At 72.1% G+C, this 52,190-nt stretch carries 70 protein-coding genes (1 of these 70 cut by a window edge); 14 read left to right on the top strand and 56 right to left on the bottom strand.

Going from position 1 to position 52,190, the window contains the following annotated elements; genetic code table 11:
- Positions 1–57: 57 nt before the first annotated feature.
- The 3 genes from AC2H4J_RS13300 to AC2H4J_RS13290 are packed head-to-tail and all read left to right on the top strand — an operon-like array spanning position 58 to position 1,438.
- Positions 58–786 (top strand): PIG-L deacetylase family protein, encoded by a 729-nt coding sequence (locus AC2H4J_RS13300; RefSeq protein WP_487465395.1) that lies wholly within the window; start codon positions 58–60, stop codon positions 784–786.
- 13 nt (positions 787–799) lie between these two features.
- A complete protein-coding gene (locus AC2H4J_RS13295) occupies positions 800–1,105 on the top strand; it encodes a TfoX/Sxy family protein (protein WP_487465344.1) in 306 nt (101 codons plus the stop codon).
- 30 nt (positions 1,106–1,135) lie between these two features.
- Positions 1,136–1,438: a hypothetical protein gene (locus tag AC2H4J_RS13290; RefSeq protein ID WP_487465343.1), complete on the top strand. Its 303-nt coding sequence runs from the start codon at positions 1,136–1,138 to the stop codon at positions 1,436–1,438.
- Here AC2H4J_RS13290 and AC2H4J_RS13285 read toward each other — a convergent pair.
- Both AC2H4J_RS13285 and AC2H4J_RS13280 read right to left on the bottom strand, forming a co-directional pair.
- Positions 1,404–2,060 (bottom strand): response regulator, encoded by a 657-nt coding sequence (locus tag AC2H4J_RS13285; RefSeq protein ID WP_487465342.1) that lies wholly within the window; start codon positions 2,058–2,060, stop codon positions 1,404–1,406. The two genes, AC2H4J_RS13290 and AC2H4J_RS13285, sit on opposite strands and share 35 nt — an antisense overlap.
- On the bottom strand, positions 2,057–3,256 hold the full coding sequence (locus AC2H4J_RS13280; RefSeq protein ID WP_487465341.1) for an ATP-binding protein: 1,200 nt from the start codon (positions 3,254–3,256) through the stop codon (positions 2,057–2,059). Before AC2H4J_RS13280 ends, AC2H4J_RS13285 begins: the two co-directional genes overlap by 4 nt.
- 124 nt (positions 3,257–3,380) lie before the next feature.
- On the opposite strand from AC2H4J_RS13280, the gene AC2H4J_RS13275 reads away from it, so the two are divergent.
- Both AC2H4J_RS13275 and AC2H4J_RS13270 read left to right on the top strand, forming a co-directional pair.
- Entirely contained in the window at positions 3,381–4,340 is a 960-nt protein-coding gene (locus tag AC2H4J_RS13275; RefSeq protein WP_487465340.1) for a PspC domain-containing protein, read from the top strand.
- Complete coding sequence (locus AC2H4J_RS13270; protein WP_487465339.1) at positions 4,333–4,629, top strand: hypothetical protein; 297 nt, start codon at positions 4,333–4,335, stop codon at positions 4,627–4,629. The genes AC2H4J_RS13275 and AC2H4J_RS13270 overlap by 8 nt, the downstream gene beginning before the upstream one ends.
- 64 nt (positions 4,630–4,693) lie before the next feature.
- Here the strand turns inward: AC2H4J_RS13270 and guaA are convergent, their stop codons facing one another.
- The 3 genes from guaA to guaB are packed head-to-tail and all read right to left on the bottom strand — an operon-like array spanning position 4,694 to position 8,921.
- A complete protein-coding gene (guaA, locus tag AC2H4J_RS13265; RefSeq protein ID WP_487465338.1) occupies positions 4,694–6,256 on the bottom strand; it encodes a glutamine-hydrolyzing GMP synthase in 1,563 nt (520 codons plus the stop codon).
- The gene (locus tag AC2H4J_RS13260) at positions 6,256–7,392 is read right to left on the bottom strand and encodes a GuaB3 family IMP dehydrogenase-related protein (protein ID WP_487465337.1); all 1,137 of its coding nucleotides are present in this window, start codon (positions 7,390–7,392) and stop codon (positions 6,256–6,258) included. Before AC2H4J_RS13260 ends, guaA begins: the two co-directional genes overlap by 1 nt.
- A gap of 2 nt (positions 7,393–7,394) precedes the next feature.
- The gene (gene guaB, locus AC2H4J_RS13255) at positions 7,395–8,921 is read right to left on the bottom strand and encodes an IMP dehydrogenase (protein ID WP_487465336.1); all 1,527 of its coding nucleotides are present in this window, start codon (positions 8,919–8,921) and stop codon (positions 7,395–7,397) included.
- A 125-nt stretch (positions 8,922–9,046) separates the two neighbouring features.
- On the opposite strand from guaB, the gene AC2H4J_RS13250 reads away from it, so the two are divergent.
- Entirely contained in the window at positions 9,047–9,451 is a 405-nt protein-coding gene (locus AC2H4J_RS13250) for a DUF5319 family protein (protein WP_487465335.1), read from the top strand.
- Here AC2H4J_RS13250 and AC2H4J_RS13245 read toward each other — a convergent pair whose 3' ends face one another.
- Positions 9,452–10,030 (bottom strand): class I SAM-dependent methyltransferase, encoded by a 579-nt coding sequence (locus AC2H4J_RS13245; RefSeq protein ID WP_487465334.1) that lies wholly within the window; start codon positions 10,028–10,030, stop codon positions 9,452–9,454.
- A 163-nt stretch (positions 10,031–10,193) separates the two neighbouring features.
- Positions 10,194–10,907, bottom strand: a complete 714-nt coding sequence (locus AC2H4J_RS13240; RefSeq protein WP_487465333.1) for a response regulator transcription factor — start codon at positions 10,905–10,907, stop codon at positions 10,194–10,196.
- 354 nt (positions 10,908–11,261) lie between these two features.
- On the opposite strand from AC2H4J_RS13240, the gene AC2H4J_RS13235 reads away from it, so the two are divergent.
- Positions 11,262–11,561: a WhiB family transcriptional regulator gene (locus AC2H4J_RS13235; RefSeq protein ID WP_487465332.1), complete on the top strand. Its 300-nt coding sequence runs from the start codon at positions 11,262–11,264 to the stop codon at positions 11,559–11,561.
- Positions 11,562–11,726: 165 nt separating this feature from the next.
- Here the strand turns inward: AC2H4J_RS13235 and groL are convergent, their stop codons facing one another.
- Both groL and groES read right to left on the bottom strand, forming a co-directional pair.
- Complete coding sequence (gene groL, locus AC2H4J_RS13230) at positions 11,727–13,376, bottom strand: chaperonin GroEL (RefSeq protein ID WP_487465331.1); 1,650 nt, start codon at positions 13,374–13,376, stop codon at positions 11,727–11,729.
- Between the two features lie 104 nt (positions 13,377–13,480).
- Entirely contained in the window at positions 13,481–13,789 is a 309-nt protein-coding gene (gene groES, locus AC2H4J_RS13225; protein WP_014377938.1) for a co-chaperone GroES, read from the bottom strand.
- A 206-nt stretch (positions 13,790–13,995) separates the two neighbouring features.
- Between groES and AC2H4J_RS13220 the strand changes: the two genes are divergently transcribed.
- Positions 13,996–15,207 carry a class I SAM-dependent methyltransferase gene (locus AC2H4J_RS13220; RefSeq protein ID WP_487465330.1) on the top strand — a complete coding sequence of 404 codons (1,212 nt, stop codon included), beginning with the start codon at positions 13,996–13,998 and terminating at the stop codon, positions 15,205–15,207.
- A gap of 72 nt (positions 15,208–15,279) precedes the next feature.
- Here the strand turns inward: AC2H4J_RS13220 and tsaD are convergent, their stop codons facing one another.
- The 16 genes from tsaD to AC2H4J_RS13140 all read right to left on the bottom strand — a co-directional run bounded on the left by tsaD (position 15,280) and on the right by AC2H4J_RS13140 (position 30,139).
- Positions 15,280–16,317, bottom strand: coding sequence for a tRNA (adenosine(37)-N6)-threonylcarbamoyltransferase complex transferase subunit TsaD (gene tsaD, locus AC2H4J_RS13215; protein WP_487465329.1), 1,038 nt, complete (start codon positions 16,315–16,317; stop codon positions 15,280–15,282).
- Positions 16,310–16,819, bottom strand: coding sequence for a ribosomal protein S18-alanine N-acetyltransferase (gene rimI / locus AC2H4J_RS13210; RefSeq protein WP_487465328.1), 510 nt, complete (start codon positions 16,817–16,819; stop codon positions 16,310–16,312). Before rimI ends, tsaD begins: the two co-directional genes overlap by 8 nt.
- A gap of 73 nt (positions 16,820–16,892) precedes the next feature.
- Positions 16,893–17,534, bottom strand: a complete 642-nt coding sequence (gene tsaB, locus AC2H4J_RS13205; protein ID WP_487465327.1) for a tRNA (adenosine(37)-N6)-threonylcarbamoyltransferase complex dimerization subunit type 1 TsaB — start codon at positions 17,532–17,534, stop codon at positions 16,893–16,895.
- An 11-nt stretch (positions 17,535–17,545) separates the two neighbouring features.
- Complete coding sequence (locus AC2H4J_RS13200; protein WP_487465326.1) at positions 17,546–18,079, bottom strand: GNAT family N-acetyltransferase; 534 nt, start codon at positions 18,077–18,079, stop codon at positions 17,546–17,548.
- On the bottom strand, positions 18,076–18,522 hold the full coding sequence (gene tsaE, locus AC2H4J_RS13195) for a tRNA (adenosine(37)-N6)-threonylcarbamoyltransferase complex ATPase subunit type 1 TsaE (protein WP_487465325.1): 447 nt from the start codon (positions 18,520–18,522) through the stop codon (positions 18,076–18,078). The genes AC2H4J_RS13200 and tsaE overlap by 4 nt, the downstream gene beginning before the upstream one ends.
- Positions 18,519–19,160 carry a uracil-DNA glycosylase gene (locus AC2H4J_RS13190; protein ID WP_487465324.1) on the bottom strand — a complete coding sequence of 214 codons (642 nt, stop codon included), beginning with the start codon at positions 19,158–19,160 and terminating at the stop codon, positions 18,519–18,521. The genes tsaE and AC2H4J_RS13190 overlap by 4 nt, the downstream gene beginning before the upstream one ends.
- A gap of 20 nt (positions 19,161–19,180) precedes the next feature.
- The gene (locus AC2H4J_RS13185; RefSeq protein ID WP_487465323.1) at positions 19,181–20,347 is read right to left on the bottom strand and encodes an alpha/beta fold hydrolase; all 1,167 of its coding nucleotides are present in this window, start codon (positions 20,345–20,347) and stop codon (positions 19,181–19,183) included.
- The gene (gene alr / locus AC2H4J_RS13180; RefSeq protein ID WP_487465322.1) at positions 20,347–21,483 is read right to left on the bottom strand and encodes an alanine racemase; all 1,137 of its coding nucleotides are present in this window, start codon (positions 21,481–21,483) and stop codon (positions 20,347–20,349) included. Before alr ends, AC2H4J_RS13185 begins: the two co-directional genes overlap by 1 nt.
- Positions 21,480–22,937: an NAD(P)H-hydrate dehydratase gene (locus tag AC2H4J_RS13175; protein WP_487465321.1), complete on the bottom strand. Its 1,458-nt coding sequence runs from the start codon at positions 22,935–22,937 to the stop codon at positions 21,480–21,482. Before AC2H4J_RS13175 ends, alr begins: the two co-directional genes overlap by 4 nt.
- Before the next feature lie 76 nt (positions 22,938–23,013).
- Positions 23,014–23,403: a holo-ACP synthase gene (locus AC2H4J_RS13170; protein ID WP_487465320.1), complete on the bottom strand. Its 390-nt coding sequence runs from the start codon at positions 23,401–23,403 to the stop codon at positions 23,014–23,016.
- A 19-nt stretch (positions 23,404–23,422) separates the two neighbouring features.
- Positions 23,423–25,300, bottom strand: coding sequence for a glutamine--fructose-6-phosphate transaminase (isomerizing) (gene glmS / locus AC2H4J_RS13165; protein ID WP_487465319.1), 1,878 nt, complete (start codon positions 25,298–25,300; stop codon positions 23,423–23,425).
- Positions 25,301–25,477: 177 nt separating this feature from the next.
- Positions 25,478–26,821: a phosphoglucosamine mutase gene (gene glmM, locus AC2H4J_RS13160; protein ID WP_487465318.1), complete on the bottom strand. Its 1,344-nt coding sequence runs from the start codon at positions 26,819–26,821 to the stop codon at positions 25,478–25,480.
- A gap of 11 nt (positions 26,822–26,832) precedes the next feature.
- The gene (gene rpsI, locus AC2H4J_RS13155) at positions 26,833–27,252 is read right to left on the bottom strand and encodes a 30S ribosomal protein S9 (RefSeq protein WP_487465317.1); all 420 of its coding nucleotides are present in this window, start codon (positions 27,250–27,252) and stop codon (positions 26,833–26,835) included.
- A complete protein-coding gene (gene rplM, locus AC2H4J_RS13150) occupies positions 27,249–27,692 on the bottom strand; it encodes a 50S ribosomal protein L13 (RefSeq protein ID WP_487465316.1) in 444 nt (147 codons plus the stop codon). The genes rpsI and rplM overlap by 4 nt, the downstream gene beginning before the upstream one ends.
- A gap of 196 nt (positions 27,693–27,888) precedes the next feature.
- Positions 27,889–29,514, bottom strand: coding sequence for a S8 family serine peptidase (locus AC2H4J_RS13145; protein ID WP_487465315.1), 1,626 nt, complete (start codon positions 29,512–29,514; stop codon positions 27,889–27,891).
- Between the two features lie 139 nt (positions 29,515–29,653).
- Positions 29,654–30,139, bottom strand: coding sequence for a beta-class carbonic anhydrase (locus tag AC2H4J_RS13140; RefSeq protein WP_487465314.1), 486 nt, complete (start codon positions 30,137–30,139; stop codon positions 29,654–29,656).
- 84 nt (positions 30,140–30,223) lie between these two features.
- On the opposite strand from AC2H4J_RS13140, the gene moeA reads away from it, so the two are divergent.
- From moeA to AC2H4J_RS13125, 3 genes are read left to right on the top strand one after another with little or no spacing between them, the layout of a single operon-like run.
- Positions 30,224–31,426 (top strand): molybdopterin molybdotransferase MoeA, encoded by a 1,203-nt coding sequence (gene moeA, locus AC2H4J_RS13135; RefSeq protein WP_487465313.1) that lies wholly within the window; start codon positions 30,224–30,226, stop codon positions 31,424–31,426.
- The gene (gene moaC / locus AC2H4J_RS13130; RefSeq protein ID WP_487465312.1) at positions 31,423–31,896 is read left to right on the top strand and encodes a cyclic pyranopterin monophosphate synthase MoaC; all 474 of its coding nucleotides are present in this window, start codon (positions 31,423–31,425) and stop codon (positions 31,894–31,896) included. Before moeA ends, moaC begins: the two co-directional genes overlap by 4 nt.
- 34 nt (positions 31,897–31,930) lie before the next feature.
- Complete coding sequence (locus AC2H4J_RS13125) at positions 31,931–32,434, top strand: MogA/MoaB family molybdenum cofactor biosynthesis protein (protein ID WP_487465311.1); 504 nt, start codon at positions 31,931–31,933, stop codon at positions 32,432–32,434.
- Here AC2H4J_RS13125 and fdhD read toward each other — a convergent pair.
- Positions 32,428–33,261 carry a formate dehydrogenase accessory sulfurtransferase FdhD gene (gene fdhD, locus AC2H4J_RS13120; RefSeq protein WP_487465310.1) on the bottom strand — a complete coding sequence of 278 codons (834 nt, stop codon included), beginning with the start codon at positions 33,259–33,261 and terminating at the stop codon, positions 32,428–32,430. The genes AC2H4J_RS13125 and fdhD overlap by 7 nt on opposite strands.
- Before the next feature lie 41 nt (positions 33,262–33,302).
- Between fdhD and mobA the strand changes: the two genes are divergently transcribed.
- From mobA to AC2H4J_RS13105, 3 genes are read left to right on the top strand one after another with little or no spacing between them, the layout of a single operon-like run.
- Positions 33,303–33,941, top strand: a complete 639-nt coding sequence (gene mobA, locus AC2H4J_RS13115; protein WP_487465309.1) for a molybdenum cofactor guanylyltransferase — start codon at positions 33,303–33,305, stop codon at positions 33,939–33,941.
- Positions 33,942–33,989: 48 nt separating this feature from the next.
- A complete protein-coding gene (locus AC2H4J_RS13110) occupies positions 33,990–34,628 on the top strand; it encodes an AMIN-like domain-containing (lipo)protein (protein WP_487465308.1) in 639 nt (212 codons plus the stop codon).
- Positions 34,629–34,638: 10 nt separating this feature from the next.
- Positions 34,639–35,319, top strand: a complete 681-nt coding sequence (locus AC2H4J_RS13105; RefSeq protein ID WP_487465307.1) for an NAD(P)H-binding protein — start codon at positions 34,639–34,641, stop codon at positions 35,317–35,319.
- Here AC2H4J_RS13105 and truA read toward each other — a convergent pair.
- The 30 genes from truA to rplD form a co-directional block, all read right to left on the bottom strand.
- Complete coding sequence (truA, locus tag AC2H4J_RS13100) at positions 35,297–36,211, bottom strand: tRNA pseudouridine(38-40) synthase TruA (protein WP_487465306.1); 915 nt, start codon at positions 36,209–36,211, stop codon at positions 35,297–35,299. The two genes, AC2H4J_RS13105 and truA, sit on opposite strands and share 23 nt — an antisense overlap.
- A complete protein-coding gene (gene rplQ, locus AC2H4J_RS13095; RefSeq protein ID WP_487465305.1) occupies positions 36,150–36,866 on the bottom strand; it encodes a 50S ribosomal protein L17 in 717 nt (238 codons plus the stop codon). The genes truA and rplQ overlap by 62 nt, the downstream gene beginning before the upstream one ends.
- Positions 36,867–37,016: 150 nt before the next feature.
- A complete protein-coding gene (locus tag AC2H4J_RS13090) occupies positions 37,017–38,081 on the bottom strand; it encodes a DNA-directed RNA polymerase subunit alpha (RefSeq protein ID WP_487465304.1) in 1,065 nt (354 codons plus the stop codon).
- A 104-nt stretch (positions 38,082–38,185) separates the two neighbouring features.
- Positions 38,186–38,812, bottom strand: coding sequence for a 30S ribosomal protein S4 (rpsD, locus tag AC2H4J_RS13085; RefSeq protein WP_487465303.1), 627 nt, complete (start codon positions 38,810–38,812; stop codon positions 38,186–38,188).
- 35 nt (positions 38,813–38,847) lie between these two features.
- Positions 38,848–39,255 carry a 30S ribosomal protein S11 gene (gene rpsK / locus AC2H4J_RS13080; RefSeq protein ID WP_135131852.1) on the bottom strand — a complete coding sequence of 136 codons (408 nt, stop codon included), beginning with the start codon at positions 39,253–39,255 and terminating at the stop codon, positions 38,848–38,850.
- A 106-nt stretch (positions 39,256–39,361) separates the two neighbouring features.
- Positions 39,362–39,742, bottom strand: coding sequence for a 30S ribosomal protein S13 (gene rpsM / locus AC2H4J_RS13075; protein ID WP_135158008.1), 381 nt, complete (start codon positions 39,740–39,742; stop codon positions 39,362–39,364).
- Between the two features lie 14 nt (positions 39,743–39,756).
- Positions 39,757–39,870: a 50S ribosomal protein L36 gene (rpmJ, locus tag AC2H4J_RS13070; protein ID WP_012950458.1), complete on the bottom strand. Its 114-nt coding sequence runs from the start codon at positions 39,868–39,870 to the stop codon at positions 39,757–39,759.
- An 84-nt stretch (positions 39,871–39,954) separates the two neighbouring features.
- Positions 39,955–40,176, bottom strand: a complete 222-nt coding sequence (gene infA / locus AC2H4J_RS13065) for a translation initiation factor IF-1 (protein ID WP_012950459.1) — start codon at positions 40,174–40,176, stop codon at positions 39,955–39,957.
- A gap of 243 nt (positions 40,177–40,419) precedes the next feature.
- Entirely contained in the window at positions 40,420–41,277 is an 858-nt protein-coding gene (map, locus tag AC2H4J_RS13060) for a type I methionyl aminopeptidase (RefSeq protein WP_487465302.1), read from the bottom strand.
- A 14-nt stretch (positions 41,278–41,291) separates the two neighbouring features.
- The gene (locus AC2H4J_RS13055; RefSeq protein WP_487465301.1) at positions 41,292–41,897 is read right to left on the bottom strand and encodes an adenylate kinase; all 606 of its coding nucleotides are present in this window, start codon (positions 41,895–41,897) and stop codon (positions 41,292–41,294) included.
- Positions 41,897–43,207 (bottom strand): preprotein translocase subunit SecY, encoded by a 1,311-nt coding sequence (gene secY, locus AC2H4J_RS13050; protein WP_487465300.1) that lies wholly within the window; start codon positions 43,205–43,207, stop codon positions 41,897–41,899. The genes AC2H4J_RS13055 and secY overlap by 1 nt, the downstream gene beginning before the upstream one ends.
- A 108-nt stretch (positions 43,208–43,315) precedes the next feature.
- Positions 43,316–43,759, bottom strand: a complete 444-nt coding sequence (rplO, locus tag AC2H4J_RS13045) for a 50S ribosomal protein L15 (RefSeq protein ID WP_487465299.1) — start codon at positions 43,757–43,759, stop codon at positions 43,316–43,318.
- Positions 43,760–43,772: 13 nt separating this feature from the next.
- A complete protein-coding gene (rpmD, locus tag AC2H4J_RS13040; RefSeq protein WP_487465298.1) occupies positions 43,773–43,952 on the bottom strand; it encodes a 50S ribosomal protein L30 in 180 nt (59 codons plus the stop codon).
- Between the two features lies 1 nt (position 43,953).
- On the bottom strand, positions 43,954–44,568 hold the full coding sequence (gene rpsE / locus AC2H4J_RS13035) for a 30S ribosomal protein S5 (protein WP_089336476.1): 615 nt from the start codon (positions 44,566–44,568) through the stop codon (positions 43,954–43,956).
- A 31-nt stretch (positions 44,569–44,599) separates the two neighbouring features.
- Positions 44,600–45,013 carry a 50S ribosomal protein L18 gene (gene rplR / locus AC2H4J_RS13030; protein ID WP_487465297.1) on the bottom strand — a complete coding sequence of 138 codons (414 nt, stop codon included), beginning with the start codon at positions 45,011–45,013 and terminating at the stop codon, positions 44,600–44,602.
- Positions 45,013–45,552 (bottom strand): 50S ribosomal protein L6, encoded by a 540-nt coding sequence (rplF, locus tag AC2H4J_RS13025; RefSeq protein WP_487465296.1) that lies wholly within the window; start codon positions 45,550–45,552, stop codon positions 45,013–45,015. The genes rplR and rplF overlap by 1 nt, the downstream gene beginning before the upstream one ends.
- Before the next feature lie 13 nt (positions 45,553–45,565).
- Entirely contained in the window at positions 45,566–45,970 is a 405-nt protein-coding gene (gene rpsH / locus AC2H4J_RS13020) for a 30S ribosomal protein S8 (protein ID WP_487465295.1), read from the bottom strand.
- Between the two features lie 113 nt (positions 45,971–46,083).
- A complete protein-coding gene (locus AC2H4J_RS13015; RefSeq protein ID WP_026857026.1) occupies positions 46,084–46,269 on the bottom strand; it encodes a type Z 30S ribosomal protein S14 in 186 nt (61 codons plus the stop codon).
- Between the two features lie 17 nt (positions 46,270–46,286).
- On the bottom strand, positions 46,287–46,871 hold the full coding sequence (gene rplE, locus AC2H4J_RS13010) for a 50S ribosomal protein L5 (RefSeq protein WP_487465294.1): 585 nt from the start codon (positions 46,869–46,871) through the stop codon (positions 46,287–46,289).
- A gap of 5 nt (positions 46,872–46,876) precedes the next feature.
- Complete coding sequence (rplX, locus tag AC2H4J_RS13005; protein ID WP_487465293.1) at positions 46,877–47,218, bottom strand: 50S ribosomal protein L24; 342 nt, start codon at positions 47,216–47,218, stop codon at positions 46,877–46,879.
- A 2-nt stretch (positions 47,219–47,220) separates the two neighbouring features.
- Positions 47,221–47,589, bottom strand: a complete 369-nt coding sequence (gene rplN, locus AC2H4J_RS13000) for a 50S ribosomal protein L14 (protein WP_487465292.1) — start codon at positions 47,587–47,589, stop codon at positions 47,221–47,223.
- A 199-nt stretch (positions 47,590–47,788) separates the two neighbouring features.
- The gene (rpsQ, locus tag AC2H4J_RS12995) at positions 47,789–48,091 is read right to left on the bottom strand and encodes a 30S ribosomal protein S17 (RefSeq protein WP_487465291.1); all 303 of its coding nucleotides are present in this window, start codon (positions 48,089–48,091) and stop codon (positions 47,789–47,791) included.
- Positions 48,088–48,321 carry a 50S ribosomal protein L29 gene (rpmC, locus tag AC2H4J_RS12990; protein ID WP_487465290.1) on the bottom strand — a complete coding sequence of 78 codons (234 nt, stop codon included), beginning with the start codon at positions 48,319–48,321 and terminating at the stop codon, positions 48,088–48,090. Before rpmC ends, rpsQ begins: the two co-directional genes overlap by 4 nt.
- Positions 48,321–48,737, bottom strand: coding sequence for a 50S ribosomal protein L16 (rplP, locus tag AC2H4J_RS12985; RefSeq protein ID WP_097182408.1), 417 nt, complete (start codon positions 48,735–48,737; stop codon positions 48,321–48,323). The genes rpmC and rplP overlap by 1 nt, the downstream gene beginning before the upstream one ends.
- 3 nt (positions 48,738–48,740) lie before the next feature.
- The gene (gene rpsC, locus AC2H4J_RS12980; protein ID WP_487465289.1) at positions 48,741–49,625 is read right to left on the bottom strand and encodes a 30S ribosomal protein S3; all 885 of its coding nucleotides are present in this window, start codon (positions 49,623–49,625) and stop codon (positions 48,741–48,743) included.
- Entirely contained in the window at positions 49,625–50,092 is a 468-nt protein-coding gene (rplV, locus tag AC2H4J_RS12975) for a 50S ribosomal protein L22 (RefSeq protein ID WP_487465288.1), read from the bottom strand. The genes rpsC and rplV overlap by 1 nt, the downstream gene beginning before the upstream one ends.
- Before the next feature lie 20 nt (positions 50,093–50,112).
- On the bottom strand, positions 50,113–50,394 hold the full coding sequence (gene rpsS / locus AC2H4J_RS12970) for a 30S ribosomal protein S19 (RefSeq protein WP_029340037.1): 282 nt from the start codon (positions 50,392–50,394) through the stop codon (positions 50,113–50,115).
- Between the two features lie 21 nt (positions 50,395–50,415).
- A complete protein-coding gene (rplB, locus tag AC2H4J_RS12965; RefSeq protein WP_344686719.1) occupies positions 50,416–51,249 on the bottom strand; it encodes a 50S ribosomal protein L2 in 834 nt (277 codons plus the stop codon).
- A 50-nt stretch (positions 51,250–51,299) separates the two neighbouring features.
- Positions 51,300–51,602 carry a 50S ribosomal protein L23 gene (gene rplW, locus AC2H4J_RS12960; RefSeq protein ID WP_487465287.1) on the bottom strand — a complete coding sequence of 101 codons (303 nt, stop codon included), beginning with the start codon at positions 51,600–51,602 and terminating at the stop codon, positions 51,300–51,302.
- Positions 51,599–52,190 carry the 3' portion of a 50S ribosomal protein L4 gene (rplD, locus tag AC2H4J_RS12955; RefSeq protein WP_487465286.1) on the bottom strand. 335 nt of this gene lie beyond the right edge of the window, so 592 of the gene's 927 nt are visible here — the last part of the coding sequence; its start codon lies off the right edge, out of view; it ends in the stop codon at positions 51,599–51,601. The genes rplW and rplD overlap by 4 nt, the downstream gene beginning before the upstream one ends.

Below are 52,190 nucleotides of genomic sequence, written 5' to 3'. Positions count from 1 at the left end.
CGAGCCTGCGAGCGGTGGGGGGCAGGAGGGTCCTTTGTCTACGCTTCGTCGGTGACCATGCCCCCACCGCAGCAGCCCGCGGACCACGTCGAGCGCACCCTCTGCGTCGTCGCCCACCCCGATGACCTCGACTTCGGCAGCGCCGGCACGATCGCCCGCTGGACCGCCGCCGGCACCGAGGTCACCTACTGCATCGTCACCGACGGCGACGCGGGTGGTTTCGACGACACCCCGCGCGAGCAGATGGGTCCACTGCGCCAGGCCGAGCAGCGCGCGGCGGCTGCCGCCGTCGGCGTGAGCGACGTCCGCTTCCTCGGCTACCCCGACGGCCGGCTCGAGCTCAGCCTCGACCTGCGGCGCGACATCAGCCGGGTGATCCGTCAGGTCCGGCCCCAGCGGGTGCTGACCACCTCACCGGAGCGCTTCTGGGACCGGATCGGCGCCAGCCACCCCGACCACATGACCGTGGGCGAGTCCACGCTGCGGGCGGTCTACCCGGACGCCCGCAACCCGTTCGCCTTTCCCGAACTCCTCGCCGAGGAGGGCCTGGACGCGTGGACGGTGTCGGAGGTCTGGGTGAGCGCCAGCCCACGGGCGGACCACGCCGTCGACGTGACCGACGTCGTGCCCCAGAAGTTCAAGGCGCTGCGGTCCCACGTCAGCCAGGTCAGCCACAACCCCGACCTCGAGACGTTCGTGACGGGCTGGATGGCGACGACGGCGCAACGGTTCGGCCTGCCGGAGGGACGGCTCGCGGAGGCCTTCCACGTCGTCCACACCGCCTGAGAGGCTCTCCGCCATGGCCGACGACCGGTGGGACCAGCTCGTCGCCGACGCCTCGGGCGGCGACGTGACCGCCGGGAAGATGTTCGGCTCGGCCGGCCTGCGGACCGGCACCAAGTTCTTCGCGATCTGGTGGCACGAGCACCTGGTCGTGAAGCTGCCCCCGGCCCGGCTGACCGAGCTGGTCGAGGCCGGACAGGGGCAGCCGTTCGAGCCAATGGAGGGCCGCCGGATGAACGGCTGGATCGTCCTCGACGAGGCGGTCGAGTGGCCGCCGGTCGTGGATGAGGCCCGCGCCCACGTCGCGGCCCAGAACGCCTGAGGATCGATCCCTCCGACAGGAGCGTGTGCCATGGACGTCGACGCCATCGCCGGCCTGCTGCACGAGGCGGCGGAGACCCACCACCGCGTCTACCGGATCACCGACGGCGAGGACGCGGACTGGGCGTCCTGGTACGCGGACTGGCTGATCCGGCTCTCGGAGCTGCCGCAGCACCTCGGACGCGTCCCCGTGCGCAGCGAGCTGGTCTACCTGCTCGTCCTGCTGGACAAGGAGGTGACCGAGCAGCAACTCGACCAGGCGTGGGAGACCTACTACGCCCAGCGGCTGGCCGAGCACTTCACAGCAGACGGTTCGTCGCCGCCCAGCGGGTGAGCTCGTTGCGGTTGGACAGTTGCAGCTTGCGCAGCACGTTCGAGGCGTGCGACTCCACCGTCTTCACCGAGATGAACAGCCGCGACCCGATCTCGCGGTAGGTGTAGCCACGGGCCAGCAGCTGCATCACCTCGCGCTCGCGCGCACTCAGCAGGTCCAGACCCGGGTCGGTCGCCTCCTCCTCCGCGGGCGCGGTCGGTGCCCCGGCGGCGAACGCGTCGAGCACGAAACCGGCCAGCCGAGGGCTGAAGACGACGTCGCCGTCGGCCACCCGGCGGACGGCGTCCAGCAGGTCGGGTCCGGAGATGGTCTTGGTGACGTAGCCCTTCGCCCCGGCGCGGATGACGGCGATGACGTCCTCGGCGGCGTCGGAGACCGACAACGCCAGCCACCGCACCTCGGGCAGCTCGGCGCGCAGGGTCTCCAGCACGGCACGTCCTCCGCCGCCGGGCAGGTGGACGTCCAGGAGGACGACGTCCGGCAGCGTCGCCCGGATGCCCTCGACGGCGGCCGGGACGTCGGGTGCCTCGCCGACGAACGTGACGTCGTCCCCGAGCTCGGCGCGCACCCCGGCGCGGACCATCGCGTGGTCGTCGACGACGAAGACCCTCGGCCCGCTCATGCGGCGCTCCTGGGCAGTACGAGCTCCACCTCGGTCCCCTCCCCCGGCGCCGACCGGACCTCCGCGGTGCCGCCGAGCCGCGTCAGCCGGCCGCTCACCGAGTCGCGCAGCCCCCGGCGGTCGTCGGGCACCGTTCCGGGATCGAACCCCTTGCCGCGGTCGCGCACGAAGACGGCGACCCGCTCGGGGGTGACCTCGGTGTAGAGGTCGGCCGCCGTGGCCCCGGAGTGCTTCGCGGCGTTGACCAGGGCCTCGCGGGTGGCCGCGCCGAGGGCGGCGAGCTCCTCGTCGATGGGGGCGTCGCCGACGACGACCGGGTCGACGATCAGCGCGTGGTCGGCCTCGACGTCGGCCACCATCCCGGCGACCAGCCCGGCCCACGTGCCGCCCTCGCGGACGACCTTCGGGTCGTACAGCCACGCGCGCAGCTCCCGCTCCTGGCCGCGGGCGAGCCGGCTGACCGCCTGCTGGTCGTCGGCATGCCGCTGGATGAGGGCGAGGGTCTGGAGCACCGAGTCGTGCAGGTGCGCGGCCACCGCGGCGCGCTCCTCGCTGCGGATCCGGGCCGCGCGCTCGTCGCCGCGGGAGTCCAGCAGCCGGCGCCAGATCGGCGCCGTCACGAGCACGACGCCGATGAGGATCACCAGGGTCGCGGCGAACCCGTTGCGCGCGTTGGCCAGCTGACCGGTCGTGGCCAGGAGCAGGACCACGCCCCCGGCCGCCAGGACCACGCCGCCGGCGAGCGCCCACCGAACGCCCGGGACGGCGAGGGTGCGGTCGGTATCGAGCTGCCGCCAGACGACGGCCAGGCCGGCGGCGACCAGGATGAGCGGCAGCAGCAGCGCGCCGCCGGTCTGCACGATCTGGCCGATCGCCGCCGATGCGGCGATCCCGAGGACCACCAGGACGGCCAGCTGCCGGCGGCCGGTTCCGGCGCCCAGTTGCACCGTTCCCGGCACCGGCTCCTCGCCCGGCGCGGCGACCGGCATGGTCAGCCAGAGCAGGCCGTAGACGACGATCCCGATCCCGGTCGTCGCGAGGACGGCGAAGGCCACGCGCACGATCAGCGGGTCCATCCGCAGGTGCGACGCGGTGCCGGTCGCGACCCCGGCCAGCAGCCGCCCCGACCGCGGGCGCACGAGCGGCGGCCGCGCAGCCGTGACGCCGGGGGATGCGCCGGTCGCAGTGGTGGTCACGATGACGATGGTCGCACCGCGCCCACCACGGCCGACACCGGTGATCACCCCCCTTGAGGAACCAGGGTCGGATGGGGGCCTTCCCTGATGGCTTCCGGGACGGCGGATCGGCAGGCTTCTGGCCATGACATCCGCACCGCCCCCCGCGGCCCCACCACCCAGCCCCCCGCCGCTGGACCCACCGGCCTGGCAGCCTCCGCCCCCGCCGCCGCCCGGTCCGCCCGCCCGTCCGCAGCTGCGCCGCAGCCGCAGCGACAAGATCCTCGGCGGCGTCAGCGGCGGCCTGGCCGAATACACCGGCATCGACGCCCTGCTGTGGCGCGTGGGCTTCGTCGCCCTGGCACTGGCCGGCGGCGCCGGCGTGCTCGTCTACCTGCTGCTGTGGCTGCTGATGCCGGCCGGCCCGAGCTACTACGGCGCGCCGGCCGAACCGCGCGTGAAGGCGCCGCCCGGTCCGCGCTCGCCGGTTCCGGGCATGACCGTCGCGGCGCTGCTGATCGTCGTCGGCGGGCTCGCCCTGATCAACCGCTTCTCCGGCTTCGACCTGGGACCCCGCGGCTTCCTCGGCACCGCCCTGCTGGTCGTCGGCCTCGGACTGATCGCCGCCGCGTTCACCGGCGGACGACGGGCCCGCGGCGGCCTGATCGCGCTGGGCATCGTCCTGTCGCTCGCCCTGGCGGTGGCCTCGACGATGCCGTGGAACGACGTCCACGGCTTCCGTGGCGGCATCGGCGACCGCACCTTCATGCCCGCGACCGCGACCCAGGTGCAGGACGTCTACCGCAACGGCGCCGGCGACATGACCGTCGACCTGACCCGCGTCGACGTCAGCAACCTGAGCGGGCCGATCAGCACCCGCATCGAGCACGGACTCGGTGACCTGCACATCCTGGTGCCGTCGGACTCCGACGTCCGGCTCAGCATCGACAGCGGTATCGGCAACGTCGACGTGTTCGGCCAGGGATCCGCCGACAGCGGCTTCTTCCCCGGCACGGGCACCGGCTCGTGGGTCGACGACGGCCGCGCCGAGTTCGACATCGTCGTCCACAGCGGCGCAGGAGACGTGGAGGTGTCCCGTGGCTGACTACAGCGAGTTCCCGACCACCCCGACCGGCTGGCAGGAACGGCAGGCAGCGGAGTGGGAGGCGGTCACACCGCTGTCCACCGAGGACGCTCCCCCGCCGCGGCGGGGCGTCGACCTCGCCGCGCTGATCCCCGGAGTGTTCTTCGTCGTCCTGGCGATCGTGCTGATGACCGGCGTCGACCTGCCGTTCGGTCTCTGGCGCGGCGGCGGCTTCGTCTGGGTCCTCCTCGTCGGAGCCGGCATCGTGCTGCTGGTCTCCGAACTCCGCAAGGCCCGCCACCGGCGGTAGGCACCACACGCCGGGGGTGGAAGGACGAAGGGCCCGGGGAGCAACCGCTCCCCGGGCCCTTCGACTACTCCCACTCGATGGTGCCGGGCGGCTTGCTCGTGACGTCGAGCGTCACGCGGTTGACCTCGGGCACCTCGTTGGTGATCCGCGTGGAGATCTTCGCCAGCAGGTCGTAGGGCAACCGGGTCCAGTCGGCGGTCATCGCGTCCTCGCTGGAGACCGGGCGCAGCACGATCGGGTGCCCGTAGGTTCGCCCGTCGCCCTGCACACCGACCGAGCGGACGTCGGCCAGCAGCACCACCGGGCACTGCCAGATCTCACGGTCCAGCTTGGCCGCGGTGAGCTCGGCCCGGACGATCGCGTCCGCCTTGCGCAGGACGTCGAGCCGCTCCTGGGTCACCTCGCCGACGATCCGGATGCCGAGCCCGGGGCCGGGGAACGGCTGGCGCCAGACCATCGCCTCGGGGAGGCCCACCTGGACGCCGACCTCGCGGACCTCGTCCTTGAACAGTGTCCGCAACGGCTCGACGAGGGTGAACTGCAGGTCCTCGGGCAGCCCGCCGACGTTGTGGTGGCTCTTGATGTTCGCCGTCCCGGTGCCGCCACCGGACTCGACGACGTCCGGGTAGAGCGTGCCCTGCACGAGGAAGTCGACGGTGTCGCCGTGCGCCTTCGCGTCGCCGACGACGTCGAGGGCGGCCTGCTCGAACACCCGGATGAACTCGCGGCCGATGATCTTCCGCTTCTCCTCGGGGTCGGCGACCCCGGCCAGCGCGGTGAGGAACTGCTCGCGGGCGCCGACCACCCGCAGGTCGACGCCGGTGACGGCGACGAAGTCCCGCTCGATCTGCTCGGTCTCCCCCTCGCGCATCAGACCGTGGTCGACGTAGACGCAGGTGAGCCGGTCACCGATCGCCCGCTGCACCAGCGCCGCCGCGACCGCGCTGTCGACCCCGCCGGACAGCGCGCACAGCGCCCGGCCCTCGCCGATCTGCTCGCGGATCCGCTCCACCTGCTCCTCGACGACGTTGGCCATCGTCCAGGTGGGCTCGAGGCCGGCGATGTCGAAGAGGAAGTGCTCGAGGACGGTCTGGCCGTGCGCCGTGTGCCGCACCTCGGGGTGGAACTGCACGCCGGCGAGCTTGCGGTCGACGTCCTCGAACGCCGCCACCGGCGCCCCGGTCGAGGTCGCGGTCACGGTGAAGCCGGGCGGTGCCTCGGCGACGGCGTCCCCGTGGCTCATCCAGACCGACTGCTCCACCGGCAGCGTCCCGAACAGCCGGCCGCCGGTGGTGACGGTCAGCGGGGTGCCGCCGTACTCCCGGTCGCCGGTGTGCGCGACGGTGCCGCCGAGGCTCTGCGCCATCGCCTGGAACCCGTAGCAGATGCCGAACGCGGGGACACCCGCCTCGAACAGCGCGGCGTCGACCTGCGGGGCGCCCGGCGCGTAGACGCTCGACGGGCCGCCCGACAGCACGATCGCGGCGGGCTTGCGCGCGACGATCTCCGCGGCCGGGACGTCGCTGGGCACGATCTCGGAGTAGACGCCGGCCTCGCGGATCCGGCGCGCGATCAGCTGCGCGTACTGGGCGCCGAAGTCGACGACGAGAACGGTCGGGAAGTCCATCAGTCCGCCTGACCACCGATGACGAGATCCACCCGCTGGAACTCCTTGAGGTCGCGGTAGCCCGTCTTGGCCATCGTGCGGGCCAGGGCGCCGAACAGGTTGGTGCGCCCGTCGGCGGTCTCGGCCGGCCCGAGCAGCACCTGCTCCAGCGTGCCGACCGGCGCCACCGGGGCCGACGTCCCGCCCCGCGGCAGCCGCGGGTGGGCGGCCACCGAGTCCCACCACACGCCGCCACCGGGTGCCTCGGCCGCGATCCGCAGCGGCTCCCCCAGTTGGACGGCATCGGCACCACAGGCCAGGGCCCGGGCGATCGCGCCGCTGGTCTCGATCCGGCCGTTGGCGATCACGTGCACGTACCGGCCGCCGGTCTCGTCGAGGTAGTCGCGGCGGGCCGCTGCGGCGTCGGCGATGGCGCTGGCCAGCGGCACCCGGATGCCCATCACCGCGTCGCCGGTGGAGAAGCTGTCGGCGCCCACGCCGACGATGACGCCGGCCGCGCCGGTGCGCATCAGATGCAGGGCGGTCTGGTAGTTCGCCGCCCCGCCCACGATCACCGGGACGTCGAGGTCGGCGATGAACTCCTTGAGGTTGAGCGCATCGCCCTGCGTGGTCACGTGCTCGGCCGAGACGATCGTGCCCTGGATGACCAGCAGGTCGACGCCCGCGGACAGGATCGTCGGGGCGAGCTGGAGGGTGTGCTGCGGCGACACCCGGACGGCGGTGGTGACGCCGGCGTCGCGCATCTCCTTGATCCGGGCCGCGACGAGGTCGGGCTTCACCGGCTCGCAGTAGACCTGCTGCACGACGGACACCGGGGGCGCACCGGCGGCCGCGGCGTCGCGCACCTTCCGGTAGGCGGGCAGCGGGTCCTCGTAGCGCGCCCAGAGTCCCTCGGCGTTGAGGACCCCGAGACCGCCCGCCTGACCGACGGCGATCGCGGTGGCCGGGCTGACGACGGCGTCCGACGGGCTGGTGACCAGCGGGATGTCGAACCGGAACGCGTCGATCTGCCAGTGCGTCGAGACGTCGTCGACGTCGCGGGTCCGCCGGGAGGGGACGATCGAGACCTCGTCGAGGTCGTACCCGCGTCGGGCGAACCGGTTGAGCCCGATCTCCACGGTGTCGCGTGCGCTCATGGTCAGCGACCCCGGTAGTTGGGAGCTTCGACGGTCATCTGGATATCGTGCGGGTGGCTCTCGACCAGCCCGGCCGACGTGATGCGGGTCAGCTGGCCGCGCTCCTTCAGCTCGGCGATGGTCGCGGCGCCCGCGTAACCCATCGACGCCCGCAGGCCGCCGACCAGCTGGTGCGCGACGCCCGACAGCAGGCCGCGGTAGGGCACCTGGCCCTCGATGCCCTCGGGCACGAGCTTGTCGTCGGAGAGCACGTCGTCGGCGAAGTAGCGGTCGCGGCTGAACGACTGGTTGCCGCGCTTCTGCATGGCGCCGAGGGAACCCATGCCCCGGTAGGTCTTGTACTGCTTGCCGTTGACGAAGACCAGCTCGCCCGGGGCCTCCTCGACCCCGGCGAACAGCCCGCCGATCATCACGGTGTCCGCACCGGCGACCAGTGCCTTCGCGATGTCACCCGAGTACTGCAGTCCACCGTCGGCGATGACCGGTACACCGGCCGGCCCGGCGGCCTGCCACGCCTCGTAGATCGCGCTCACCTGCGGGACGCCGACGCCCGCGACGACGCGAGTGGTGCAGATGGAGCCCGGACCCACGCCGACCTTGACCGCGTCCGCGCCGGCGTCGATGAGGGCCTGGGCACCGGCTCGGGTCGCGATGTTGCCGCCGACGACCTCGACCCCGGCGTCCCCACCGAAGTCCTGCTTCACCCGGGACACCATCTCGAGCACCGCCCGCTGGTGACCGTGCGCGGTGTCGACGACGAGGACGTCGACACCGGCCTCGACGAGCAGCCCCGCGCGCTTGTAGGCGTCCTCGCCCACACCCATGGCCGCGCCGACGACCAGCCGGCCGTCGCCGTCCTTGGTGGCGTGCGGGTACTGGTCGCGCTTGACGAAGTCCTTGACCGTGATCAGGCCGCGCAGCCGCCCGCCGTCGTCGACCAGCGGCAGCTTCTCGATCTTGTGCTGCTTCAGCAGCTCCAGCGCGGTGTCGGGGTCCACACCCACCGGCGCGGTCACCAGCGGCATCGGCGTCATCACGTCGCGGACGAGCCGGTTCTGGTCGGTCTCGAAGCGCATGTCGCGGTTGGTGACGATGCCGACGAGGACGCCGTCACCGTCGACCACGGGGGCACCGGAGATGCGGTAGCGGCCGGACAACGCGTCGACCTCGGCGAGGGTGTTGTCGGGCGAGCAGGTGATCGGGTTGGTGACCATGCCGGCCTCGGACCGCTTCACCAGGTCGACCTGACCGGCCTGCTCCTCGGCCGCGAGGTTGCGGTGCAGGATGCCGACGCCGCCCACGCGTGCCATGGCGATGGCCATCCGCGCCTCGGTCACCGTGTCCATCGCGCTGGACAGCAGGGGCACCGCCAGGCGGATCCGCCGCGTCAGGCGGGTGCTGGTGTCGACCTCGGCGGGGACGATGTCGGACGCACCCGGGATCAGCAGGACGTCGTCGTAGGTGAGCCCGAGCGGGGCGAACTTCGCCGGCAGCTCGGGCACGGAGTCGGGCTGCATGGCGGTGGCCACCCTTCGGAGGATCGGGTCGGACTCCGGTCGGCGTCCCTCGCCGGACGCCGGAAGACCACCTCGATCGTAGGCGGCGGGCGTGACAGCGCCGGTGTGATCCCTGTCGTGCTACTACCGTGGAGGCCGTGACCCCGTTCGACGACGCCTCCGGACCCGACTTCGGTCCGGCCGATCCCGATGGCCCGCCCCCGCTCACGATGGAGGAACGGGCCGGCGTCCTCGACGACCTCGCCGAGCTCGAGGTGTTCCGCACCCTGCTGGAGCCGACGGGCATCAAGGGCATCGTGGTCGACTGCCCCGACTGCGACGAGGAGCACCACGTCGACTGGGCCCTGATGCAGGCCAACCTCCAGCAGCTGCTCGAGGAGGGCCAGACGGGGCGGCACGAGCCGCCGTTCGACCCGGACCCGGACGACTACGTCAGCTGGGACTACGCGAGCGGGTACGCCGACGGCGTGGCTGCGCACGCCGAGCACGACGAGCCCAGCGGCCGGCACGGCAGCGGCGGCCGCCACGCCCGGGACGACTGATCACCGGCTGACCGCGGCCACCTGCCACACCCGGCCGCTGTGCCGCCCGCTCAGCTCCAGCCCGTGCTGGGCGAGGACGGCGAGCATGGTCTCGGGCGAGTGGGCGAAGGTGCGGAAATCGCGGCCGAGGATGCCGAAGATCAGGTTCTGCGTGGCCACGACCGCCCGCGAGACGGCGTTGCGTGGCGGGTGGCTGAACACCAGCTGGGTGCGGGCGTGGTCCGCGGCCGCGCCGAGGAGCTTCGCGGCGTCGGGGTAGCAGCACACCACCCGGTGCAGGACGACGACGTCGGCCGGCTCGACCGCGCCCGGGTCCGTCGCGATGTCGACGAGCCGGCGATGCACGCGGCCGCCGAAGCCGCACTCCTCGATCAGCGCCGCCGCCTCGGCCTCGTAGGCGGGCGAGAGCTCGAGGTTGGTCGCCGAGGCCGCACCGCGCCGCAGCAGCTCGAGCTGGATCTCCCCGACCCCGCCGCCGATCTCGAGCACCGTCGCGCCCTGCACGCCGCGCTGGGCGATCAGGTCGACGATGGCCCGCTCGGTGGCCGCCAGCCCCCTCTTGCGGTACCGGGCGGCCATACGCCTCGCGAACCGCGACCCGAACATCCGGTCGCAGCCTCGGGGGTCGCAGCAACCGCTCATCGGGCCACCATCCCACCCTGCAACTTCATGATCAACACACACCGAGGGCCCCCTCCCGATTCGGGAGAGGGCCCTCGTGTGTCGATCTCGAGACGATCGACTAGCTCATGATGCCGCGGCGGAAACCCGTCGCGACGGCCTCGGCGCGGTCCTTGGCGCCGAGCTTGCGGAACAGCCGCCGGGCGTGGGTCTTGATGGTGTCCTCGGACAGGTAGAGCTCGCGCCCGATCTGCGCGTTGCTCTTGCCCTGGCTCATCCCGGTCAGCACCTGCATCTCGCGCATCGACAGGGCGGCGACCGGCGCGGCCTCGCGCACGGTCGAGCGCACCGTGGTCGGCGCGGAGCCGGCCAGCGGGGCGGCGCCGCTCCACGCGGGAGCGGGCGCGACCTGCTGCGGGATGCGACCGCCCTCGGCACGCAGGCCGAGACGGGACAGGCCGAGGCCCATCTCGATCGGACTGGCGTCCCAGCGCAGGTAGCCGCGCGCCCCGAACGCCACGGCAGCGCGCACGCTCTCCGCGTCGTCCGGTGCACCGAGCACGAGCACGGGCAGACCCGGGTGGGCGCGCAGCGCCTGGGTCGCAGCGCTCAGGCCTGTGTCGACCGCGCGCTGGGTGCCGACAATGAGGACGTCGGGCATGCGGGTGGCGAGCCGGGACATCAGGCTGGCGGCGTCGGCCACCACCTCGACCCGGCCGACGAAGGGCAGGGCGACCAGGCGGGAGGCGACGTCGTCCCGGACGCGCCGGCGCTCGTCGTACACCCAGACGTTGGTGGCGCCCTGGCCGGGGCCACGCATCCTGTCGTCGATCAAGGCCTGCTCCTCGCTGTCCCCGGGGCGCCAGCCGCCGGGCCCGGTCGACCGGGGAACACCCGGCCGACGGTGCAGTGGTGGGGGCTCCCGGAGCCGGGAAACCCCCACCCACTGCACCGGTCGCGCGCGGATCCGGGTTTCTCCCCCTCCCGGTTCCGCTACGACCTGTTCCGAGCTTGATCGACACGATCGGGCTACAACACCCGCCCTCACCCCCGGGGGTGAGGAGCGTGATTTCGCAACTCGAACCAAAAAGTTGCGATCACGACGTGTTTGGGCATGTGAGGGCGAGGGCACCGGGGGCTTCAGCAGCCGGACAGCCCCCTCCGGCTCGCGCCGAGCCTTGGAGGAGAGATGGCCGACATTCGCAGGCTTCCGACACCTGTTGCCGAGGTCTGGGACTGGCAGCTCCACGGAGCCTGCCGTGGCGAGAACACGTCCCTCTTCTTTCATCCCGACGGCGAGCGAGGTCCGGCGCGCGCCCGGCGACAGAACGCCGCCAAGGCCGTGTGCGCCCGGTGCCCGGTTCTCGACGCCTGCCTCAAGCACGCACTGTCGGTCCGCGAGCCCTACGGGGTCTGGGGCGGCATGAGCGAGGAGGAGCGCGCCCGGCTGATCGCGGCCGAGCCCGAGCGGGTCGCCGCCGGGGTGTAACTCCCGCACAGACGCCGAGAGGGCGGGTTCCGGATGATCCGGAACCCGCCCTCGTCGTTCGTCCCCGCTGGGAGGTCCTACCCCACCGTTCTGGGTCCTCCCCCGCCGTCGACCAGGGGGGAGGACCCGGAATGATCAGGGACCCTGATCATTCCGGACGGCGGCTCAGTGCGAGTGGCCGTGCCCCCCGCCGTGCGAGTGGCCGTGGGTGTGCTGCCCGGCGCCGTGCGAGTGCTCTTCCTCCTCGGGCTTCTCGACCACGGCCGAGTCGGTGGTGAGCACCATCGCCGCGATCGAGGCGGCGTTGCCGAGCGCGGCCTTGGTGACCTTGACCGGGTCGATGACGCCCTGCTTGGCCAGGTCGCCGAACTCGCCGCTGGCGGCGTTGAAGCCCTGGCCGACGCCGAGGTCGCGCACCTTGCTGACGACGACGCGGCCCTCGAAGCCGGCGTTCTCCGCGATCCGCGCGAGCGGGGCGTCGAGCGCCGAGCGGACGGCGCGGGCACCGGTCAGCTCGTCACCGGACAGGTCGAGCGCGTCGATGGCCGAGACGGCGTGCACCAGCGCGGAACCGCCGCCGGGGATCACGCCCTCCTCGACCGCCGCACGGGTGGCCGCGATGGCGTCCTCGATGCGGTGCTTGCGCTCCTTGAGCTCGACCTCGGTGGCCGCGCCGACCCGGATGACGCCGATGCCGCCGGCGAGCTTCGCCAGCCGCTCCTGCAGCTTCTCGCGGTCCCAGTCGGAGTCGGTCGCCTCGATCTCGCGCTTGATCTGGGTGATCCGGTCACCGATCGTGTCCTTGGTGCCGCCGCCGTCCACGATCGTGGTGTCGTCCTTGGTGACGGTGACCCGACGGGCGGTGCCGAGCACCTCGAGGCCGACCTGGTCGAGCTTGAGACCGACGTCCTCGCTGACGACCTGACCGCCGGTGACGACGGCGAGGTCGGCCATGAACGCCTTGCGCCGGTCGCCGAAGAAGGGCGACTTCACCGCGGCGACCTTGATCGTCTTGCGGATGGAGTTGACGACGAGGGTGGACAGCGCCTCGCCCTCGACGTCCTCGGCGACGATCAGCAGCGGGCGGCCGCCGGTCGAGAGCACCTTCTCCAGCAGCGGGAGCAGGTCGGCGAGCGCGCCGACCTTGCCGCTGACCAGCAGGACGAGGGCGTCGTCGAGGACCGCCTCCATCGACTCGGAGTCGGTGACGAAGTACGGCGACAGATAGCCCTTGTCGAACTGGACGCCCTCGGTGACGTCGAGCTCGGTGGACATCGTGTTGCTCTCCTCGACGGTGATGACCCCGTCCTTGCCGACCCGTTCGAACGCCTCGCCGATGAGCTCGCCGACCTCGGCGTCCTGCGCGGAGATGGTGGCGACGCCGGCGATCGCGGTGCGCTCCGTGACCGGGATGGCGGCCTTGTCGAGCGCGGCGTGGACGGCGTCGACGGCGGCACGCATGCCGCGGCCCAGCGCCATCGGGTTGGCGCCGGCGGCGACGTTGCGCATGCCCTCGTGCACCAGCGCCTGCGCCAGCACGGTGGCGGTGGTGGTGCCGTCACCGGCGACGTCGTTGGTCTTGGTGGCGACGCTCTTGGCCAGCTGCGCGCCGAGGTTCTCGTACGGGTCGTCGAGGTCGATCTCCCGGGCGATGGTGACGCCGTCATTGGTGATCGTGGGGGCGCCGAACTTCTTGTCGATGACGACGTTGCGGCCGCGCGGGCCGAGCGTCACCTTGACCGCGTCGGCGAGCTTGTCGACGCCGCGCTCGAGGGAACGCCGGGCGTCCTCGTTGAACTTGATGATCTTGGGCATGTGGGACCTCTCGATCAGTGGTGCGGGGAAAGACGACCGCCCCGGGACCCGAGTTCGGGTCGCCCGGGGCGGTCGGAGAGTGCGGTGGTGCTAGCGAGGAGAGGTCACTTCTCCACGACGGCGAGCAGGTCGCGGGCGGAGAGCACGAGGTACTCCTCGCCGGCGTACTTGACCTCGGTGCCGCCGTACTTCGAGTAGATGACCACGTCGCCGACGTTCACGTCGAGCGGAACGCGGTTGCCGTTGTCGTCGATGCGGCCGGGGCCGACGGCGACAACGGTGCCCTCCTGGGGCTTCTCCTTGGCGGTGTCCGGAATGACCAGACCGGAGGCGGTGGTGGTCTCGGCCTCGTTGGCCTGGACCACGACCCGGTCCTCCAGCGGCTTGATGCTGACCTTGGTAGCGGTCGTCACGTCGGTGACGCCCCCTTCGGTGTAGGACGGCAGGGTGCTATGACTTTGTGGTGCGGTAGTGCTGATGCTGTGGCACGGGATCCGGGCACCCGCCGTCGCGGGGGTCGGGCGCCAGCCCGTGTCAATTGGCACTCTACCCATGAGAGTGCCAGCCGCTCAACCGGGTCCCCCACACGACCTACGCGGGAGTGCAGCAGGCTGGGCGCGTGCCCGCCACCGCCGACCTCGCCCAGCTGCGCTGGCTGGGGAGCTCCGAGGGTACGGAGGCGACTCGGCTGGCCGGCCGACTCCAGGCCGACGGCGTCGACCTCCTGCCCGGGCTGGGCCGCCTGCGCGCCGCAGTCGGGCCCGAGCACGCGGGGCCGGCGTGGGAGCTCGCCCGGCTGCGCGCCCGCGCCCGGCCGGTCTTCGGCGCGGACGCCGACGTCCTCCTCCTCACCGCCGAGACCCTCGAGCAGGCCGGCCGTCCCGAGCTCGCCGCCCGACGGGCCACCCGCCTCCTCGGCGGGCGGACGACTTCCGTGGCCGACCTCGGCTGCGCCGCCGGCACCGACACGGTCGCGCTGGCGCGGGCGGGCGCCTCGGTGGTGGCCGTCGACCGCGACCCCGTCGCCCGCGAGCTGACCGCCGCCAATGCCCGGGCCCTCGGCCTGGCCGACCGCGTCCGGGTCGTCGACGCGGACGTCGTCGACCTGGTGGCGACCGGGAACCTGCTCGGCTGCGCGGCCGCGACCCTGGATCCGGCGCGCCGGGCCGACGGACGGCGGCAGCTCGACCCCGACCGCTGGTCACCGCCCTGGTCGACCGTGACCGCGCTCCTCGAGGCCCTGCCGGCGAGCGTGGTCAAGGTGGCCCCCGGGCTCGACCACGACCGCGTACCCGGCGGTGTCGAGGCCGAGTGGGTGTCGGTCGGGGGCTCGATCGTCGAGGCGCTCCTCTGGGGCAGTGCCCGGTCGACCACGTGGCGTCGGGCGACGCTTGTCGGCGGCGGTCAGGTGCACGAGGTCACCGCCGAGGAGGACCCCGGGCCCGCACCGGTGGCCGCCGTCCGCGGCTGGCTGCACGAGCCCGACCCGGCCCTGATCCGGTCGGGCCTGTTGTCCCTCGTGGCGGCCGACCTCGGCGCGACGCTGATCGACCCGACCATCGCCTACCTGACCTCCGACGGCCCGGCCGACTCCCCGTGGGTCAGCTCCTACCGCGTGACCGAGGTCCTGCCGTTCAACCTCAAGAAGCTCAAGGCGCTGCTGCGGACGCGCGGGATCGGCCGGGTCGTGGTGAAGAAGCGGGGGTCGCCGATCGAACCGGAGGCCCTCGCGAGGCAGCTGAGGGGTCCCGGGAGTGACTCCGCGGTCGTCGTGGTCACCCGGGTGACCGGAGCGCCGACCGTGCTGCTCTGCGCGCCGCTCAGCGGCTGAAGAAGGACCCCGTCCCCCTCACCCCTCGCAAGCTCGGGGTGAGCCTCCGGACGGGGCCGCCCGATTCGTCGCTCAGCGGCTGACTGTCTCGATCGGCAGCGAGCTGTCGGCACCCAGATCGGGATCCGACGGCGCGACGCCGGCGGCCACCAGCCGGGAGCCCAGCGCGGCCACCATCGCGCCGTTGTCGGTGCACAGCTTCGGGCTCGGCACCCGCAGCACGATGCCCGCCTTCTCGCAGCGCTCCTCGGCCAGGGCGCGCAGCCGCGAGTTGGCCGCGACGCCCCCGCCGAGCACCAGGTGGTCCACCCCGTGGTCGCGGCAGGCGCGCACGGCCTTCGCCGTCAGCACGTCGGCCACCGCCTCCTGGAACGACGCGGCCACGTCGGCGACCGGCACCGGCTCGCCCGAGCGTTCCCGTGCCTCCACCCAGCGGGCGACGGCGGTCTTCAGCCCGGAGAACGAGAAGTCGTAGGGGGCGTCACGCGGGCCGGTCAGCCCGCGGGGGAACGCGATCGCGGCGGCATCGCCCTCGCGCGCCGCCCGGTCGATCGGCGGGCCACCCGGGAACGGCATGCCGAGCACGCGGGCCACCTTGTCGAACGCCTCACCCGCGGCGTCGTCCATGGTGCGGCCGAGCGACTCGACGTCGCGGGAGAGGTCGGGCACCAGGAGCAGCGAGCTGTGCCCGCCGGACACCAGCAGCGCGATCGACGGCTCGGCCAGCGGGCCGTGCTGCAGCTCGTCGACGGCCACGTGGGCGGCGAGGTGGTTGACGCCGTAGAGCGGCTTGCCGAGCGCCAACGCGTACGCCTTGGCCGCCGCGACGCCGACCAGCAGCGCGCCGGTCAGTCCGGGTCCGGAGGTGACCGCCACCGCGTCGACGTCGTCCGCACTCACCCCGGCGTCGGCGAGCGCGCGGTGCACCGTCGGGACCATCGCCTCCAGGTGGGCGCGCGAGGCGATCTCCGGGACGACCCCGCCGAACCGCTCGTGCTCGGCCATCGACGTCGCCAGGGCGTCGGCGAGCAGCGTGTGACCGCGGACCAGGCCGACGCCGGTCTCGTCGCAGGAGGTCTCGAAGCCGAGAACCAGGGGCTGGTCAGGCACGGCGACCTCCCAGGGCGCGGACGCGCTTGCGGCGCATGACGACGGCGTCGGCGCCGCTGGGCTGGTAGTACCCGCGGCGCCGCCCGATCTCGGTGAAGCCGCGGCGCTCGTAGAGCCGCTGCGCGGCCTCGTTGCCGGCGCGCACCTCGAGCAGCACGACCGGGCTCCGTTTGTCCGCCTCGGCGAGCAGGGCGTCGAGCAGCAGCGACCCGACCCCTTCACCCTGCAGCGCCTTGGTCACGCCCAGGGTGGCCACGTGCGCCTCGTCGTCGTAGGCGATCAGTCCGCCGTAGCCGACCATCACCGGCTCGCCGGCCACGTCCTCCTCGTCGTCGGCACCCTCCAGGTGGAACTCGGCCACCACGTAGAAGCGGGTGTCCGGGCGGGACAGCTCGTCGCGGTACATCGCCTCCGTCCACGTGTCGGGCGCGAAGAGCTCCTCCTCGAGCACCATGACGGCGGGCAGGTCGTCGGTCGTCATCGGTCGCAGCCGCACGGTCATGCGGCCGCCTCGCTGGCGCTCGTCGGCCGCATGCCCGACGGTGCTCTGCTCGTTGATGAGCTCGCAAGCTCGCTCATCCCTGGGTCACGGCCTTGAGAGTCGTCGGCGGGGTGGCGTCGGGACGGCGCAGGTACAGCGGGGTCAGCGGACCGGCGGACGACGGGTCGGCGAGCTGTGGACCCGCGGCGCGGAGCAGCCCCGCGGTCGTCACCTCGGCCGCGACGACGGGTCGGCCCAGCCGATCGGCGGCGAACACGGGGTCACCCACCACCGGCTCGGGCAGCGACACCTCGGCGGGCTTGTCGACGGACGGCCCGGCGACGCGGCTGCCGTCGGCTGCATAGGTGGCCCAGTAGATCTCCCTGCGCCGCGCGTCGGTCACGACCGTGCGGGCGCCGGTACCGATCGCGTCCAGCGAGCAGACGCCGACCACCGGCAGTCCGCGGGCGTCGGCGAGGGCAGCGGCGGTCACGACGCCGACGCGCAGGCCGGTGAAGGGGCCCGGGCCCAGGCCCGTGACCACGGCGTCGAGGTCGGCCATCGTCAGGCCCGCGTCGGCCAGGACCCCGGTGATCGCGGGCGTGAGGAGCTCCGCGTGCTTGGTCCCCGAGGGCACGGCCCGCTCGGCGAGCACCTCGACCTCGGCGGCCGACGACCAGCGAGCCAGCCCGGCGACGAGCGTCGGGGTGGCGGTGTCGAGGGCGAGGACGAGCACGACGGAGAAGCCTAGGCGGGCGGGGTCGGGCAGCCGTCGACGGGCAGTTCGTAGACGATCTCGAGGCCGTCCTCGTCGTCCACCTGCTCGCCGACCTCGACGAGACCGTGGGCGAGCACCAGGTCGCGCGAGGCGCCGTTGCCGGGCGAGATCGTGGCGCGGAACGTGCGGACGCCGGCGTGGGCTTCCGCCCGCGCGAGGAGGCCCCGCAGCGCCGCCCGCGCGTAGCCCTGCCGCCGGTGCTGCGGGTCGATCGAGTAGCCGACCTCGACCATGCCGTCGGCGTCGGGCGGCCCGTGGAAGCCGGCCCGCCCCACGGCGAGGCTGCGCTCGGGGTCCCACACGATGCCCGTGATCCAGGCGGCGCTCGCCGGGTCCTCCACGACCTGCTCGGCGCGGATCTGCCACACCCGCCGGCACTCCGGCCCGGCCAGGTAGGGCGAGAGCGGCACCGGCGACGTCCGCTCGGCTGCTGCCTGGTCGCCGTCGGCCAGCCCGCGCAGCGCGGCGGCGTCCAACTGCACGATCTCCACGCGGGGCGTCATGCCAGCCTCTCCTCCCAGCCGGGCCCGTGGGGCACGAGGACGGCGGTGCGGACGTCGTCGTCCCGCCGGTCCAGGCGCACCTCCAGGTGCTCGTCGGCCAGCCGCTCCACCAGTCCCTGCCCCCACTCGACCACGGTCACCGAGTCGTCGGTCGAGGCGTCGAGGTCCAGGTCGTCGACGTCGGCCACGCTGCCCAGCCGATAGGCGTCGACGTGCACCAGCGGCACCCGGCCGTCGCGGTGCACCCGGGCGATCACGAACGTGGGCGACGTGACCTGCTCCCGCACACCGAGCCCGGCTCCGATCCCCTGGGTCAGCGCGGTCTTGCCGGCACCCAGCGGGCCGACCAGGACGACCAGATCCCCGGCGCGGAGCAGACCGGCGAGGTCGCGGCCCAAGGCATGGGTGTCCGCGGGGGCCGGCAGGACGTGCTCGCGGTTCACCGGTGCGTCCGCACGGCGTCGGCGACCTGCCGGAGGTCGGCCGCGAGCGCTGCCCGGGGTGCGCCGTTCGGGCCGAAGCGGATGGCCGCCGAGGGGTGGTAGGTCACGTAGAGGTCCCGTCCGTTCCAGGGGTGCGCACCGAGCTCCCGGGCGCGTGCCAGCACCGTTCGCGGCCCGAGGAACCACTTGGCCGCCGAGAGCCCCAGCGCCACGATCGCCGGCGGGTCGAGCAGCTCGACCTGCCGGTCCAACCAGCCGCTGCAGCGGGCGACCTCGACTGCCTTCGGCGTCCGGTTGCCCGGTGGCCGGCACTTCACCACGTTGAGGACGGCGCACTGCGCCCGGTCGAGGCCCGCCTCCCCGAGCAACTGGTCGAGCAGTGCCCCGGACTTCCCCACGAACGGCCGGCCGATCTCGTCCTCGGTGGCGCCCGGCGCCTCGCCGACGAACGCGACCAGCGGCCGCGCGGTGACCGGTACGTCGCCGACGACCACGTGCTGCCGGCTCGCGGCCAGCTCGGGGCACGCGACGCAGGAGCGCGCGGTGGCGGCCAGCGTGCCCCAGTCGGGCGCGGCGGCGGCGGTACGGGCGACCTCGTCGGCGGCGGCATCCGGCCGGGGCGGACGAAGGGCTGCCACGCCGGGAACCCTAACGGGGTCTACCCGGCGCGCTCCTCCGAGGCGGTCGCGCGGCGCAGCAGGGCGGTGAGGGCGGCGTTCACCTCGGCCGGCTTCTCCAGCAGGACCATGTGCCCGGCCTCGGGCACCACGACCAGCTCGGCGTCCGGCAGGAGCTCGGCGATCCGCTCGCTGTGCTCCTTGGGGATCAGCGTGTCCTTCTCGCCCGTGAGGATCAGCGTCGGCACCTCGCGCACGGGCTTCAGCGATCCCGTGTGGTCCAGGCCGGCGATCGCCGGGTAGAACTCCGCGATCACGTCGACCGGGGTGCCGGCGATCATCGCGTCGACGTAGTGCCCGAGCGCGGGGTCGACGTCACCGGAGCCGAACGACAGCGACCGGGTCGCCGCCGAGACGATGCCCGCGGCGAGCCGCCGGGTGCCCTCGGCGATCCGCGGCCGCCGGCGCATGGTCCACGCGGCCACCGGGAGAACCGCGGCACGGACCCGCGTGAGCAGCTCGGGCAGCCCGAAGGTGAGATTCGCGAGGTTGCCGCTGCTGGTCGACATGAGGGCGACCCCCACGACCTTCGGCCCGAACAACTCCGGGTGCAGCGCGGCGAGGCCCATGATCGTCATGCCGCCCATCGAGTGGCCGACCAGCACCACCGGGCCCCGCGGCACGCGGGTCTCCAGGACCGTGGCGAGATCCCGGGCGAGCTGCTCGATCGTCGAGCTCTTCGACGAGCCCCGACCGGACGCCCCGTGGCCGCGCTGGTCGTAGAACACCAGCCGGGCCGCGGAACTCTTCGCCGACGTGAGCTCGGCGGCCAGCGTGCGGCGCTGGAACGCCCAGCAGGCCATCGACAGCGTGTAACCGTGCACGAAGACGACAGTCAGCGGGGCCCTGGCGGGGCCGATCTCCTCGACGGCCAGCAGGACGCCGTCGTCGGCCTGCACCAGCGCGGTGCGGTCGGCCGCCCGCGCGGCCGGGCCGAGCGGGTCGTCGGCGCGGAACTCCGCCTCGGTGGCCTCCGGGCCGGCGAGCCCCTCGGACAGTTCGGGAGCGCGTCCGCGCCCCCGGCGGCTGACCGCCACGCCGGCGGCGGTACCGGCGGCGGCGAGGCCGACCAGTCCCCCGATGACGCCGGCGGGGTGTCGGGCGATCGCGCGGGTCAGACCGGTCCGTCCGGCCGGCGCCGCTGCCATCAGACCGCCCCTGCCGAGCCGACGTACCGCCGGGCGAACCGACCGCCGACCCGGGTCACCAGCTCGTAGTGGATGGTGCCGACGGCGTCGGCCCACTGCTGGGCCACCGGCTCGCCGCCGTCCCCGGGACCCCAGAGCACGGCTGCGTCCCCGGGCCGGACGGCGGCGTCGCCGACGTCGAGCACGAACTGGTCCATGCACACGCGGCCGGCGATGGTGCGCTGCTGCCCGGCGGCCAGGACCGGTGCGGTGTTTCCCGCGGCCCGCGGCACCCCGTCGGCGTACCCGACCGGCACGAGGGCGAGCGTCGTCTCGCGGTCGGTGACGTAGGCGTGTCCGTAGGAGACGCCGGAGCCCGGGGGCACCCGCTTGGTGAGGGCGATGGGTGCCTGGACGGTCATGGCGGGGCGCAGGCCGTAGTCCTTCGGGTCGCCGCCGAGCGGGTCGAGCCCGTAGAGGGCAACGCCGGGGCGGACGAAGTCGTACCAGGTGTCGGGCAGCGCGATGGTGGCCGCGGAGTTCGCCAGGTGCAGCCGGGCGTCGGTCAGCCCCGCGCCGCGCGCGATCGCGACCGCCTCCTCGAACACCCGCACCTGGGCGGCGATGGTCGGGTGCGTGGGCGCATCGGCGTAGGCCATGTGACTCCACAGCCCGACGACGCTCACGTCGCCGTCGGCCTGGGCCCGCGCCGCGGCCGCGACCAGGCCGGGCCAGTCGGCGGGTGTGGCGCCCTCACGGCAGAGGCCAGTGTCGGCGAACAGGTGCAGCCGGGCCGGCGACCCGGTCGCCCGGGCGGCGGCGACCACCTCGGCCAGCCCCCACTCGGCATTGACCGAGACCTGCACATCGGCCGTCAGGGCCGGTGCGAAGTCTGTGCCGGGCCCGTGCAGCCAGGCCAGCAGCGGGGCGGTGATGCCGGCCGCCCGCAGGGCGAGGGCCTCGGCCAGGACAGCCACGCCCAGGTAATCCGCCCCACCGGCCAGGACGGCCCGGGCCGAGGGCACCAGCCCGTGCCCGTACCCGTCGGCCTTGACGACCGCCATCAGCGGCCGACCGACCCGCTCGCGCAGCACCGCCGTGTTGGCGGCGATGGCGTCGAGGTCGACGACGATCTCGGCGCGGGCTGGGGAGGTCACGTCCCCGAGTGTCCCAGGCGGGAGGCTCCGAGCCCGCGCACCCGGCCGATCGCCTCGGGGAGCCGCCGGACGAGGTCGCCGGCGATCAGCGGCCCCCGCTCGGCGGCGAGCTGCCCGGTGCGGCCGTGAAGGTGTGCCGCGACGGCGCCCGCGACGTGCGCGTCCATGCCGGTGGCCAGCACGGCTCCGGCGATCCCGGACAGGACGTCGCCGGTGCCGGCGGTCGCCAGCCAGGGCGTGCCGGTGGCGTTCACGAACGCGGTGCCGTCCGGGCCGGCGACCACGGTCGCATCGCCCTTCAGCAGCACGCTGCAGCCGAGGTCGGCCGCGAGCCGCCGGGCGGCGCCGATCCGGTCGCTGCCGACCTCGGTCCCGAACCTCTCGAACTCCCGGTCGTGCGGCGTGAGCAGGGTGGGCGCGGTCCGGCCGCGCACCAGGTCCTGCTCGCGGGCGAGCAGGGTGAGGGCGTCCGCGTCGACCACCACCGGCAGCTCGGTGGCGAGCACCTCGGCGAGCACGCTGCGGGCGTCGCCGTCGGTGCCCATGCCGGGACCGACGACCCACGCCTGCACCCGGCCGGCGTCTCCGGGCCGCCCCTCGGTGACGATCGCCTCCGGCCAGGCCGCCCGGACGCCGTCCGCCGCGGTGCCGGCGTAGCGCACGAGACCGGGCCGGGTACGCAGCGCGGCACCGGTGCACAGGACCGCGGCGCCCGGGTAGGTGGTCGATCCCGCCACCACCCCCACCACGCCCTGCGAGTACTTGTCGTCGCCGGCCGACGGCACCGGGAGGCGGCCGGCCACGTCGGCGTCGGTGAGCCGGAATGCCGAGGCGGCCGGCAGGTCGAGCCCGATGTCGACCAGGTGGACCTCTCCCGCATACCCGCGGCCTTCCCCCACGACCAGCCCGGGCTTGACCGCCCCGAAGGTGACCGTGTGCATCGCGGGGAACGCGACGCCGTCGACGGCTCCGGTGTCGGCGTCGATCCCGCTCGGGACGTCGACGGCGACGGTCAGCGCGGCCGACGCCCCGGCCAGGGAGGCGAGTTCGGCCGCGTCGGGCCGCAGTCCCCCGCGCCCGCCGATGCCGAGCATCCCGTCGAGCACGAGGTCGGCCCGGCCGACGGCCTCGGCGGCGTTCCCGCTCAGTACCCGGCCGCCGGCCGTCCGGAGGGCCGCGAGGCCGCGAGCGTGTGCGCGGTCGGGGTCGAGGAGGACGGCGGTGACGCGGGCGCCGCGGCGTGCGAGGTGAGCGCCGGCGACCAGGGCGTCGCCGCCGTTGTTGCCGGTGCCCACCAGGAGGACGACGCGGCGGCCGTAGAGCGTGCCGAGGAGGCGGGTGCAGACCGTGGCCAGACCGGTGGCCGCCCGCTGCATCAGCGCGCCCTCGGGTGTCCTGGCGAGGACCGGTTCCTCGGCGGCCCGCACCTCCGCCGCGGTGAACAGACCGATCACGTGACCTCCTCGCCGGCGCTCGTCCCCCACGTGATCGGCCGCGATGCTGCGTCTTCGCGTGACCTCGCACGCTCGGTCACGAACCGGCCCCGATGATCAGGCCCTCCGCGATCACCAGCGCCGAGGCGATGCCGCCGTCGTGGCTGAGCGAGACGTACCAGGACGTGACCCCGAGCTGCGCCGCGCGACCGGCGACCGTCCCCCGCACCTCGATGTGCGGCCGGCCGTGCTCGCCGACGGTGACCTCGGCGTCGTGCCAGTGCAGGTCACCCGGTGCGCCGAGCGCCTTGGCCAGCGCCTCCTTGGCGGCGAACCGGGCGGCCAGCGACTCGCCGGTGCGCGGACTTCCCGACGGTGTGAGCTGCTCGGCCGGCGTGAACAGCCGGTCCCTCAGCCCAGGAGTGCGCGTGAGCGACTCCGCGAACCGCTCGACCGGCACGACATCGATCCCGACCCCGATGATCACGCCGGTCAGTGTGCCGGAACTACTCCACGGTCACCGATTTCGCGAGGTTGCGGGGCTGGTCGACGTCCAGGCCCCGCGTGTCGGCGATCTCGCAGGCGAACACCTGCAGCGGCACCGTCGTCACGACCGGGGCCAGCAGGGTCGGGGTCCGCGGGACCCGGATGAGGTGGTCGGCGTACGGCACGACCTCCTCGTCGCCCTCCTCGGCGATCACGATCGTGCGGGCGCCGCGGGCGCGGACCTCCTGGATGTTGGAGACGACCTTCCCGTGCACCGACTCCCGGCTGCGCGGCGACGGGACGACGATGATCACCGGAGTGCCCTGGTCGATCACCGCGATCGAGCCGTGCTTGAGTTCGCCGGCCGCGAATCCCTCGGCGTGGATGTAGGCGAGCTCCTTGAGCTTCAGGGCCCCCTCGAGCGCCACCGGGTACCCGACGTGGCGGCCCAGGAACAGGATCGTGTTGGCCTCGGCGAGGTCGCGGGCGAGCAGGCGGACGGGCTCCATGCCGGCGAGCACCTCGGCGACGGCCTCGGGGAGGCGGCGAAGGTCGGCGACGATGGCCGCGACCTCGTCCTCGTACTTCACGCCGCGCACCTGGGCCAGGAAGAGGCCGACCAGGTAGCACGCCACCACCTGGGTCAGGAAGCCCTTCGTCGACGCAACGGCGACCTCGGGCCCGGCGTGCGTGTAGAGGACGGCGTCGGACTCACGCGGGATGGTCGAGCCGTTGGCGTTGCAGATGGCCAGGACGCGGGCGCGCTGGTCCTTCGCGTGCCGTAGCGCCATCAGCGTGTCCATCGTCTCGCCGGACTGGCTGATGACGACGACCAGCGTGGATCGGTCGAGCACCGGGTCGCGGTAGCGGAACTCGCTGGCCAGCTCCACCTCGACCGGGATGCGCGTCCAGTGCTCGATGGCGTACTTCGCGATCAGTCCGGCGTGGAAGGCCGTGCCGCAGGCGACGACGAAGATCTTGTCGATGTCGCGCAGCTCCTGGTCGGAGAGCCGCACCTCGTCGAGGACGAGCTCCCCCTGAGCGCCGAGCCGGCCGAGCAGGGTGTCGGCCACCGCCTGCGGCTGCTCGGCGATCTCCTTGAGCATGAACCAGTCGTAGCCGCCCTTCTCGGCGGCGGCGGCGTCCCAGTCGACCGTGTAGGCCTTGGGCTCGACCGCGGTGCCGGCGAAGTCGGTGACGGTCAGGCCGCGGGTGCGGTCGATCTCGACGACCTGGTCCTGCCCGAGCTCGCGGGCCTCCCGCGTGTGCGCGATGAACGCCGCGACGTCGGAGCCGAGGAAGTACTCCGAGGTGCCGTCGCCCGTCTCCCCGATGCCCACGACCAGCGGACTGCTGCGCCGGGCCGCCACGAGGGTGTCGGGCTCGTGCGCCGACGTGGCGACCAGGGTGAAAGCACCCTCCAGACGGCCGCACACCGCGCGCATCGCCTCGGCCAGCCGGCCGGGGCCGGTCGGCAGCCCGGCATAGGCGGCCGCGAGCAGGTGCGCCACCACCTCGGTGTCGGTCTCGGAACGGAACTCGATGCCGGCCGTCTCGCACTCGTCCCGGAGGACGGCGAAGTTCTCGATGATCCCGTTGTGGATGACGGCGACCGTGCCGTCGGCCGACAGGTGCGGGTGGGCGTTCCGGTCGGTCGGGCCACCGTGCGTCGCCCACCGGGTGTGCCCGATGCCGATCGTGGCCGTCGGGAGGGGGTGGTCGGCGAGGACCTTCTCGAGGTTGGCCAGCTTCCCGGCCTTCTTCGCCGAGCTCAGCTGCCCGTCAGCGACGACGGCGATACCGGCGGAGTCGTAGCCCCGGTACTCGAGCCGGCGCAGTCCCTCCAGGACGACGTCCCGGGCGTCCTGGGGACCGACGTAACCCACGATTCCGCACATTTCACCGAGGGTACCGGGCGATGACACTGGCTATGACACTGTCGCCCTCCGGGCGACACCGCGGCCAGGAGCGGCTCCCTGTCTGCCCCGAGCGTGTCCCGCCCCTTCTCGGGGACCCTCCGGGCCCCCTCGTCGGAGCGCCTCGCGAAGCGGCTCGCCGACTCCACCTGCGGTCCCTCAGCCGACCTTCGCCACGACCTCGGCGAGGCGGGCGGCGACGGCGTCCGCCTGGTCCTGCGTGGGCGCCTCGACCATCACGCGGACCAGCTGCTCGGTTCCGGAGGGTCGGAGCAGCACCCGCCCGGTGTCCCCGAGCTCCTCCTCGACGGCGTTGACCGCTTCGGCGACGTCGTCGTTCTCCACGACGGCGATGCGGTCGGTGACGGGCACGTTCACGAGGACCTGCGGGAGCCGCTGGACGACGGCGGCCAGCTCCGCGAGGGACGCACCGGTGGCCCGCATGCGGGACATGAGCGCGAGGCCCGTCAGCGGGCCGTCGCCGGTCGTGGCGTGGTCGAGGAACACCAGGTGCCCGCTCTGCTCCCCGCCGAGGCTCAGATTCCGCGATCGCAGCGCCTCCAGCACGTACCGGTCGCCGACGGCGGTGGTGTGCACCGCGATGCCGGCGTCGCGCATCGTGTGGTGGAAGCCGAGGTTGCTCATGACCGTGGCGACCACGGTGTCCTGCGCCAGCGCGCCGCGCTCGTGCAGCGCCAGGGCGCACACGGCCAGGATGGCGTCGCCGTCGACGAGTTCGCCGTCGGCCGTCACGGCGAGACAGCGGTCGGCGTCGCCGTCGTGGGCCAGGCCGAGGTCGGCGCCGGTCTCGCGCACGGCCGCGATCAGCGGGCCGAGGTGCGTGGAGCCGATGCCGTCGTTGATGTTCCAGCCGTCGGGACGGTCGCCGATCGCGTGCACCGTCGCCCCGGCCTCGCGGTACACCTGCGGCGCGATGGTGGCGGCGGCGCCGTGCGCGCCGTCCACGACGAGGGTGAGCCCGGACAGCGGCCGCTCGACCGTGCCGAGCAGGTGCGCGACGTACTCGGTGGAGGCCTCGGACAGCTCGCGGACGCGGCCCACGCCCGCTCCGGTGGGCCGGTCGTCGCCGGAGGACCGGGACGTGACGATCCGCTCGATGGCGGCCTCGAGGGCGTCGGGCAGCTTGTGGCCGCCGCGGCTGAACAGCTTGATGCCGTTGTCGGGCATCGGGTTGTGACTCGCCGAGATCATGACGCCGAGATCGGCGTCATGAGCCGCCGTGAGGAACGCGAGCGCGGGAGTCGGGACGACGCCCGCGCGCAGCACCTCGGCGCCGGCGCTGGTCAGCCCGGCCACCACCGCGGCCTCGAGCATCTCCCCGCTGGCGCGGGGGTCGCGCCCGACGACCGCGACGGGACGCGAGGTCCCGTCGCGGTCGGCGAGGACACCGGCAGCGGCACGCGCCACCGAGAGGGCCAGCTCCGGCGTGAGGTCGGCGTTGGCCAGACCGCGCACACCGTCTGTCCCGAAGAGGCGACCCAACGGGGTGCGGGTCAGCGCTTGGAGTACTGGGGAGCCTTGCGGGCCTTCTTGAGCCCGTACTTCTTGCGCTCCTTGACCCGCGGGTCACGGGTGAGGAAGCCGGCCTTCTTGAGGGCCGGACGGTCCTCGCTCTCGACCTCGATGAGGGCGCGGGCGATGGCCAGGCGCAGGGCACCGGCCTGACCCGTGACGCCGCCACCCTTGAGGATGCCGACAACGTCGTACTGCTCGCCCTTCTCCAGGGTCACGAACGGCTCACGGATGAGCTGCTGGTGCACCTTGTTGGGGAAGTACTCCTCGAGGGTGCGTCCGTTGAGCTTGAACTGGCCGGTGCCGGGCAGCAGACGCACCCGGACGATGGCCTCCTTGCGGCGGCCGACGGTCTGGATGGGACGCCCGTCGGCGTCGGTCACGGTCAGCGCGCTGGTCACTGGGCCACCTGCTTGATCTCGAAGGTCTGGGGCTGCTGCGCAGCGTGGGGGTGCTCCGGGCCTGCGTAGACCTTGAGCTTGGAGAGCATCTGCCGGCCGAGGCTGTTGTGCGGCAGCATGCCCTTGATCGCACGCTCGACGACGCGGTCGGGGTGGGTGCGCAGCTGGTCACCGACATTGATCGTCTTGAGGCCGCCGGGGTGACCGGAGTGGTGGTAGGCGCGCTTGTCCTCGCGCTTGGAGCCGGTCAGCGCCACCTTGCCCGCGTTGACGATGACGACGAAGTCGCCGACGTCGACGTGCGGGGCGTACTGGGGCTTGTGCTTGCCGCGCAGCAGCTGCGCGGTCTGGCTGGCGAGTCGACCGAGCACCACATCGGTGGCGTCGATGACATGCCAGGCCCGGGTGATGTCTCCGGGCTTGGGTGAGTACGTGCGCACGGCGCTCGTGTCCTCCGTCGTCGTCGGGAAGGCTGGTGGGTTCGCCTCACCGAACACGGGAGACGGAGCAGCACGCGCGGCACCAGCCGGCTCACGCGCCAACCGAGCACGATACCAGCCGCCGGGCGGGCGCTTTCCCGCGGACGGACGAGGGGCCGGCCGCGACGCGACCGGCCCCTCGCCGTACTGCCTCAGGTCAGTTGTTCGACCTGTCGTTGGTCACCGCAGCCAGGGCGTCGGCCTGGCCCTGGCCGTACCAGGACGTGTGGCCGCCGTTGCCCTGGCACTTCTGCGGGGCACCGCTGTTCGCGCCCGTCACCGATGCGTAGTCCGGCGACGTCGGCAGGGTGGACGGGCAGGCCTGCGGATCCGCCGTCTGGCTGATGATCTGCTCGACCCTGGTCGGGCTCATCTTGCCGTTCTTCGGGTTCTTCAGGTCGCCGTACCGGCTGATCACGAGTGCCGCGAGACCGGCCACGTGCGGGCTGGCCATCGACGTGCCTTGCAGCAGGCAGTACGTCCCACCGGTAACGCCCGCCTCCTGGACGAGGAAGCGCGTTCCGCACTCGGCAGCCAGGGTGGCCGGCCAGGTGGACAGGATCAGGCCCTGGGCTGCTTGCGCCCCCGGGTCGGTGCCACGGAAGTAGTAGTCGCCGCCGGGCGCGGTCACGTCGGCCGAGCTCATGCCGAACGACGAGTAGTAGGCCTTCAGGTTGTCCGGGTCGTCGCCGGCACTCGTGTCCTGGACGTAGCTGCCCGTCGCAGTGACGCCGATGACGCCCGGCAGCTCGACCGGGAGGACGACGCAGGCATTGGTGACGGCCCGCTCCTGCTCGGAATTCGGCGGGAAGTCCGGGCTCGTCACGTCCGTCGTCGGGTGCGACAGGTCCTCGCTCTCGTTGCCCTCGGCCGAGACCACGGTGACGCCCTGGTTCTGCGCGTACTTGACGGCCCGCTGCACGGCCTTCCAGATGGCGCGCTGCACCGGGTCGTTCTTGCAGTTGTAGAGGTACGGGTCGACGTAGTAGCTGTTGTTGGTCACGTCGATGTGCCGGTCACCGGCCCAGACGAACGCGCAGACCACGGCCTCCGGGAAGAAGTACCCGTCGGCATTGCCCGCCTTGATTCCCGCGATCCTGACGTTCGGCGCGACGCCGACGATGCCGAGGTGGTTCGACGCCGCGGCGATCGTGCCGGCGGTGTGCGTTCCGTGTCCGTTGTCGTCGTCCGCGGCCGCGGCTCCCTGGACGGGAGCGCCGGACAGGCAGTTGGCGCTGTCCGCGTCGGAGATGTTCTGCCGGAGGTCGGGGTGCCGGTAGTCCACGCCGGTGTCGATGGTGGCCGCCACGACGGCGGGGCTGCCGCCGGTGATGGCGTGCGCCTCCGGGGTGTGCATCTGCCGCATGTCCCACTGCATGCCGGAGAACGTGTCGGCGTCCGTCGCCGGGGCGTTCGGCAGGTCGCCGGGCGCCGCCTCCTGCTCCTGCACGTCCTCGAGCCTGGTCGCGTAGTTCGCGGTGGCCGACGCACCCTCGACCTTGTTGTTGGCCCGCAGGGTGTCCCCGAACGCGGTGTTGGTGCTACGGGCGACCATGACGCCGATCTGCGCGTAGTCCTTCACCACGGTGCCGCCGGCGCCGGTGACGATGGCAGCGGCGTTCGACGGACTCGTGTTGCCCTTGAACAGGACCAGGTAGGTCTGCGTCGGGCCGGTCGTCCCCGCGGGCGCGGCGGTGGCCGCGGTGGGGGCGACGACACCGGTCGCGGCGATCACCGCGGCACCGGCGAGGAGGCGACCGAGTCGCCGTCCTGTCATCTGCATGCTGATTCTCCGTTTCCGTTCCGATACACGCCGTGATCGGCGTGGAACGGACGCTAAGACGGAGTGACCGAGCTCACGACTTGAAATGACAGATCCGCGACTGGGGCGGCGCGTCGCGTCGCGACACGCCGTGCGCGGCTCACACGACCTCGTGCAGGAGCCCCGTCTCGACGTCGTAGACCGTCCCGCGGACGTCGTTGGAGAGCAGGTAGGGGCTCTCCTTGATCAGCCGGATGGATTCCCGGACGTCGTCCTCGACGTCGGTGAACGCCCGCGCCGACCACGGCGGACGACGTCCGGTGGCCTCCGCGACCGTGTCGGAGAAGGAGACGTCGTCGGTGGTCGTCAGCCCGCAGTTGGTGTGGTGGACGAGCACGATCTCCCGCGTCCCGAGCGCGTGCTGGCTGATGGTCAGCGAGCGGATGACGTCCTCGGTGATGACGCCACCGGCATTGCGGATCACGTGTGCGTCGCCGATGTCGAGGCCCAGCACCCCGAACAGCGGGATGCGCGAGTCCATGCAGGCCACCACGGCGACCTTGCGCGCCGGACGCACCGGTTTGCTTCCGGGGAACTGCGTGGCCCACTTCTGATTCGCCTCGAGCATGCGGTCGATCTCGGCCACCAGCACCTCCGTGTCTCGTCGTTGCTCCGACCCTAGCTGCGCACTCGCGACGTGGCCGCCGGAAGGATCGGACAGGATGGGGTCGTGCGCACCGTCGAGGAACACCAGGCAGTCGTCGCCGCCCTGCTGTCGCCGCTCGCCGAGGAGGACGTGCCGCTGGCCGAGGCCCATGGGCGTGTCCTCGCCCGCGACGTGGCCGCGGCGGTGGCGCTGCCGGGCTTCGACAACTCCGCGATGGACGGCTACGCGGCGCGCTGGGCCGATGTGTCGAGCGCCGGGCAGTCGCCGGTGCGGCTGCCGGTGGCCGACGACATCCCGGCCGGACGCACCGACGTCGCCCCCCTGGCCCCCGGCACCGTGCAGCGGATCATGACGGGCGCTCCCCTGCCGGCCGGCGCCGACGTCGTCATCCCGGTCGAGCTCACCGACGGCGGCACCGGGACCGTGGAGATCCGCGACGCCCTCCCGCGGGGCAGCCATCTCCGAGCCGCCGGCGAGGACATCGCCGCCGGCACGGTCGCCCTCACCGCGGGGTGCCCGCTGGGGGCCGCCCAGCTGGGCCTGGCGGCCGCCGTGGGTGTCACCAGCCTCCCGGTGCGCCGCCGTCCGCGCGTGCTCGTGCTCTCCACCGGCAGCGAGCTCGTCGCCCCCGGGCAGCCGCTGCTGCCGGGGCAGATCTACGAGTCGAACTCGCAGTTGCTGGTCGCCGCGGTCGACGAGGCCGGGGGCGTGGCCCGCCGGCTGCACTTCGTACCGGACGACGTCGACGAGTTCCTCGCCACCGTGCGCAGCGAGCTCGCCGGGGCCGACCTGCTGCTCACCAGCGGGGGCGTCAGCGCGGGCGCCTACGAGGTGGTGAAGGACGCCTTCCGCGGACTGGGCACTGTCGAGTTCACCAAGGTCTCGATGCAACCCGGCGGCCCGCAGGGCGCGGGCACGGTGGACGGCGTCCCGGTGGTGACCCTCCCCGGCAACCCGGTGAGCGCGTTCGTCTCCTTCGAGGTCTTCGTCCGTCCCGCCCTGCGCAGGGCGCTGGGCCACGCCTTTCCCGACCGGCTGCGCGCCCCGGCTCGCCTGGCCGGCCCCCTGAGCTCTCCCGCAGGCAAGCGGCAGTTCCTGCGCGGCCGCTACGACGGGGGGCGGGTCTCCCAGGTCGGCGGTCCGGGATCGCACCTGGTCGCCCACCTCGCGCGGGCCAACTGCCTCGTCGTCGTCCCCGAGGACGTCACCGACCTCCCCGCCGGAGCCGAGGTCGACGTCGTGCTGATCGAAGGAGCCCTCCAGTGACCGAAGCGCGGTTGACCCACGTCGACGAGTCCGGCGCGGCCCGGATGGTCGACGTCAGCGACAAGGCGGTGACCACGCGGGTGGCCACCGCGGCCGGGCGGGTGCTGGTCAGCCCCGAGGTCGTCGCGCTGCTGCGCGGCACCGGGGTGCCGAAGGGGGACGCCGTCGCGGTGGCGCGGATCGCCGGCATCGCCGGTGCCAAGCGGACGCCGGACCTCGTCCCGCTCTGCCACCCGATCGCCCTGCACGGCGTCACCGTCGATCTCGAGGTCACCGACGACGCCGTCGAGATCACCGCGACCGCGCGTACCGCCGACCGCACCGGCGTGGAGATGGAAGCGCTCACCTCCGTGGCCGTCGCGGGGCTGACCATGATCGACATGGTGAAGTCGGTCGATCCCCGCGCGTCCATCACCGACGTCCGGCTGCTGGCGAAGTCCGGTGGGAAGAGCGGGGAATGGACGCGGTGAGCGTTCGCGCAGCCGATCGCGCAGCGGAGAAGGGATGGACGCGGTGAGCGAGTTGCCGGCCGACGCCCGCGCCGTCGTCGTCACCGCCTCCAACCGGGCCAGCGCGGGCGTCTACGAGGACCGCAGCGGGCAGGCGCTCGCCGCGGGGCTGCGGGAGCTCGGGTTCACCGTCGAGGGCCCGCACGTCCGCCCCGACGACGTCGCCGAACTCGAGGCGGTGCTGCGCGCGGCGGTCGACGTGGGCTTCGACGTCGTCCTGACCACCGGCGGCACCGGGCTGTCCCCCACCGACGTCACGCCGGAGGCCACCCGCGCCGTGCTCGACCGCGAGGCACCGGGCATCGCGGACGCGATCCGCCGGTACGGGGCGGAGAACGGCGTGCCGACGTCGGTGCTCTCCCGCGGCCTGGCCGGCGTCGCCGCCCGCACGCTGATCGTCAACCTGCCGGGGTCGACCGGAGGCGTGCGCGACGCGCTGGCCGTGCTCGGCCCGCTGCTCCCCCACGTGGTCAGCCAGCTGCGCGGCGGAGATCACTGAGCCGGGAGGACGATCCGTTCCTGGCGCGTGTAGACGTTGCAGCCGTCGCCGCGGAGGAAGCCGACGAGCGTGATGCCGACCTCGCGGGCCAGCTCGACCGCCAGGGACGACGGCGCCGAGACCGCGGCGAGCACCGGGATGCCCGCCATGGCCGCCTTCTGGGTCAGCTCGAAGCTCGCCCGGCCGCTCACCATCAGCACCGACCCGGCCAGCGGCAGGCGGCCCGCACGGACGCCGTCCCCGATGACCTTGTCGACGGCGTTGTGCCGGCCCACGTCCTCGCGCAACGTCCCCAGTTCCCCGGCGGCGGTGAACAGACCGGCGGCATGGAGTCCCCCGGTCTTCTCGAACACCTGCTGCGAGCCCCGGAGCTGGTCGGGCAGCGTCAGCAGCACCTCGAGCGGGAGGCGGAGGCCGTCGCCGTCGACGTCGTAGCGCGTCCTGGTGCGGATCGCGTCGATGCTCGCCTTGCCGCACACCCCGCACGAGCTCGACGTGTAGAAGTTCCGTTCCAGGCCGGTGTCCGGCATCGGCACGCCTGACGCCAGGTCGACGTCGACGACGTTGTAGGTGTTGCGCCCGTCCGCGTCCACCGAGTCGCAGTAGCGCAGGCCGGCCACGTCCTCCGGCCCGCTGATGACGCCCTCGGTCGCGAGGAATCCGTGCACGAGGTCGAAGTCGTCACCCGGCGTGCGCATGGTGACCGCGAGCGCCGTCCCACCGATCCGGATCTCGAGCGGCTCCTCGGCAGCGACGGTGTCCGGACGGGTCGTGTGCTGGCCGCCCCGGATCCGCAGCACCGGCGTCCGGCTGGTCACTCGTCCCACATCGAGGACGGTACCCACCGTTTCCGATCTACGGTGTCGCCGTGGATCCGGGGACGCGGTACACCGCCGTGGTGCTGGCCGGGGGCAAGGCGGCCCGGCTGGGCGGCCAGGCCAAACCCCAGCTGGAGGTGGGCGGACGCACGATGCTGGCGGCGGTGCTCGACGCGGTGGCGGACGCCGAGCTGCGGGTCGTCGTGGGCCCTCCGCAAGCCGTCCCGGCCGGGGTCCGGCAGGTGCGCGAGGAACCGCCGCGCGGGGGGCCGGTGGCGGCGCTGCGGGCCGGTCTGGCGGAGGTCGCCACCGACGTCGTCGCGGTGCTGGCCGGTGACCTGCCCTTTCTCACCGGCGCCCTGGTCGCCGAGCTCCGTGGGCGGCTGACCGACGACGGCGTCCTGGTCGTCGACGACGGCGGCCGCGACCAGTACCTGCTCGGGGTCTGGCGGACGGCGGCGCTGCGGACGGCCACCGCCGACGTCCGAGGTCCGACGTCACTGCGCCGGGTGCTGGCGCCCCTGGTCGTCACCCGCTACCGCCCGCCCGTTCCGCCGGGAACACCGCCGCCGTGGACCGACTGCGACACCCCCGCCGACCTCGCCCGGGCCCGCGCCGCCGCCGGGGACGCGCAGCCGCCGGCCGCGCGGCCGTCGCTGATGCCGCGCTTCCTGAGCCCCCCCGAGTGAGCCGACCGGGTTAGCCTCGCCTCCCCGCGCCCGGAACAGAGGCATCCGATGGATCAGCGTCGCCGCGTCGCCGCGCTCGTCATCGCGCTGCCGTTGCTGCTCACGGGCGCCTGCACCGTCCGCGTGGAAGGTCACATCTCGGCGGCCACCCGGTCCACCGCGGCGCCGCGGACCACCACCCCCGAGAGCACGCCGCCCTCGCCGTCCCAGGAGGCGCCGACCGACGAGGCCCCAGCGACGGGCACCGACTTCCCCGCCGGCACCTCCGACACGGGCGGACCGGCACAACCGGGGTCGTCGGCCGACTCCGCCGGCCAGATGCACGTGAAGGGCATCCGGATCTCGTCGAACCAGGGCTACACGCGGCTGGTCGTCGACCTGACCTCGCACGGCGTCCCCGCGTGGACCGCGCGCTACACGGAGGCGTCCGGGCCGGGCGGCAGACCGGTGCAGATCGAGGGCAAGGCGTTCCTTCGCATCGCGCTGCAGACCGGCGCCGATCCCGGCAACCAGGGCCAGAACGACACGAGGATCTCCCCCGGGCCCGTGGCCGAGGCGAAGACGACCGGCTCCTTCGAGGGGGTGGAGGAGGTGCTGATCGGCATGCGGGACGGCGAGACCCCCTTCCGCTCGTTCGCCCTCACCGACCCGGGCCGGATCGTGATCGACGTGCGCCCCGCCGGGTAGAGACTCCCGCATGCGTCTCGTCATCGCCGGAGCCCACGGGCAGATCGCCCGCCGCCTCGGCCGCCTCCTGTCCGCCCGTGGCGACACCGTCGTCGGGATCATCCGCAACCCGGCCCAGGCGTCCGACGTGGTCGGCGACGGTGTCGAACCGCTCGTGCTGGACCTGGAGTCGGCCCGTCTGGAGGACGTCACGGCGGCCGTCGCGGCCGCCGACGCGGTGGTCTTCGCCGCCGGTGCGGGACCGGGCAGCGGGGCGCCCCGCAAGGACACCGTCGACCGCGGCGCGGCAGTCCTGCTCGCCGACGCCGCCGAACGCGCCGGCGTCGGGCGCTACCTGCTGATCTCGTCGATGGGCGTCGACTCCGTCGCCGACGGGGCGACGCGCGAGGGCGTCGACGAGGTGTTCCTGGCGTACCTGCGGGCCAAGTTGGCCGCCGAGCAGGACCTGCTGGGCCGCCCGGGGCTGGCCACGACGGTCCTGCGCCCCGGCGGGCTGACCGACGAGCCGGGCACCGGCCGGGTGACGCTCGCCCGGCACGTCGATCGGGGCAGCGTCCCGCGGGACGACGTCGCCACCGTCCTGGTCGCCCTGCTGGACGTCGAGCCGCGGAACCTCGTGCTGGAACTGATCGGCGGCGGCACCCCGGTCGACGAGGCGGTCGCTGCTGTCAGGCTCGACGGGCGCGGGTGACGGCGGCGCGGGCCGCGAGGTCGTCGTCCGCCGGGTAGTCGACCCGCACCAGGGTGAGCCCGTGGGCCGGCGCGACCGGCACGTCCGAGGCCCGCTCGGTGCGGCGCAGCAGGCCAGCCGGCCACTCGGGCAGCCGCCGGCGCTCGCCGACGGCCAGCAGGGCGCCGACCAGGCTGCGGACCATCGAGTGGCAGAACGCGTCGGCCGCCGCGCTGATCTCGACGATGCCGCCGGTGCGGACGACGTCCAGGGCGAGGAGCGTGCGGATCGTGGTCGCCCCCTCGCGCCGTCGGCAGAAGGCGGCGAAGTCCTGCTCACCGAGCAGCAGGCCCGCCGCCAGCGCCATGGCGTCGGAGTCGAGCGTGCGGGGCCAGCCGACCGTGTCCGCACGGCGCAGCGGCGGTGGGCCCGCCGGGTCGTCGGTGAGCCGGTAGACGTAGTGCCGGGCCAGGGCGCTGAACCGGGCGTCGAAGTCGGGGTGGGCCTCGCTCACCGCAGGCACCGCGATGTCCGGCGGCAGCACTCCCCGCAGGCGGCGGACCAGCTTGGGTCCCTGTTCCGTCCACAGCTCCCGCGGCACGTCGCAGTGGGCGACCTGACCGATGGCGTGCACGCCCGCGTCGGTGCGGCCCGCCACGGTCAGGTCGACGTCGGTGCGCAGGACGGTGGCCAGCGCCTGCTCGAGGTCGCCCTGGACGGTGCGCTGGTCGGGCTGCCGGGCCCAGCCGTGCAGCGCCCGGCCGTCGTAGGAGACGGAGAGACGAAGACGGACGAGCCCGCCACCGGTGTCGGTGGCGGGCTCGTCCAGTTGCGGCTGGGTGTCCAGCGGACTACTTCGGGTCCGGCGCGGCCTCGCCGCCAGGCGCCTGCTCCCCGGCAGTCGCCGCGTCACCGAGCTCGGCGGCCTCGATCTCGGCGGCCGCTGCCTCAGCGACCTCCGGCGAGACGTTGTCACCCTCCACGACCGCGCCGTTCTCGGCGATCGGCTCCGGGTTGACGTCGCCGTCGTCCTGACGCTCGCCGTCCGGAACGAACACCTCGGTGACGACGTCCTGAGCCTCTGCGGACTCGTCGGCCGTCTCCACGGCGTCCGCCGTGACCTCGCCGGAGGCGGCGGCCGCACCGGCGCCGGAGGCGAACCGGGTGCCGCGGGCGCGCTCGGCCTCGCCGACGGCCTGCTGACCGACGGTCAGCGCCTCGACCAGCTCGATGACCGCCATGGGGGCGTTGTCGCCCTTGCGCGGACCGACCTTGGTGATGCGGGTGTAGCCGCCGGGGCGGTTCTCGTAGCGAGGCCCGATCTCGGCGAAGAGGGTGTGGACGACGTCCTTGTCCCGGATGGTCGTCATCACCTGGCGACGGGCGTGCAGGTCACCGCGCTTGGCGAACGTCACCAGCTTCTCGGCCAGGGGACGCAGGCGCTTCGCCTTGGTCTCGGTGGTGGTGATCCGCCCGTGCTCGAACAGCGAGGTGGCCAGGTTGGCCAGCATCAGCCGCTCGTGCGAGGGGGACCCGCCGAGACGGGGGCCCTTGGTGGGGGTGGGCATGTCGGTCCTTCCTCAGGCGGCCGGAGGGAGTGCCGGCTGCGTCCTTGGTGGTGCTGTACGTCCGTCTGGTGCTGGTGGTGCTGTCGTCCAGTGTCGCGCTGCGGAGCGCGGTGCCGGACGGCGGGTTGTCCCGCCGTCCGGCGGCCGGGCTCAGAGCTGCTCGGTCTCCTGGTAGGAGCCGTCGCTGTACTCGACGTCGGAGTACTCGGCCGAGCCCTGGTAGGCGTCGGTCTCGTAGCCCTCGTCGTAGCTCTCGATCGAGGTGGGGATGAACCCGGGCGGGCTGTCCTTGAGCGCGAGACCCATGGCGGCCAGCTTCATCTTGACCTCGTCGATCGACTTCGCGCCGAAGTTGCGGATGTCGAGCAGGTCCGCCTCGGAGCGGGTGACGAGCTCACCGACGGTGTGCACGCCCTCGCGCTTGAGGCAGTTGTAGGACCGGACGGTGAGGTCCATGTCCTCGATCGGCATAGAGAAGTTCGCGATGTCGGCGGCCTCGGCCGGGCTGGGCCCGACCTCGATGCCCTCGGCGTCGACGTTCAGCTCGCGCAGCAGGCCGAACAACTCCACCAGGGTCGAGCCGGCGGACGCGATGGCGTCGCGCGGCGCGATCGACGGCTTGGTCTCGACGTCGACCACGAGGCGGTCGAAGTCGGTGCGCTGCTCGACACGGGTGGCCTCGACGGCGTAGGTGACCTTGAGGACCGGCGAGTAGATCGAGTCGACCGGGATACGGCCGATCTCCTGGCCGGGCTGCTTGTTCTGCGGGGCCGGCACGTAGCCGCGGCCGCGCTCGACGACGAGCTCGATCTCCAGCCGACCCTTGCCGTTCAGCGTGGCGATGTGCAGGTCGGGGTTGTGCACCTCGACACCGGCCGGGGGCGCGATGTCGGCGGCGGTGACCTCACCCGGACCCTGCTTGCGCAGGTACATGGTCACCGGCTCGTCGGAGTCGGAGCTCACCACCAGGCCCTTGAGGTTCAGGATGATCTCGGTGACGTCCTCCTTGACGCCCGGCACGGTGGTGAACTCGTGCAGGGTGCCCTCGATGCGGATGCTGGTGACAGCAGCGCCGGGGATCGAGGAGAGAAGCGTGCGACGCAGGGAGTTGCCGAGGGTGTAGCCGAAACCGGGCTCGAGGGGCTCGATGACGAACCGCGAGCGCGACTCGGTGATCGCGTCCTCGGTGAGGGTGGGGCGCTGTGCGATGAGCATGGTGGTTCTCCTTCTGGTCCTCCGGCACCCGCCATATGACGCCGTGAGGGGGGTGGTGCAGGTCCCGGCGGGCATCTGTCCGCCCGCCGGGACCGGTGGTGCTGTTACTTCGAGTAGAGCTCGACGATCAGCTGCTCCTGGACCGGGGTGTCGATCACCTGGCGGGCCGGGATGCTGTGCACGAGCACACGCAGCTGGCTGCTGATGACCTCGAGCCACGCGGGCACGGGGCGCTCGCCGGCGCGGGCCTGGGCGATCTCGAACGGCAGCATCGTGCGGGACTTCTCGGCCACCTCGACGATGTCGTTAGCGCTCACGCGGTACGAGGGGATGTCGACCTTGCGGCCGTTCACCCGGATGTGGCCGTGGCGGACCAGCTGGCGCGCCATGTCGCGGGACTCGGCGAAACCGGCCCGGTAGACCACGTTGTCCAGCCGCGACTCGAGGATCTGGAGCAGAACCTCACCGGTCTTGCCGGTCTTGCGGTTGGCCTCTTCGTAGTAACCGCGGAACTGCTTCTCCAGCACGCCGTAGATGCGGCGGGCCTTCTGCTTCTCGCGAAGCTGGAGCAGGTACTCGCTGTCCTTGGTGCGGCCACGGCCGTGCTCGCCCGGCGGGTAGGGCCGGATCTCGATCGGGCACTTCGGGGACTCGCACTTGCTGCCCTTGAGGAACAGCTTCATCTTCTCGCGCCGGCAGAGGCGGCAATCGGCTCCGGTGTAACGGGCCACGTCAAATACTCCTGTTTCGTCTCGTCAGTGACCGGTCAGACCCGGCGGCGCTTCTTGGGGCGGCAGCCGTTGTGCGGCTGCGGCGTCACGTCCTGGATCTGTCCGACCTCGAGGCCGGTGGCCTGTAGGGAGCGGATGGCCGTCTCGCGACCGGAGCCCGGGCCCTTCACGAAGACGTCGACCTTGCGCATGCCGTGCTCCTGCGCCTTGCGCGCGGCGCTCTCGGCAGCCATCTGCGCCGCGAAGGGCGTGGACTTGCGCGAGCCCTTGAAGCCGACATGGCCGGCGGAGGCCCAGCTGATCACGTTCCCGTTCGGGTCGGTGATCGACACGATCGTGTTGTTGAACGTGCTCTTGATGTGCGCGGCGCCGTGGGCGACGTTCTTCTTCTCCTTGCGGCGGACCTTCTTGGCACCAGCCGCGGTGCGAGCCCTGGGAGGCATGTCTCTCCGGATCCTCTGTGTTTCGTGGCCTAAGTGAGGTGATGGAACGGCCACCCTTCAAGGGCCCGCGCCGAGCGTGCGAGGCGCGGGGGGAAGGGTGGTCCTTCTACTTCTTGCCGGCCTTCTTCTTGCCGGCGATGGTCTTGCGCGGGCCCTTGCTCGAGCGCGCGTTCGTCTTGGTGCGCTGACCGTGGACGGGCAGTCCGCGACGGTGGCGCAGGCCCTGGTAGCAGCCGATCTCCACCTTGCGGCGGATGTCGCCAGCAACCTCACGGCGCAGGTCACCCTCGACGCGGAAGTGCTCGTCGATGTAGTCACGCAGCTTCAGCAGGTCCTCGTCGCCGAGGTCCTTGACGCGCAGGTCGGGGCTGACGCCCGTCGCGGCCAGGGTCTCCTTGGCGTGGTGCTTGCCGATGCCATAGATGTAGGTGAGCGCGATCTCCATCCGCTTCTCGCGGGGCAGATCGACACCAGCCAGTCGTGCCATGTTCAGGTACTCCCTCAGCCCTGGCGCTGCTTGTGCCGGGCGTTGTCGCAGATGACCATGACCCGGCCGTGCCGGCGGATCACCTTGCACTTGTCGCAGATCTTCTTCACCGACGGCTGGACCTTCACCGGTGCCGCCCCTCATTCCTCAGATCGTGTGCCGTTGACATATGTCTGCCCGCGCTGCCTTCCGGGCGTCGCGCGAGCCGGCGGTTACTTGTAGCGGTAGACGATGCGACCGCGCGTCAGGTCGTAGGGCGAGAGCTCCACGACCACGCGGTCCTCGGGCAGGATGCGGATGTAGTGCTGACGCATCTTGCCGCTGATGTGGGCGAGCACCCGGTGCCCGTTCTGCAACTCGACCCGGAACATCGCATTGGGCAGCGGCTCGACGACGCGACCCTCGACCTCGATGGCCCCGTCCTTCTTCGCCATGCCTGGAACGCGCTCCTTGACTCGGTGGTACTGATCCTCACGCGCCCACGGGGGAACCCCGACGGTTGCGCTCGGTGGTTGCAGAACAGGTGGTGCAGGCGCTCTCGCGAGGGCGTTCCGGTTCGTGCGGCCACAGCACTACCACGGAACGGCGCGAACGCCGTCGTTCACTGTACCCCGGCGCTGCGCAGCGATCCAACCCGCCCCGGTGAGGGGTGGGCTACACCCAGCGGCGCCGGCCGCTCAGGTGCGGGGCGTCACCCCGAACGGCGCGAGTCCCGCGACGCCGCCGTCCTCGGCGGTGAGCACCCAGGGGCCCTCGGGGGTGATGGCCACCGTGTGCTCGAAGTGGGCGGCCCGGGACCCGTCCTTCGTGACGACGGTCCAGCCGTCCTCCAGCTCGACCGTCGCCGGGTCGCCGAGGGTCACCATCGGCTCGATGGCCAGCGCCAGACCGGGAACCAGCTTGGGGCCACGCCCGGGCCGGCCGTAGTTCAGCACGTGGGGGTCCTGGTGCATCTCGGTGCCGATGCCGTGACCGCCGTAGTGGTCGACGATGCCGTAGGGATGCGTCTCGGCGGTGATGGCGTGCTCGACGGCGGAGCTGATGTCGGTCAGCCGGCCACCGGAGATCGCCCGCGCCAGCCCGGCCCACATGGACCGCTCCGTCACCTCGAGCAGTGCCGCGTCCTCGGCCGACGGCTCCCCCACCGTCACGGTGATCGCCGAGTCGCTGTGCCAGCCGTTCAGGATCGCGCCGCAGTCGATCGAGATGTTGTCGCCGGCCGCCAGTTTCCGGTCCCGGTTCGGGATGCCGTGCACGATCTCGTTGTTGATCGAGGCGCAGATCGTCCCGGTGAAGCCGTGGTAGCCGAGGAAGTTCGGGATCGCGCCGGCGGAGCGGATGTGGTCCTCGGCGATGGCGTCCAGCTCGCCGGTGCTGACCCCGGGCGCGACGGCCGAGCGCACCGCCTTCAGCGCACCGGCGGTGACCAGCCCGGAGGCGCGCATGAGCTCGATCTCGTGCGCCGTCTTGATCTGGATCATGCGTCCACTCCACTTCGCGAGCAGCGGCACGCGGGCCAGCAGTCCGCCCGTCATGCGCTCCCCACCGTTCAGTCCGAGCTCGACTGCCCGGGGTCCTCCACCCCGAGCGCCTGGAGCGCCCGGGCGGTGACCTCGTCGACCTCACCGATCGCGTCGATGCGCGAGAGCAGGCCCTCGGTCTCGTAGAAGCCCGACAGCGGGGCGGTCTGTTCCCGGTAGACGTGCAGCCGGTGCCGCACCGTCTCGGGCTTGTCGTCGTCGCGCTGCACCATCTGCCCGTCGATCAGCACCCGGCGCCCCGAGAGCCGGCGGACCAACTCGTCCTCGTCGACGACGAGCTCGAGGACCCGGCGCAGTTCCTGTCCGAGGTCGGCCAGCGACTCCCGCAGCTGCTCGGCCTGGGCGATGGTCCGCGGGAAGCCGTCGAGGAGGAACCCGGCCTTGGCATCGGGCTCGGCCAGCCGGTCCTTGACCATCGCGACCGTGATCTCGTCGGGGACCAGGTCACCGGCGTCCATGTAGGTCTTGGCCTGCCGGCCCAGCTCGGTCTGCCCGCTGACGTTCGCCCGGAAGATGTCGCCGGTCGAGATGGCCGGGACGCCGAGACGCTCGGCGATGATCTGCGCCTGGGTGCCCTTGCCCGCTCCGGGAGGGCCCAGCAGCACGACGCGCACTACTTCAGGAACCCTTCGTAGTTGCGCTGATTGAGCTGTGTCTCGATCTGCTTCACCGTCTCCAACCCCACTCCGACCATGATCAGCACCGCGGTGCCACCGAACGGGAAGTTCTGGTTCTGCCCCTGCTGCGTGAGCGACAGGAACAGGTTCGGCAGCACGGCGACCACGCCCAGGTAGATCGAACCCGGCAGGGTGATCCGCGACAGCACGTACTGCAGGTACTCGGCGGTGGGCCGGCCGGGACGGATACCGGGGATGAAGCCGCCGTAGCGCTTCATGTCGTCGGCCCGCTCCTCGGGGTTGAACGTGATCGACACGTAGAAGTACGTGAAGAACACGATCAGCGCGAAGTACAGCGCCACGTGCACCGGGCTGCCCTGGTCGATGACGTAGTTCTCGAAGAACTGGCGCACCTTGCCGGTAGAGGTGCCCTGGAGCTGGGTGATCAGCTGCGGCAGGTAGAGCAGCGACGAGGCGAAGATGACCGGGATGACGCCGGCCTGGTTCACCTTCAGCGGCAGATACGTCGACGTGCCGCCGTACATCCGGCGGCCCACCATCCGTTTGGCGTACTGCACCGGGATACGCCGCTGGGCCTGCTCGACGTAGACGACCGAGCCGATGACCACCAGCGCGAAGGCGCAGATGACGGTGAAGACGAGGCCGCCGCGGCTCTGCAGGATCTGGCCGCCCTCGGCGGGGATGCGGGCCGCGATCGAGGTGAAGATCAGCACGGACATGCCGTTGCCGATCCCCTTCTCGGTGAGCAGCTCGCCGAGCCACATGATCATCGCCGTGCCGGCGGTCAACGCGACGACCAGGACCACCGTCGTCCACACCGAGTCCGACGGGATGATCGGGTCGGGGCAGCTCGGGAACAGCTGGCCGCTGCGGGCCAGCGCGATGATGCCGGTGCTCTGCAGGATCGCGAGCCCGATGGTCAGGTAACGGGTGTACTGGGTCAGCTTGTTCTGACCCGACTGCCCTTCCTTCTTCAGCTGCTCGAACCGCGGGATCACGACCACCAGCAACTGCACGATGATGCTGGCCGTGATGTACGGCATGATGCCGAGCGCGAAGACGGACAGGCGCAGCAGCGCCCCACCGGAGAACAGGTTCACCAGCGAGTAGATGTCGCGCTGGTCGGACGCCTGCGCCCTCTCCAGGCAGCTGTTGATCGCCTTGACCGACACCCCCGGGCCGGGCACGGACGCACCCAGCCGGTAGACGGCGATCATCGCCAGGGAGAACAGCAGTTTGCGCCGGAGGTCTGGCGTCCGGAACGCCGCGGCGAACGCCTGCAGCACGTGCCCTCCCCTAGTCGGTCCTGTGAGTGTAAGGACCCCCCTGCCCCCCGCCGCTCGCAGGCTCGCGGCGGGGCCCTGAGGAGGGCCGGGGCAGAGGGGTCCTTCGTACTAGATGACGCTGGTGCTGCCTCCGGCGGCACCGATCTTCTCGGCAGCCGACGCGGAGAACGCGTGCGCCTGGACGTCGACCTTCACGCCGCCCAGGTCACCGGTGCCCAGCACCTTGACCGGCTGGCCGCGGCGGACGGCGCCGGCCTCGGCCAGCGCATCCGGGTCGATGGAGCCGCCCTGCGGGAACAGTGCCGCGATCCGGTCGAGGTTGACGACCTGGAAAACGACCTTGTTGTTGTTCTTGAAGCCCGAGAGCTTGGGCAGCCGCATGTACAGCGGGGTCTGCCCACCCTCGAACCGGGCGGAGGTGTTGCCACGAGCGCCCGTGCCCTTGGTGCCGCGACCGGCGGTCTTGCCCTTGGATCCCTCACCACGACCGACTCGCGTCTTGGGGGTGTGGGCGCCGGGGGCCGGACGCAGGTGGTGAACCTTAAGAGTCATGGTGTGTCATCCCTCATACTTCTTCGACGGTGACCAGGTGCGGCACCGTCGCGACCATGCCGCGGATCTCGGGACGGTCCTCCTGGACGACCGAGTCGTGGATGCGCTTGAGCCCCAGCGAGCGCAGCGTCTCGCGCTGGTTCTTCTTGCGCCCGATCGCCGACTTGACCTGGGTGACCTTGAGCTGTGCCATGTCAGACCCCCTGGCCCGCACGCGCACGGAGCATGGCGGCCGGGGCGACGTCCTCCAGCGGCAGACCACGGCGGGCCGCGATCTCCTCGGGGCGGACGAGGTCCTTCAGCGCCTGCATCGTGGCGTGCACGATGTTGATCGGGTTCGAGGAACCCAGGCTCTTGGACAGCACGTCGTGGATGCCGGCGCACTCGAGCACGGCGCGCACCGGACCACCGGCGATGACACCGGTACCGGGGCTGGCCGGCTTGAGCAGCACGACACCGGCCGCCGCCTCACCCTGCACGGGGTGCGGGATGGTGCTGGCGATGCGCGGCACGTTGTAGAAGTGCTTCTTGGCCTCCTCGACGCCCTTGGCGATCGCCGCGGGCACCTCCTTGGCCTTGCCGTAGCCGACGCCGACCTTGCCGTCGCCGTCACCCACGATCACCAGGGCGGTGAAGCTGAAGCGCCGACCACCCTTGACGACCTTGGACACGCGGTTGATGGCAACCACGCGCTCGATGTAGTTGCTCTTCTCGGCAGGCGCGCCACCGGGGCCCCGCCCGCCGTCACGACGGTCGCGGCGGTCGTTACCGCCGCCGGCGCCGCCGCCGCGTCGCTGTGGTCCTGGCATCAGACGTCCCTCTCGATCAGCTTGTCAGTCATCAGAAGTCCAGCCCGCTCTCACGAGCCGCATCGGCCAGGGCGGCGATCCGCCCGGCGTACCGGTTGCCGCCACGGTCGAGGACGACCGCGGTGACGCCGGCAGCCTTGGCCCGGTCGGCGATCAGGGCGCCGACCTGGCGGGCCAGGGCGGACTTGTCGCCCTCGGCACCCCGCAGGCTGGAGTCCATCGTCGAGGCGCTGGCCAGCGTGCGGCCGGAGGTGTCGTCGACCAGCTGCACGTGGATGTGCCGCGAGCTGCGGTTGACCACCAGGCGCGGACGCTCCGGCGTACCCGAGACGCGCTTGCGCAGCCGGTTGTGGCGACGCAGCCGCGAGACGCGGCGCGCCGTGCTGACGTCGGTGCCGACGGGCTTGCGGGCCCCGGCCTTCTCGTTCTTCGTTGCCTGAGCCATCACTTGCCCGTCTTCCCGACCTTGCGCTTGACGACCTCGCCCTGATACCGCACGCCCTTGCCCTTGTAGGGGTCGGGCTTGCGGAGCTTGCGGATCTTGGCCGCGACCTCGCCCACCTGCTGCTTGTCGATCCCGCTCACGCGGAAGCGGGTGGGCGCCTCGACCGTGAAGGTGATGCCCTCCGGCGCCTTGATCGGCACGGGGTGGCTGAAGCCCAGGGCGAACTCGAGGTCCGAGCCGCGCGCCTGGACGCGGTAACCGACACCGACGATCTCGAGGGTCTTGGTGTAGCCCTCGGTGACGCCGGTGATCATGTTCGCGATGAGCGTGCGCGAGAGCCCGTGCAGGGCACGGCTCTCGCGCTCGTCGTTCGGCCGCTGCACGAGCAGCGTGCCGTCCTCCTCGCGCGACACGGTGATGGGCGCCGCGACGGTGTGGCTCAGCGAGCCCTTGGGGCCCTTGACGTTGATCGTCTGGCCGTCGATGGCGACGTCCACACCACCGGGCACGGCGATCGGGAGTCGTCCGATCCGTGACATCTTCGCTCGCCCCTTACCAGACGTAGGCGAGGACTTCCCCACCCACGCCCTTCTTGTTCGCCTGCTTGTCGGTCAGCAGTCCGGTGGACGTCGAGATGATCGCGACGCCCAGACCACCGAGCACCTTGGGCAGGGAGTTCGACTTCGCGTACACGCGCAGACCGGGCTTGGAGACGCGCCGGACACCGGCGATGCTCCGCTCGCGGTTCGGGCCGTACTTCAGGTCGATCACGAGCTGCTTGAAGGTGCTGCCGTCCTTCTCGACGTCGTTGACGGTCCAGCCGGCGATGTAGCCCTCCTGCTGGAGGATCTCGGCGATGTGCGTCTTCAACTTCGACGACGGCATGGCAGCCGAGTCGTGATACGCCTGGTTGGCGTTCCGCAGACGCGTGAGCATGTCCGCGATCGGGTCGGTCATCGTCATGTCAGGTGGTGCCTCTCTCGCCGCGGTTCCTCAGGCGCTGGGTCTCGGAGACTTGGCGCGTGGGCCTTCGGCGATCGGTGATGCCTGGGTGGTGCAGGTCGGTTGTGTTACCAGCTGGACTTGCGGACGCCGGGGAGCTCCCCTGCGTGCGCCATCTCCCGCAGGCAGATCCGGCACAGGCCGAACTTGCGGAAGACCGAGTGCGGACGACCGCACCGCTGGCAACGGGTGTATCCGCGGACGGCGAACTTGGGCTTGCGGTTCGCCTTCTCGATCAGAGCCTTCTTGGCCATTGGTTTCTCCTACCGGCTCAGCGGATGGTGGCCACGACGGGCTGACCGGCGAAGGGGAACCCCAGCTGCCGGAGCAGCTCGCGGCCCTCGTCGTCGTTCGTGGCGGTGGTGACCAGCGTGATGTCCATGCCGCGCTGCCGGTCGATGCGGTCGACGTCGATCTCGCGGAACATCGACTGCTCGTTGAGACCGAAGGTGTAGTTGCCGTGGCCGTCGAACTGCTTGGCGGACAGCCCACGGAAGTCGCGGATACGGGGCAGGGCCAGCGACAGCAGCCGGTCCAGGAACTCCCACATGCGGTCGCCGCGGAGGGTGACCTTCGCGCCGATCGGCATGCCCTCGCGCAGCTTGAACTGCGCGATGGACTTGCGGGCCCGGACGACGGCCGGCTTCTGACCGGTGATCGCGGTGAGGTCGCGGACGGCGCCGTCCATCAGCTTGGCGTCGCGAGTGGCCTCGCCGACGCCCATGTTGACGACGATCTTCGTCAGGCGGGGGATCTGCATGACGTTGTCGTAGTTGAACTCCGACTGCAGTGCCGGCGCGATCGTCTCGCGGTAGTGGGCGAGCATGCGGGGCAGCTCGCGGGTGGGTGCGCTCATGGCGATCAGAGGTCCTTACCGGTTCGCCGCGAGACGCGCACGCTGCGGCCGTTGTCGTCCTTGCGGTAGCCGACGCGGGTGGGCTTGTCCTCGGAGTCGATCACCATCACGTTGCTCACGTGGATGGGCGCCTCCTGCGTGACGATCCCGCCCTGCTGGGCCCCGCGCTGGGTGGAGCTGATGCGGGTGTGCTTCTTGACCCGGCCGACACCCTCGACCAGCACGCGCTGGACCTTGGGGAAGGCGGCGATGACGCGCCCCTTGGCGCCCTTGTCCTTGCCGGACAGCACCAGGACGGTGTCGCCCTTCTTGACCTTCATCGACGGCGTCTTCTTGTTGTCAGCCATGTTCACAGCACCTCCGGCGCGAGCGAGATGATCCGCATGAAGCGCTTGTCGCGGAGCTCGCGGCCCACGGGGCCGAAGATGCGCGTACCGCGCGGGTCGCCGCTGTCGCGGATGATGACCGCGGCGTTCTCGTCGAAGCGGATGTAGGAGCCGTCCGGACGACGGCGCTCCTTCACGGTGCGGACGATGACGGCCTTGACCACGTCACCCCGCTTGACCCCTGCGCCGGGCAGGGCGTCCTTCACGGTCGCGACGATGATGTCGCCGATGCCCGCGTAGCGTCGCCCCGAGCCGCCGAGCACACGGATGCAGAGGATTTCCTTTGCACCGGTGTTGTCGGCGACACGCAGTCGCGACTCCTGCTGGATCACGTCCAACTCCCAAATACTCTGTGGTGACAGCCGGGCCGGAACGGTGAACCGGCTGTCCGATCACTCGCGTGCGGACGCACCGACAGCGTGGTGCCGTCGGTGCGTCCGAGCACGGGAGACCGGGATGTGGCGCGCACGCGCGCCGGTCGTCCAGGATACTCGTACCCCCAGCGGCCCCGCAGGGCCGCCCCTTGCTGGCTTACTTCGCCTTCTCGAGGACCTCGACCAGCCGCCACCGCTTGGTGGCCGACGTGGGCCGGGTCTCCATGATCTGCACGCGGTCACCGACGCCGGCAACCCCCTGCTCGTCGTGCGCCTTCAGCTTGCTCGTCCGGCGGATGACCTTGCCGTACAGGCCGTGCTTCACGCGGTCCTCGACCTCGACGACGATGGTCTTCTCCATCTTGTCGCTGACGACCAGGCCCTCGCGCACCTTGCGGTACCCGCGACCGGCCAGGCCGGGCCCACTGGAGGCCTGGCTAGCTTCCTGGGTCTCGCTCATGCCACACCCTCGTTCGGGGCGACCGAGAGACCCAGCTCGCGCTCGCGCTGGATCGTGTAGATCCGGGCGATGTCGCGGCGGACGGTCTGCAGTCGCCGGTTGTTGTCCAGCTGGCCGGTGGCCACCTGGAAGCGCAGGTTGAACAGTTCTTCCTTGTGCTCACGCAGCCGCGCGGCGAGCTCGTCCACGGACAGCTCGCGCAACTCCGGAGCGGTCAGACCGGCGGCCATCACACTTCTCCTTCACGCGTGATGAAGCGGCACTTCATCGGGAGCTTGTGGATCGCGCGGCGCATGGCCTCGCGGGCCACGGGCTCGGCGACGCCCGACAGCTCGAACATGATCCGGCCGGGCTTGACGTTGGCGACCCACCACTCGGGGGAACCCTTACCGGAACCCATGCGGGTCTCGGCGGGCTTCTTGGTCAGCGGACGGTCCGGGTAGATCGAGATCCACACCTTGCCGCCACGCTTGATGTGACGGGTCATGGCGATACGGGCGGACTCGATCTGACGGTTCGTCACGTAGGCGGGCTCGAGGGCCTGGATGGCGTACTCACCGAAGTTGATCGCCGTCCCGCCCTTGGCCTTGCCGCCGCGGTCGGGGTGGTGCTGCTTGCGGTGCTTGACGCGCCGTGGGATGAGCATGGCTCAGCTCTCCGTGTTCTCGGTGGCCGTCGTCTCGACCGCGGGGGTCTCGACGGCCGGCGTCTCGACGACGGGCGCCTCGACGACCGGGGCCTCCACGACGGGAGCCTCGGACGAGGGGGTCTCGGCAGCGGCGCGGCCGGCCTCGGTGCCGCCGGCGGTGGTGCCGGACGAGCCGGACCGACGCTGCGGACGCTGCGTGCGCTCGCGACGCTGCTGGCGCTCGGCCAGGGCCTCGAGGGCGGCGCGCTCGGCGCGGGAGCCGCTCACGTCACCCTTGTAGATCCAGACCTTGACGCCGATGCGGCCGAAGGTGGTCCGGGCCTCGTAGATGCCGTAGTCGATGTTCGCGCGGAGCGTGTGCAGCGGCACCCGGCCCTCGCGGTAGAACTCCGACCGGCTCATCTCCGTGCCGCCCAGGCGTCCGGAGCACTGCACCCGGATGCCCTTGACCTGCGGGCTGCGCTGGGCCGACTGCATGGCCTTGCGCATGGCGCGACGGAAGCTGACGCGGCTGGACAGCTGCTCGGCCACACCCTGCGCGACCAGCTGCGCATCCGACTCGGGGTTCTTGACCTCGAGGATGTTCAGCTGCACCTGCTTGCCGGTGAGCTTCTCCAGCTCGCCGCGGATGCGGTCGGCCTCCGCCCCGCGACGGCCGATGACGATGCCCGGCCGGGCGGTGTGGATGTCGACGCGGACCCGGTCACGGGTGCGCTCGATCTCGACCTTGGAGATGCCGGCCCGCTCCATGCCCTTGGACATGAGCTTGCGGATCGCGACGTCTTCCTTGACGTAGTCCTTGTACAGCTTGTCCGCGTACCACCGGGACTTGTAGTCGGTGGTGATCCCGAGCCGGAACCCGTGCGGGTTGACCTTCTGACCCACTAGCGGGTCCCTCCCCTCGTGTTGCTCTTCTGCTGCTGGGTCGCCGGGCCCGACTGGCCCGTGTCCCGACGCGCCTTGCGCGACTTCTGCGCGAGCTCGGCGCTGGTGGCGACCTCGCTCACCTCGACGGTGATGTGGCTGGTCCGCTTGTTGATGCGGAACGCCCGGCCCTGCGCACGCGGACGGATCCGCTTGAGCGTGGGGCCCTCGTCGACGTAGGCGGCGCTGACGACCAGCGCGGCCGGGTCCAGCTGCAGGTTGTGCTCGGCGTTGGCCACCGCGCTGGCGACCACCTTGGCCACCGGCTCGCTGGCGCTCTGCGGCGCGTAGCGCAGCAGAGCCAGAGCCTCATCGGTCGGCAGGTAGCGGATCAGGTCCACCACCCGGCGGGCCTTCATGGGGGTCACGCGGACGAACCGGGCCGTAGCCCGGGCGACCGGCGCCTCCTGTCCCAACTGGGAAGTCATCTGAATCTCTCTCTACCTGGTCAGCCCCGCCGCGAGCGGCGGTCGTCCTTGATGTGCCCACGGAAGGTGCGCGTGGGCGCGAACTCGCCCAGCTTGTGCCCGACCATCGCCTCGGTCACGAAGACCGGGACGTGCTTGCGACCGTCGTGCACGGCCAGCGTGTGGCCGAGCATGTCCGGGATGATCGTCGAGCGACGCGACCAGGTGCGGATCACGTTCTTGGTGCCCTTTTCGTTCTGTGCGTCCACCTTCTTGAGCAGGTGGTCGTCGACGAACGGGCCCTTCTTCAGGCTGCGTGGCATGTCTGTCGGCTCCTATCCCGCTCAGCGCTTCTTGTTGGCGCGCCGGCGGCGCACGATCAGGGCGTCACTGGCCTTCCGCTTGCGCGTCCGGCCCTCCGGCTTGCCCTTCGGGTTCACCGGGTGGCGACCACCGGAGGTCTTGCCCTCACCACCACCGTGCGGGTGGTCGACCGGGTTCATGGCGACACCGCGGACGGTCGGGCGCTTGCCCTTCCACCGCATGCGGCCGGCCTTGCCCCAGTTGATGTTCGACTGCTCGGCGTTGCCCACCTCGCCGACGGTGGCGCGGCAGCGCACGTCGACGTTGCGGATCTCGCCCGACGGCATGCGCAGCTGCGCGAAGCGACCCTCACGGGCGACCAGCTGGACGCTGGTGCCCGCGGACCGGGCGATCTTCGCGCCACCACCGGGACGGAGCTCGATGGCGTGAACCACCGTGCCGACCGGGATGTTCCGCAGCGGCAGGTTGTTGCCGGGCTTGATGTCGGCCGAGGGGCCGCACTCGACGGTGTCGCCCTGCTTCAGCCGGGCCGGCGCGATGATGTAGCGCTTCTCGCCGTCGGCAAAGTGCAGCAGTGCGATCCGCGAGGTGCGGTTCGGGTCGTACTCGATGTGCGCGACCTTGGCCGGCACGCCGTCCTTGTCCGCCCGACGGAAGTCGATCAGACGGTAGGCGCGCTTGTGGCCGCCACCCTGGTGGCGGGCCGTGACCTTGCCGTGGACGTTGCGTCCACCGCGGCCGTGCAGCGGTCGGACCAGCGACTTCTCGGGATGGTCGCGGGTGACCTCGGCGAAGTCGGCGACGCTGGAGCCGCGTCGGCCCGGCGTCGTCGGCTTGTACTTACGGATAGCCATTGCTGACTCAGTCCCTGTCTATATCTCTGGTCCGTTGGGTCCGGGTGCCGTCAGGCGCCCGGGCCCCCGAAGATCTCGATGCGCTCGCCGGGGGCGAGCGAGACGATGGCGCGCTTGGTGTCCTTGCGCTTGCCCATCTGCGTGCCCCGGCTGCGCTTGCGCTTGCCCGGGCGGTTGATCGTGTTCACGCTGTGGACCTTCACGTTGAAGATCTGCTCCACGGCGATCTTGATCTGGGTCTTGTTCGCCTCGGGCAGCACGATGAACGTGTACTGCCCGGAGTCGATCAGGCCGTAGCTCTTCTCGGAGATGACCGGGGCGAGCAGGACGTCCCGGGGGTCGCGGACGCTCATGCCTTCTCCTCGGTGGTCTCGTCAGCAGCCGCTGCCTTCTTGGCGGGCGCCTTCTTGGCGGCGGCCTTCTTCGCCGGAGCGTCGGCAGCTGCCTTCTTGGCCGGAGCCTTCTTGGCAGCCGGGGCCTTCTTGGCGGCGGCCTTCTTGGCCGGCGCCTCGGCAGCGGTACCGGTCTCGACGGTCCCCTCGCCCTCGGCGGGAGCGACCGACGGGACGCCGCCGGGGATCTCGCGGGTGGCGAGGTCGGGAAGCCGGCGCCCCTTGCCCTTGGCCGGTCCGGCGACGTACTCGGCGAGCGCGGTCTCGGTGAAGACGACCTCGTCGGCCACCAGGACGTCGTAGGTGTTGAGCTGGCCGGCCTCGATGAGGTGCACGTGCGGCGCGTTGCGCAGGCTCACCCAGTTGAGGACGTCGTCCCGGTCGAGCACGACCAGGACCCGCTTGGCCTGCGTCACCGCGTTCAGGGTGGCGAGCGCGGCCTTCGTCTTCGGCGCGTCGCCGTCGACGAACGCGGAGACCACGTGCACCCGGCCCTCGCGGGCCCGGTCGGAGAGGGCACCGCGCAGGGCGGCGGCCTTCATCTTCTTC

The sequence above is a fragment of the Blastococcus sp. OS1-29 genome, assembly GCF_057628075.1.
Note: the sequence above shows the minus strand (reverse complement) of the source record. Positions and strands in the feature narration are given on the sequence as shown.

Excerpts from the sequence above, each read along its gene's own strand:
- groL (WP_487465331.1), bottom strand. The coding sequence starts at position 13,376 with ATGCCCAAGATCATCAAGTTCAACGAGGACGCCCGGCGTTCCCTCGAG.
- AC2H4J_RS13200 (WP_487465326.1), bottom strand. The coding sequence starts at position 18,079 with ATGACGCCCCGCGTGGAGATCGTGCAGTTGGACGCCGCCGCGCTGCGC.
- rpsE (WP_089336476.1), bottom strand. The coding sequence starts at position 44,568 with ATGCCAGGACCACAGCGACGCGGCGGCGGCGCCGGCGGCGGTAACGAC.
- rplO (WP_487465299.1), bottom strand. The coding sequence starts at position 43,759 with ATGACTCTTAAGGTTCACCACCTGCGTCCGGCCCCCGGCGCCCACACC.
- rplQ (WP_487465305.1), bottom strand. The coding sequence starts at position 36,866 with ATGCCCACCCCCACCAAGGGCCCCCGTCTCGGCGGGTCCCCCTCGCAC.
- AC2H4J_RS13295 (WP_487465344.1), top strand. The coding sequence starts at position 800 with ATGGCCGACGACCGGTGGGACCAGCTCGTCGCCGACGCCTCGGGCGGC.
- AC2H4J_RS13235 (WP_487465332.1), top strand. The coding sequence starts at position 11,262 with ATGGCCGACATTCGCAGGCTTCCGACACCTGTTGCCGAGGTCTGGGAC.
- guaA (WP_487465338.1), bottom strand. The coding sequence starts at position 6,256 with ATGGACTTCCCGACCGTTCTCGTCGTCGACTTCGGCGCCCAGTACGCG.
- AC2H4J_RS13015 (WP_026857026.1), bottom strand. The coding sequence starts at position 46,269 with ATGGCCAAGAAGGCTCTGATCGAGAAGGCGAACCGCAAGCCCAAGTTC.
- rplW (WP_487465287.1), bottom strand. The coding sequence starts at position 51,602 with ATGAGCGTCCGCGACCCCCGGGACGTCCTGCTCGCCCCGGTCATCTCC.
- AC2H4J_RS13145 (WP_487465315.1), bottom strand. The coding sequence starts at position 29,514 with ATGCAGATGACAGGACGGCGACTCGGTCGCCTCCTCGCCGGTGCCGCG.
- rpmC (WP_487465290.1), bottom strand. The coding sequence starts at position 48,321 with ATGGCCGCCGGTCTGACCGCTCCGGAGTTGCGCGAGCTGTCCGTGGAC.
- rpsK (WP_135131852.1), bottom strand. The coding sequence starts at position 39,255 with ATGCCTCCCAGGGCTCGCACCGCGGCTGGTGCCAAGAAGGTCCGCCGC.
- rpmD (WP_487465298.1), bottom strand. The coding sequence starts at position 43,952 with ATGGCACAGCTCAAGGTCACCCAGGTCAAGTCGGCGATCGGGCGCAAG.
- AC2H4J_RS13300 (WP_487465395.1), top strand. The coding sequence starts at position 58 with ATGCCCCCACCGCAGCAGCCCGCGGACCACGTCGAGCGCACCCTCTGC.
- rplV (WP_487465288.1), bottom strand. The coding sequence starts at position 50,092 with ATGACTTCCCAGTTGGGACAGGAGGCGCCGGTCGCCCGGGCTACGGCC.
- rplP (WP_097182408.1), bottom strand. The coding sequence starts at position 48,737 with ATGCTCATCCCACGGCGCGTCAAGCACCGCAAGCAGCACCACCCCGAC.
- rplE (WP_487465294.1), bottom strand. The coding sequence starts at position 46,871 with ATGAGCGCACCCACCCGCGAGCTGCCCCGCATGCTCGCCCACTACCGC.
- rpsM (WP_135158008.1), bottom strand. The coding sequence starts at position 39,742 with ATGGCACGACTGGCTGGTGTCGATCTGCCCCGCGAGAAGCGGATGGAG.
- AC2H4J_RS13285 (WP_487465342.1), bottom strand. The coding sequence starts at position 2,060 with ATGAGCGGGCCGAGGGTCTTCGTCGTCGACGACCACGCGATGGTCCGC.
- AC2H4J_RS13110 (WP_487465308.1), top strand. The coding sequence starts at position 33,990 with ATGGATCAGCGTCGCCGCGTCGCCGCGCTCGTCATCGCGCTGCCGTTG.
- AC2H4J_RS13105 (WP_487465307.1), top strand. The coding sequence starts at position 34,639 with ATGCGTCTCGTCATCGCCGGAGCCCACGGGCAGATCGCCCGCCGCCTC.
- rimI (WP_487465328.1), bottom strand. The coding sequence starts at position 16,819 with ATGACCGTGCGGCTGCGACCGATGACGACCGACGACCTGCCCGCCGTC.
- AC2H4J_RS13125 (WP_487465311.1), top strand. The coding sequence starts at position 31,931 with ATGGACGCGGTGAGCGAGTTGCCGGCCGACGCCCGCGCCGTCGTCGTC.
- rpsS (WP_029340037.1), bottom strand. The coding sequence starts at position 50,394 with ATGCCACGCAGCCTGAAGAAGGGCCCGTTCGTCGACGACCACCTGCTC.
- AC2H4J_RS13290 (WP_487465343.1), top strand. The coding sequence starts at position 1,136 with ATGGACGTCGACGCCATCGCCGGCCTGCTGCACGAGGCGGCGGAGACC.
- infA (WP_012950459.1), bottom strand. The coding sequence starts at position 40,176 with ATGGCGAAGAAGGACGGGGCCATCGAGGTCGAGGGTCGCGTCGTCGAG.
- rplX (WP_487465293.1), bottom strand. The coding sequence starts at position 47,218 with ATGGCTGACAACAAGAAGACGCCGTCGATGAAGGTCAAGAAGGGCGAC.
- rplF (WP_487465296.1), bottom strand. The coding sequence starts at position 45,552 with ATGTCACGGATCGGACGACTCCCGATCGCCGTGCCCGGTGGTGTGGAC.
- AC2H4J_RS13275 (WP_487465340.1), top strand. The coding sequence starts at position 3,381 with ATGACATCCGCACCGCCCCCCGCGGCCCCACCACCCAGCCCCCCGCCG.
- rpsQ (WP_487465291.1), bottom strand. The coding sequence starts at position 48,091 with ATGAGCGAGACCCAGGAAGCTAGCCAGGCCTCCAGTGGGCCCGGCCTG.
- rplB (WP_344686719.1), bottom strand. The coding sequence starts at position 51,249 with ATGGCTATCCGTAAGTACAAGCCGACGACGCCGGGCCGACGCGGCTCC.
- AC2H4J_RS13185 (WP_487465323.1), bottom strand. The coding sequence starts at position 20,347 with ATGGCAGCGGCGCCGGCCGGACGGACCGGTCTGACCCGCGCGATCGCC.
- AC2H4J_RS13260 (WP_487465337.1), bottom strand. The coding sequence starts at position 7,392 with ATGAGCGCACGCGACACCGTGGAGATCGGGCTCAACCGGTTCGCCCGA.
- map (WP_487465302.1), bottom strand. The coding sequence starts at position 41,277 with ATGACGGGCGGACTGCTGGCCCGCGTGCCGCTGCTCGCGAAGTGGAGT.
- glmS (WP_487465319.1), bottom strand. The coding sequence starts at position 25,300 with ATGTGCGGAATCGTGGGTTACGTCGGTCCCCAGGACGCCCGGGACGTC.
- AC2H4J_RS13090 (WP_487465304.1), bottom strand. The coding sequence starts at position 38,081 with ATGCTCATCGCACAGCGCCCCACCCTCACCGAGGACGCGATCACCGAG.
- rplR (WP_487465297.1), bottom strand. The coding sequence starts at position 45,013 with ATGGCTCAGGCAACGAAGAACGAGAAGGCCGGGGCCCGCAAGCCCGTC.
- rpsH (WP_487465295.1), bottom strand. The coding sequence starts at position 45,970 with ATGACCGACCCGATCGCGGACATGCTCACGCGTCTGCGGAACGCCAAC.
- AC2H4J_RS13245 (WP_487465334.1), bottom strand. The coding sequence starts at position 10,030 with ATGGCCGCCCGGTACCGCAAGAGGGGGCTGGCGGCCACCGAGCGGGCC.